Source organism: Vibrio sp. MMH1-50 (genome assembly GCF_022347645.1).
Lineage (GTDB): Bacteria > Pseudomonadota > Gammaproteobacteria > Enterobacterales > Vibrionaceae > Vibrio > Vibrio harveyi.
Window position 1 is genome coordinate 1 of the sequence record NZ_JAKRGG010000036.1, and the last position, 53,140, is coordinate 53,140.

The following is a 53,140-nucleotide window of genomic DNA, read 5'->3' on the forward strand; positions in this document are numbered from 1 at the left end:
TCCATTCTTCAAAGGCTACCGTCCACAGTTCTACTTCCGTACAACTGACGTAACTGGTGACATCTCTCTACCAGAAGGCGTAGAAATGGTAATGCCAGGCGACAACATCCAAATGCAAGTTGAGCTAATCGCTCCAATCGCTATGGACGAAGGTCTACGTTTCGCTATCCGTGAAGGTGGTCGTACTGTAGGTGCTGGTGTTGTTGCTAAGATCTTCGACTAATTCTTACTGAATTAATCGTAATCTTGCACTCTTCTTTTTTTTGAAGAAAGCGCTAGAAAAAGGGAAGCTGAGGCTTCCCTTTTTTATATCTACAATTCTTCTTTTCAATATGGTTATAAGCCCATCACTCTTAGTCATGCTTTTTGTTTTTTAAAAACATTATCTTAGCTCTGCTCGATTTTCTCTTCTTTTTAGCTATCCGCTAAGTCACTGAAAAATGCCAAAGCGGTCCAGACCGTTATAACAAAACGTTCTGTAATTCACCTTAATACAACTGGTAACAAGAACGATTCTTGTTTATATTTCATTCCAAAGTGAAATTTAAAGGTTTTGAATATGTACGTTTGTCTTTGCCATGGTGTCTCTGACAAGAAAATTAGGAAGTTGGCGATAGATGAAGGCGTAACAGACATAAAAGGAATTAAACGATGTACTGCTTTGGGCAGCCAATGTGGTAAGTGCATTAAACAAGCCAAAGAGATTTTAGCGGAAACAGAATACCTAACACTGAAACAAGCTAGCTAATTATTAGCTAAGCCTTTTTGACACCTTCTCATTTGCTTCTACATTTAAATGAAGCCAAAGAGGAGGGCTTTGTCATGAAAGGCGATCCAATCATAATCCAACATCTCAATAAAGTGCTCGGCAACGAGCTCGTCGCTATCAATCAATATTTTCTGCATGCTCGTATGTACAAGGACTGGGGCTTAAAACACCTCGCCGACAAGGAGTACCACGAGTCGATCGATGAAATGAAGCACGCTGATCATCTAATCGAACGTATCCTGTTTCTAGAAGGCTTACCTAATTTGCAAGATCTCGGTAAATTGATGATCGGGGAAGATACCAAAGAAATGCTTGAGTGCGATTTGAAGCTCGAAATGGCAGCAATCCCAGATCTAAAAGATGCGATCGCTTATGCGGAGGATATTCGTGATTATGTATCACGCGACCTCTTCCAAGATATTCTTGAAGACGAAGAAGAGCACGTCGATTGGCTTGAAACGCAACTGGGCTTGATCGAAATGTCTGGTATCGAAAACTACCTACAAGCGCAATACGTTGATGAAGAGTGAGATTATATTTCGCTGTTTTCTCGCTGAAAGAAAGTGATTAAAAGTGCACCTGATCTGTCTATCAGGTGCCAATCATAGATATCTGGTCTAATCTCTTACATTATTACCTTTTTTAAGGATATCGCTCGCAATCTTGCCTATGAAGATTGACTTCTATCCTTTAGAATTTATTCCCCCTTACCGAAAAAATAACAAAAGAGAAACGATCCATGTCTGAAGACAATCGCCAAGAAGTCACCCCAGAAGAAGAACGCCGCCAACAAGCATTGGACTACCATGCGTACCCAACCCCAGGCAAAATCGCAGTAGAGCTGACTAAGCCAGCTGAAACTGCTAACGATCTTGCTCTGGCATACAGCCCTGGTGTTGCAGAGCCTGTACGCGAAATCGCACAAAATGCTGACAATGTGTACAAATACACGGCGAAAGGCAACATGGTTGCGGTTATCTCTAACGGCACGGCTATTCTTGGTCTTGGTAACCTTGGTCCGCTAGCTTCTAAACCAGTAATGGAAGGTAAAGCGCTGTTGTTCAAACGCTTTGCTGGTCTAGATTCAATTGATATCGAAGTGAAACACCGCACGATCGACGAATTTGTCGACACAGTAGCAAACATTGCAGATACTTTCGGTGGTATTAACCTAGAAGATATCAAAGCGCCTGATTGTTTTGAGATTGAAAAGCGCCTTATCGAACGCTGTGATGTACCTGTATTCCATGATGACCAACACGGCACTGCAATCGTAACGGCTGCGGGTATGCTGAACGCAATTGAGTTGCAAGGTAAGAAGCTAGAAGAATCAACCATCGTTTGTCTTGGTGCTGGTGCTGCGGCAGTGGCATGTATGGAGCTGTTGATCAAATGTGGCGCAATGCGTGAGAAGATCTACATGCTGGATCGTAAAGGGGTGATCCATACACGTCGTGACGACCTAAACGAATACAAACAGTTATTCGCAAACAACACAGATAAGCGTACGCTGGAAGATGTGATTGAAGGTGCGGATCTGTTCTTGGGTGTATCAGGTCCAAATTTACTACCTGCAGAAGCATTGAAGCTGATGGCAGATAAGCCTGTTGTGTTCGCATGTTCAAACCCAGATCCAGAAATCAAACCAGAATTGGCTCACGAAGTGCGTGGTGACTTGATCATGGGCACTGGTCGTAGCGACTACCCGAACCAAGTAAACAACGTTCTGTGTTTCCCATTCATCTTCCGTGGTGCATTGGACGTTCGTGCGAGTGAAATTAATGATGAAATGAAGCTTGCGGCAGTCGATGCGATTCGTGAATTGGCAAAAGAGCCAGTACCAGAAGCTGTATTGAAGGCAGCTGGCGTAGACAAGCTAGAGTTTGGCTCTGATTACATCATTCCAAAACCAATGGATCCACGTCTACTACCACGCGTAGCAAAAGCGGTTGCTCAAGCTGCGGTTAATTCAGGTGTAGCGCGTATTGAGATGCCAGAAAACTACATGGCGGAGTAAGCCAAAGTCATTTCTGACAGCAAAGAAAAGGGACGCGATGGCGTCCCTTTTTCGTTTGGTTTGAAACTGTCCCCGGTGCAGCCTCATCGTGTTGACGAATTTGTAAGCAATTATTCTTCGTCAAACGCTTCGAATTCGATGCCCATTGCCGTCATCAGCGCTTTCGCTTCTGTAGGAATATCATCTGGGCGGTCTTTACGAAGGTCTTCATCAGTTGGCAGTGGTTGCCCTGTGTAAGCATGTAGGAATGCTTCACATAGTAGCTCACTGTTAGTCGCATGGCGTAAGTTGTTGATCTGGCGGCGAGTTCGCTCATCAGTCAGCACTTTTAAAACTTTTAGCGGGATAGAGACGGTAATCTTTTTTACTTGTTCGCTTTTTTTACCGTGCTCAGCATACGGGCTAATGTATTCGCCATTCCAGTCAGCCATTGCGCACCTTCATTAATGTAATAAGTTAGAAAAATAAATATAGGTGCTGATTTTAGCTGCATTTACTGCCATAAGCAAAGACATATAGACGTCTAGAAGTGTTGACGTCTTATTTTTAGACAAGTAAAGTGAGGTTAATAGTTAGGGAAGAGTGTTAATCAATTGAGCAATACAAGCTAGATATAGCGCATTCCCATTTAGATGTCACCACCCGTGAAAGGATACACCCATGAGCACCCGTAAGCCTGCGACCATTGCTGTACGCACTGGTATCGAGTCAGACAGTCAATATCACGCTGTTGTACCACCAATCTACCTTTCTACTAACTACGGCTTCCCCGCGTTTGGTGAAGTTCCACAATACGATTACACACGTTCTGGTAACCCAAACCGAGGCTTGTTAGAAAAAGCATTGTACGAACTTGAGTCAGGTAAAGGAGCGGTTGTCACTAACTGCGGCACATCGGCACTAAACCTTTGGGTATCGGCGTTTCTTGGACCTGATGACTTAATTGTTGCACCGCATGATTGCTACGGCGGTACGTATCGTCTGTTCAATACTCGCGCCAACAAAGGTGACTTTAAAGTGCAGTTTGTTGATCAGTCGGATCAGCAAGCGTTGGATGCGGCGATTGCGAAAAAGCCAAAGCTTATCTTGTTAGAAACTCCGTCAAACCCACTCGTACGCGTTGTTGATATTGCGGCTGTGTGTGAGAAGGCAAAACAAGTTGGCGCTTTAGTTGCGGTGGACAATACCTTTTTGACACCTGTGTACCAAAAGCCTTTGGAGCTTGGTGCGGATTTTGTTATCCACTCAACAACGAAATACATTAATGGTCACTCTGACGTGATTGGTGGTGTGGTGATCACTAAGAGCGAAGAGCATGCTGAAGAGTTAGCATGGTGGGGTAACTGCATTGGTGCAACGGGTACGCCATTCGACAGTTACATGACTCTTCGAGGAATTCGTACGCTGGGTGCGCGAATGCGAGTTCATGAAGAAAGCTCTCAGCAAGTGTTGGCGTATTTGCAAACGCAATCTTTGGTGGCGAAGATTTATCATCCAAGTTTGCCAGAGCATCCGGGTCATGACATCGCGAAGAAGCAACAATCGGGTTTTGGTTCGATGCTGAGCTTTGAGTTTGCTGGCTCATTTGAGCAGCTAAAAGTGTTTGTTAAAGAACTTGAACTCTTCTCTCTTGCTGAGTCGCTAGGTGGTGTAGAAAGCTTGATTTGTCACCCTGCGTCAATGACGCATCGTGCGATGGGTGAAGAAGCTCTGGCTGAAGCTGGTGTTTCTCAACAGTTATTGCGCTTATCTGTTGGCTTAGAAGATGCCCAAGATCTGATTGCTGATCTTGAGCAAGCATTTGTGAAAGCTACACAGTAATTGGGAGAGGTAAGGTCATGACTGTACAACGTCAGCTGCATAAATTTGGTGGTAGCAGCTTAGCGAACCCAGAATGTTACCAACGTGTGGTGGGTATTCTTAAAGAGTATTCAGCAGAAAATGATTTGGTGGTGGTATCGGCTGCAGGGAAAACCACTAACCGCTTGATCGAGTTTTTAGAAGGGCTAGATAAAGACGGTCGCATCGCACACGAAGCGCTACAAAACTTGCGACTGTTCCAGACGGAGTTAGTTGAAGCTTTATTAGAAGGAGAAGCGCAAACGCAAGTGCTTGCTTCTCTTCAAGATGAATTCAGTACCTTAGCTGAGTTAACTGCGCCACTTACGGAAGCGCAAAAAGCAGCAGTGCTTGGGCATGGTGAAGTATGGTCGTCACGCTTACTGGCTGCACTGTTATCACAACAGGATCTTCCAGCGGTAGCGCAAGATTCTCGCGTTTTTTTACGCGCAGAAGCTGGAACGCAGCCAGAAGTCGACCGAGCTCGCTCTTATGCACTCATCAAAGAGGCGTTAACTCAACATAGCCACAAGCGTGTCATCATTACAGGCTTTATGGCGCAAAATGAAGTGGGTGAAACAGTACTGTTGGGGCGTAACGGCTCAGACTATTCAGCAACGGTGATTGGTGCATTGGCTGAGGTAAACACAGTGACCATCTGGAGTGATGTTGCTGGCGTTTACAGTGCAGACCCACGTTTAGTGTCGGATGCTTGCTTGTTGCCGTTGCTGCGTTTAGATGAGGCGAGTGAACTTGCGCGTTTGGCTGCGCCAGTGCTGCACAGTCGCACGCTACAGCCAGTTGCTCAAAGCACGATGGATTTGAGCCTCAAATGCAGCTATCAACCTGAATCAGGCTCAACGCGTATTGAGCGCGTATTGGCTTCAGGTCGCGGTGCTAAAATTATTACGTCTCTTGATGAAGTGTTGTTGGTTCAACTGTCTTTTATCCATGGTCATGATTTTGAGCGAGCGCAGAAAGAAGTTCTGCAAGCTTTAAAGCGTGCTCAATTGGAACCATTAGCATTTGAAGCACAACAAGATCAGCAAACTTTGCGTTTGGCGTATACCGCAGAGATTGCTGGCGGTGCATTAACTTATCTACAAGAGTTAGCCGTTGAAGCAGAAATCAAGCTTAAAGAGGGTTACTCACTTTTAGCGGCTGTTGGTGCCGGAGTGACGAAAAATGCAAATCACTGTTTTGGCTTCTATCAACAACTTAAGCATGCGCCTGTTGAGTTTATTTCAGAGACGGAATCAGGTTTGAGCTTGGTAGCAGTACTACGCCGTGCAGAAGTCGAAGAGTTGGTACAACGCATTCATAGTCAGTTGTTTCAAGCGCAAAAGCGTGTAGCGGTTGCGTTGTGTGGTAAAGGTAACATTGGCTCAAGTTGGTTATCGCTGTTTGCAGAGCAAAAAGAAGAGCTCGAAAAACGCCATGGTATGAGCTTTGATTTAGTAGCGGTTGTTGATAGTCAAACGTATTGGTTTGATGAAAACGGGATTGATGCAGCAACAGTTGCTCAGCGCTTTGATGATGAAAGCATCGAGAATGATGGCAACTGGTTGACGAAGCTCGGCGCGATACAAAACTTCGATGAAGCAGTCGTACTTGATGTCACGGCGAGTAAAGAGTTGGCGACACGTTATGTGGAAATTGCGCAGCAAGGTATTCACTTGATTTCAGCGAACAAAGTGGCAGGCTCGGCGGACAGTCAATATTACCACCAAGTACAAGACGCCTTTGCTAAAATTGGTCGTCATTGGCTTTATAACGCTACGGTTGGTGCAGGGTTACCGATCAACCATACTGTTCGAGACTTGCGTGAAAGCGGTGATGATGTCGTCGCACTATCGGGTATTTTCTCCGGTACGCTATCTTGGTTATTCCAGCAGTTTGATGGCTCAGTGCCGTTTGCTGAACTGGTCGATTTGGCATGGCAACAAGGTTTGACAGAGCCTGACCCTCGCTCTGATTTAGATGGCTCTGACGTGATGCGTAAGTTGGTTATCTTGGCTCGTGAATCTGGTTTGAGTATTGAACCAGAGAGTGTGAAAGTGGAATCACTTGTACCAGAAGAGTTGCGAGAACTGAGTCTAGACGCATTCTTTGACCAAGGTGATATTCTAAGTGAGATTCTACAAGAGCGTCTAACCAAGGCTCAGAAAAATGACCAAGTGTTGCGTTATGTCGCGCGTTTAGAGCGTAATGGCAAAGCAACGGTGGGTGTTGAAGCATTATCACGTGAACATGCACTGGCAAACTTACTACCGTGTGACAATATCTTTGCTATTGAGAGTAAGTGGTACAAAGACAATCCATTGGTTATTCGAGGTCCAGGTGCTGGTCGTGAAGTCACGGCTGGTGCGATTCAATCTGACCTTAATCGCCTAGCTGGTTTGTTTTAAATTTCACCGAACCAATTTTTGCGAACGACAACAAAACCTCGGACTATCTCCGGGGTTTTTTATTATTTAGATAATGCCATACTGAATTGGGAAGTTCGGCTAGGAATTGGTCATAAAGGAACTTGAACTATCCTCATTATGAACTTGAGAAAAATTCATAATCACAAGGTTGACATTAAATCGCATTCAATACATTCTGTAGACATATAGACGTCTAAACGTCGATTTGAGGAATTTTGATTTCGTGGTGGAGTTGCCACAGGGAGAGTAAGATGGGATACACGCATGCAGGGCACATCGATGCCTTAAACCAGAATATCGCTGAACTATCAGACAACATCAACGTCTCATTTGAGTTTTTTCCACCAAGCAGTGAGAAGATGGAAGAAACACTGTGGAACTCAGTGCATCGTCTTAAAACTCTTCAACCAAAATTCGTTTCTGTCACATACGGCGCAAACTCAGGTGAGCGTGACAGAACCCACTCGATCATTAAAGAAATCAAAGCGGCAACAGGTCTTGTGGCTGCGCCTCACCTAACGTGTATCGACGCAACTCGTGATGAATTGATCGACATTGCTGACGATTACTGGAATAACGGTATCAAAAACATCGTAGCGCTACGTGGTGATATTCCACCGGGTGGTGGTGCGCCAGATATGTATGCATCGGATTTGGTAGAACTGCTTAAAGCGCGTCACGATTTCGATATCTCAGTAGCGGCATTCCCAGAAGTTCACCCTGAAGCGAAAAGTGCTCAATCGGATCTGCTGAATCTAAAGCGTAAAGTTGACGCAGGTGCAAACCGCGCGATTACTCAGTTCTTCTTTGATGTGGAGTCTTACCTGCGCTTCCGTGACCGTTGTGTAGCGGCTGGTATTGATGTCGAAATTGTGCCGGGTATCTTGCCAGTATCGAACTTCAAACAAGCATCTCGCTTTGCGGCGCAGAATAATGTGAAAGTACCAGGTTGGATGAGCAAGCAGTTTGAAGGTTTGGATGATGATCCCGTGACGCGTCAGCTGGTTGGTGCAAGCCAAGCAATTGATATGGTACGTGTATTAAGCCGCGAAGGTGTGAAAGATTTCCACTTTTATACACTGAACCGTGCAGAGATGACTTATGCGCTTTGCCACACTCTAGGTGTGCGTCCACAAGTTGCCGTAGGGGCTTAATGCGCCTTCCCCAGATAGACAAAAGGCTTGCCCATCGGCAAGCCTTTTTCGTTTCATTTTAAGTGACGAATTAGCCGATCACTTCAAGTTCTGTTAGTACTTCTTCTGCCCAGTTAATCCAAGCTTCACGTAGCATTAGGTTACGACGAAGTGTTAGACGCTCTAGACGTGCTTGCTTGTCTAGTGTTGATGGCGTTGCGTAGTACGCTGCTTCGATTTCTTTGTAGTGAGAAACGAGCTTACGAGACTCTTCTACAAGTTCAGAAAGCTGGTCACGGTACGGTGCTGCTGGCTGCACGGCACAAGCCATTAGCTTAGCAGAGAATTCGTCACGTACAGTTGGGTGTGCAGTTGGTTGATCGAACCACTCGCCCAATGCGCTACGACCTGCGTCAGTGATTGAGTAAACCTTACGATCTGGTTTGCCTTCTTGAGGTTCTAGTACGCAAGTAACCAGCTCTTTCTCAGCCATCTTGTTAAGTTCACGATAAACTTGTTGATGGCTTGCTTTCCAGAAGTAACCGATGCTAGCTGAGAATTCTTTAGTGATGTCGTAACCGGTAGCGTCGCGAGTGCTAAGTACAGTTAGAATTACGTGTGGTAATGACATGTCTTCAATCCAAATGGTCAATAAACTTGTAAACAAGCTAGCTACACTTTCATTTGCGTTCTTAATGACGCTTGAGTTTTTTATGTGTAGATAGCACCAACAATGTTGGTCCTGTCACCTTAAAGCCGTTTATCACCTAGAGTGATGGTGTTTCCACCGAGCTGGAGCCTATTTGATTGGACTTGTGAGCTTCCAGCAGGCAAGTAGTATATAAATAATAAGCATGAAGTGGAATAGTAGGACAAAATTACCCAAAAAAACTAATAAAATACTCAATAGTGTTTTTTGGTAGTGAAATATCTTGTTTTGTAGAGACTTTTTGTTTTCTATTTGGATTAATAATCTAGGTCGGTATTGTTCGAATAGTGGAAGTGATTAGTAAATAACAATAAAGGCTGAGATTTCGCTCAGCCTTTTAGTCAACTTTATGTAATCAGATTAACCTGTATTACGCATGCCTGCTGCAATACCTGCAATCGTCACCATCAATGCTTCTTCTAAATTGGCAGAAGCTTCTTCAGTTTGACGAGTTCGGTATAGCAACTCGGCTTGAAGCATGTTCAATGGCTCAACGTAGATGTTACGTAGGCGAATAGATTCTAGACCCCAAGGGTCGCTTTGCATTAGGTTCTCGTTGTTCTCTACGTTTAGTACCGACTTGATATCACGCTGGAGTTGCTCACGTAGTCGATCACCTAATGGTAGAAGTTGATTCTCAACTAGGCGTTGATCATAGTAACGCGAGATTTCCATGTTGCACTTGGTGTACACCATCTCAAGCATACCTAGACGAGTAGAGAAGAACGGCCATTCACGACACATCTCTTCCAGTAGCGCTTGATGACCTTTGTCTACCGAGTATTGAATTGCTTCACCAGCACCTAGCCATGCAGGTAGAACCAAGCGGTTTTGGCTCCAAGAGAAGATCCATGGAATCGCACGCAAGCTTTCTACGCCACCGTTTGGATTACGTTTTGCAGGGCGAGAGCCTAGAGGCAGTTTACCTAGCTCAAGCTCAGGTGTTGCTTGGCGGAAGTAAGGCACGAAGTCTGGTTCGCCACGAACGACGCTACGGTAGGCTTCACAGCTTACTTCAGACAGCACGTCCATTAGGTCACGCCACTCTTGCTTAGGCTCTGGTGGTGGCAGTAGGTTTGCTTCAAGGATTGCACTAGCGTACAGGTTGAAGCTATTAACTGCTACATCAGGTAGACCCAACTTAAAGCGGATCATTTCGCCTTGCTCTGTTACACGCAGACCACCTTTTAGACTCTTAGGTGGTTGAGACAGTAGTGCTGCATGAGCAGGTGCACCACCACGACCAATCGTACCGCCACGACCGTGGAATAGTGTGAGTTCTACGCCTTCTTCTTCTGCAACCTTAACCAGTGAGTCCATCGCATGGTATTGCGCCCAGCCTGCTGACATTACGCCCGCATCTTTTGCAGAGTCAGAGTAGCCGATCATCACCATTTGGTGGTTTTGGATAAAGCCGCGGTATAGGTCGATGCCCATCAGCTGTTTGATTACCGCTTCCGCGTTGTTCAAATCGTCTAGGGTTTCGAACAGAGGACACACGTCCATGCGGTAAGGGCAACCTGCTTCTTGAAGTAGTAGGTGTACGGCAAGTACGTCAGAAGCGGTACGCGCCATTGAGATAACGTAAGCACCGAATGCTTCGCGAGGTTGTGCTGCAACAATCTTACAGGTATCCAAAACCTCTTTAACTGGTTCCGATGGTTCCCAGTCACGAGGCAGAAGAGGGCGCTTAGATGCGAGTTCGTTAGTTAGGAAAGCTACCTTATCTTGCTCGCTCCACTGTTCGTAGTCACCAATACCTAGGTAACGAGTCAGTTCAGATAGAACGTCGGCATGACGCGTACTTTCTTGACGGATATCGAGACGAACTAGGTGGATACCGAATGCTTTAACGCGGCGCAGCGTATCCAGCAGTGAGCCGTTAGCAATCACGCCCATGCCACATTCGTTTAGTGATTGGTAACACGCGTAAAGTGGTTCCCAAAGCTGCTCTACTTTTTGTAGCGGCGCTTTGACTGCCAGTTTCTGACCGTGAACTTTTGCGTCGAGAATGTCTTTTGTTTCGTTCAGTAGCGAACGTAGCTGTTTAAGGATCGCACGGTATGGTTCGTGTTGATCTTCACCCGCAAGCTCTCGAACTTTGTCGTTACACACTGTCATTGACAGTTCGCTGATCAGTTCGTTGATGTCGTTGAGGTATAGGTCTGCCGCTTTCCAACGAGACAGAAGCAGTACTTCACGAGTTACGCTGTGAGTTACAAATGGGTTACCGTCGCGGTCACCACCCATCCAAGATGAGAAGTGCACAGGGCGAGCATCAATCGGTAGACCTTCGCCAAGGTATGATTTTAGACGGTCGTTCATTTCACGTAAGAAGTCAGGTACGGCTTCCCATAGTGAGTTTTCTACTACAGCAAAGCCCCATTTGGCTTCATCAAGCGGTGTCGGGCGCTGTTGACGAATAACGTCAGAGTGCCAGCTTTGAACGATCAGCTGCTCAAGACGGCGTTCAGTTTTCTTACGCTCTTTGAAAGAGAGGTCGCTCAGCTCTAGCTTAGATAGACACTCGTTGATCTTTACAAGCTTGTTGATCATAGTGCGACGAGTGATTTCGGTTGGGTGCGCAGTCAGAACTAACTCAATGTTCAGATCGCGAACCGCTTGTGCCGTGTCTAGCTTACTCACATCATTTTGCACTAGTTTTGAGAACAGCGAATTAATTGCGTCAGGTTCGCAGATATGCTCTTCACAATGGCGTGAAATGGTGTGGTATTGCTCAGCAATATTGGTCAGGTTTAGAAATTGGTTGAACGCGCGGGTCACTGGCGTCAATTGCTCATCTGGTAAGCTTTTAATTTCTTCTATTAAGCTTTCTCTGTCAGCGTTATTTCCAGCTTGAGCCGATTTGGATAATTTACGAATGGTTTCCACTTTCTCGAAGATTTCTTCGCCATGAGCATCACGAATCGTGTTACCCAGAAGGTGGCCCAACATGCGCACATTGCTTTTAAGTGCGGCGTATTTCTCGTTCATTGTCATCCTGCCTCGTAAAAAAACTACATCCATTGTCCTTGTTAAGACCCCAATCTAGCGAAAATAACCAGTTCTAGTCAAATAAAGCAGAGTAAGTTTGCAATTATTCCGCTGCTGACCTGATTTAGAGCAAAATTAGGTCAGCTTATGCCACTCGAAGTGAAAATTAATTACAAAATTGCCGCTTAAAGAAGGATATAGCGTGCTAGAAGAATAGTGGCGAAGATAACAAAATGCAGCTCAATCGAGCTGCATTGTGAGGAAAGTACAGAATGCGACTAACAACAATATTTCACCATCGCACGTGATAACACGTCGATGGTTGGGTCGATAAAGTCGAAAGAGAGGAACTCATCTGGTTGATGAGCTTGATCAATTGAACCGGGACCTAGAACTAAGGTTGGACACAGTTGCTGCAGAAATGGCGCTTCAGTACAGTAGTTGACGGTTTCTGAGCTGGTTTGACAGATCTCTTCAACACCACCAATAAATGGGTGATCGTGTTGACATTCGTAACCCGGAATTGGCTCGTGCAAGGGAATAATTTCTAATCGCCCTGGCCATTTCGCCTCGACTTCTTTCAATGCTCCGCGCAGCATGTTCTCTAAACCATCAAGGCTAATACCAGGAAGAGGACGAACGTCATAATGCAGTTCACAGCAACCGCAAATACGGTTTGCGCTGTCACCACCATGGATATGACCAAGGTTTAGGGTAGGGCTTGGAATAGCAAAACCCGGATGGTGATACTCTTTAACCAATTTGTCGCGCAGTTGCATCATGGCAAACATGACTTCATGCATTATTTCAATTGCGTTGACGCCGAGCGCAGGATCAGACGAATGACCGGACTTGCCTGTTACGCGAATGGCATTTGCCACATGCCCTTTATGACCTCGAATTGGTACGAGGCTGGTGGGTTCGCCAATGATGCAGTAATCCGGCTTAAAAGGCGCATTCTCAGTGAAATGACGGGCACCTAGCATGGTGGTTTCTTCATCACAGGTCGCCAATACATAAAGCGGCTTGGTTTGCTTACTCCAGTCGATTTTCTTTACCGCTTCATAAATAAAGGCAAAGAAGCCTTTCATATCAGCAGTACCCAAACCGTAAAAGCGGTTGTCTTTTTCGGTCAGCTTATGTGGGTCAAAACTCCAACGTCCTTCATCAAATGGCACTGTGTCGCTGTGACCTGCGAGAAGTAGACCGCCTTCACCTTCACCCATACGTGCAATCATATTGTGTTTGCCTGGCTCCACTTCGATCACTTCAACACTGAAGCCAAGATCTTTAAACCAAGAAGCTAGCTTCTCGATCACTTTGGCATTGCCTTGATCCCAACTTGGATCGGTTGAGCTGATCGAAGAGGTACTGATCAGTCCTTCATAGACCTCTAGAAAACTTGGTAATTGCATGGATTCTTCAATTCTCCTATTGACAGACAGAGCACAAAAATGTAAAACACATATTAAATCATATTTAATGAATAAAAAATCAAAATAAAGCAAAAATTAAATATGAATAGTCATTTTGAGCCTTAAGTATATGGATGTCATGTAATGCTAAAAACCACGATTATCGGAGCCAGCGGCTACACCGGCGCAGAGTTGGCTTTAATGGTCAACAAACACCCTGAACTCACGCTATCAGGTTTATACGTTTCCGCCAATAGCGTAGATGCAGGAAAGAATATTGCTCAATTGCACGGCAAGCTAGCGGATGTGATTGATATGCCAGTTTCACCACTGACTGACCCTGAGCAAGTTGCTCAAGTGTCTGATGTGGTCTTTCTGGCAACGGCACATGAAGTGAGCCATGACTTAGCTCCTATCTTCTTAGAGGCGGGATGTCAGGTATTCGATTTATCTGGTGCATTTCGTGTGAAAAGCGAAGGCTTCTACGACACCTTTTATGGCTTCGAACATCAATATAACAACTGGCTAGATAAAGCAGCATACGGCTTAGCAGAGTGGAACCAAGAATCAATAAAAACCACTCCTTTGATTGCAGTGGCAGGTTGCTACCCAACCGCTTCACAGCTTGCAATCAAACCTTTATTAGAACACGCATTACTGGATACCAACCAATGGCCTGTGATTAACGCAACCAGTGGTGTATCAGGTGCAGGGCGTAAAGCTTCCATGGTTAACAGCTTCTGCGAAGTGAGCTTGCAACCTTACGGTGTCTTTAACCATCGTCATCAACCAGAGATTGCTCAGCATTTAGGTTGCGATGTGATTTTTACTCCACACCTAGGCAACTTCAAACGCGGCATTCTTGCCACTATCACGATGAAATTGGCACAAGGTGTGACGGAAGCACAAGTGGTACAAGCGTTTGAACAAGCTTACCAAGGCAAGCCAGCGGTTCGCCTTAAAGGTGACGGTATTCCACGTATTCAGGATGTCGAAAATACGCCTTTTTGTGATATCGGCTGGAAGGTACAAGGCGAACACATCATTGTGATTTCGGCGATCGACAACCTACTTAAAGGTGCATCGAGTCAAGCGATGCAATGTCTCAATATTCATTACGGTTACCCAGAACTGACAGCGTTGCTGTAGTCGTTGAAAGAGGGAAATGCGATGACGCAAACCAATCAAGCTCCTTTAGTCATTAAGCTCGGTGGTGCAGCCCTATCTTGCACTCAAACCTTAAGCCAACTGTTTGGTGCCATTGCGGCTTACCAAAAGTCGGCACAGCGACAAATCGCCATCGTTCATGGCGGTGGCTACCTAGTTGATGAATTGATGGCAAAGCTTCAGCTTGAAACCGTAAAGAAAAACGGTCTTCGCGTAACGCCTTATGAGCAAATTCCTGTGATTGCAGGTGCGCTTGCGGGTACAGCAAACAAATTGCTTCAAGGTCAAGCGATTGCGGATGGTCTAAACGCTGTAGGTCTTAGTCTCGCTGATGGTGGGCTATGTCATGTTGAAGAGCTGGCCCCAGAGCTAGGCGCAGTAGGTAAAGCATCACCGGGTGATTCAACCCTATTACAAGCGGTGCTAAACGCAGACGCATTGCCGATCATCAGCTCAATTGGTCTGACTGAAAAAGGTCAGATGATGAATGTGAATGCTGACCAAGCCGCTGTTGCAGTGGCCGGTGCGTTAGATGCGGAGTTAGTACTTCTGTCTGATGTTAGCGGTGTACTCGATGGCAAAGGTCACCTGATCAAAACGCTATCCGAGCAAGAAGCCGATGCATTGATCAAAGGGCAAGTGATCACCGACGGTATGATCGTCAAAGTTAAAGCCGCTTTGGAGGCTGCCAATGATCTTGGTCGTCCTATCGAAGTCGCGACATGGCGTTACCCAGAGAAACTGACCCAGCTATTCGCGGGTGAAAGTATTGGAACGCAGTTTCTGCCGCAATAAAGCAGAAGCAAAACAGTTAAAGAATTCAACATTAGGAAGTGGTTGGCACTGACCGCCGAGAGCAGCGCCAGTTAAGTTTGGAGAAAAAACATGAGCAAAGTGAACGTAAATAAAGTGGTAGTCGCATACTCAGGCGGTCTAGATACTTCAGTAATCATCCCGTGGCTAAAAGAGAACTACGACTGTGAAGTGGTGGCTTTCGTTGCCGATGTTGGTCAAGGTGCAGAAGAGCTAGAAGGCATTGAAGCAAAAGCAAAAGCTTCTGGTGCTTCTGAGTGTTACATCGCTGACCTGAAAGAAGAAATGGTCGCGGACTACATTTTCCCGACACTAAAAACCGGTGCTTACTATGAAGGTAAATACCTACTAGGTACATCAATGGCGCGTCCAATTATTGCTAAAGCGCAGGTTGAAGTCGCACGTAAAGTGGGCGCAGACGCGCTGTGTCATGGCTGTACAGGTAAGGGTAACGACCAAGTACGTTTTGAAGGTGCATTTGCAGCACTAGCACCAGATCTGCATGTTATTGCGCCTTGGCGTGAATGGGATCTAGTGAGCCGTGAAGAGTGCTTAGATTACCTAGCAGAGCGTAACATTCCTTGTTCAGCATCTCTTACTAAGATTTACTCGCGTGATGCGAACGCATGGCACATTTCTACTGAAGGTGGCGTTCTAGAAGATACATGGAACGCGCCAAATGAAGATTGCTGGGCTTGGACTGTAGACCCAGAGCAAGCACCGAATGAAGCAGAAACCGTGACGCTAAAAGTAGCGAAAGGTGAAGTTGTTGAGGTAGATGGTGAAGCGATGACACCATATAACGCGTTGGTTTACCTAAACGAAAAAGGTGCGAAGCACGGTGTTGGTCGTATCGATATTGTCGAAAACCGTCTAGTGGGAATGAAGTCTCGTGGTTGTTACGAAACTCCGGGGGGCACCATCATGATGGAAGCACTGCGTGCGGTAGAGCAACTGGTGCTGGATAAAGCGTCATTTGAATTCCGCGAGGAGCTTGGTCTGAAAGCATCACACCTTGTTTATGATGGTCGTTGGTTCACGCCGCTATGCAAGTCTATTCTTGCGGCTTCTGAAGAGCTCGCGCAAGACGTGAATGGCGAAGTGGTTGTGAAGCTTTACAAAGGTCACGCAACGGTAACGCAAAAACGTTCGGATAACAGTTTGTACTCTGAAGAGTTTGCTACTTTTGGTGAAGATGAAGTTTATGACCAAAGCCATGCTGAAGGCTTTATCCGTCTTTACTCACTATCAAGCCGTATCCGTGCGCTGAACAGCCAGAAAAAATAAGCCAATTTAACGTCTTATAAGATAAGAGACCTGCCACTATTGGCAGGTCTTTTTGGTTTTTGCTGACCTTATTGGCATAAAGATAAAATAGTCATGAATAAATATGTAAAAATATTGAATTTCTACTTTATTTTTATCTACGATTATCGTAACGTTGAGGCATAAGAAAAAGTGAGCAAATGACCACCGATTTGGTCAACACTTAATGAATAACACGTTAGCGTAAGCAATAGTCATCAGGAGAGACGCAATGGCATTATGGGGCGGAAGATTTACCCAAGCGGCAGATACCAGATTTAAAGACTTCAACGATTCGTTGCGTTTCGATTACCGATTGGCCGAGCAAGATATCGTAGGCTCAATTGCGTGGTCTAAAGCATTGCTGTCTGTTGACGTGTTATCTGCAGATGAACAACAAAAGCTTGAGCTAGCACTAAATGAACTCAAGCTTGAAGTGATGGAAGACCCACATCAAATCTTACGTTCAGACGCTGAAGATATCCACTCTTGGGTCGAGCAGCAACTGATCAATAAAGTTGGTGACCTAGGTAAAAAGCTACACACGGGACGTTCTCGTAACGACCAAGTTGCAACCGATCTCAAGCTTTGGTGTCGTCAGCAAGGTCAACAACTGTTGATTGCACTTGATCGCCTACAGACTCAAATGGTTGGCGTTGCTAAGCAGCATCAAGGTACTGTTCTTCCTGGTTATACGCACTTACAACGTGCTCAGCCTGTGACGTTTGCTCACTGGTGCTTGGCTTATGTTGAAATGTTTGAGCGTGATTACTCACGTCTGAACGATGCGCTAAAGCGTTTGGATACGTGTCCACTCGGCTCGGGTGCGCTTGCGGGGACCGCTTACCCTATCGACCGTGAAGAGCTGGCTCACAACCTTGGTTTCCACCGTGCGACACGTAACTCGCTAGACTCGGTTTCTGACCGTGACCATGTGATGGAGCTGATGTCTGTGGCATCTATTTCGATGTTGCACCTATCTCGCTTGGCAGAAGACATGATCTTCTACAACTCGGGTGAGTCTAACTTTATTGAACTAGCCGATACCGTGACGTCAGGCTCTTCGTTGATGCCACAAAAGAAAAACCCAGATGCATTAGAGCTTATTCGTGGCAAGACAGGTCGTGTATACGGCGCGCTTGCTGGCATGATGATGACGGTGAAAGCGCTGCCACTGGCTTACAACAAAGACATGCAAGAAGACAAAGAAGGTCTGTTCGATGCGCTTGATACATGGAATGACTGTATGGAAATGGCAGCATTGTGTTTCGATGGCATTAAGGTTAATGGCGAGCGTACGTTAGAAGCGGCGAAGCAAGGTTACGCAAACTCAACTGAGCTGGCGGATTACCTAGTGGCGAAAGGCATCCCATTCCGTGAAGCGCACCATATCGTCGGTGTTGCTGTGGTTGGTGCAATTGCCAAAGGCTGTGCGTTAGAAGAGTTGTCGATTGAAGAATTGAAATCTTTCTCTGAAGTGATTGAGGCGGATGTGTATGACATCTTGACCATCGATTCATGCCTTGAGAAACGTTGTGCGCTTGGCGGCGTGTCGCCGCAGCAAGTGGCTTATGCTGTCGACCAAGCAGACAAGCGTCTATCTCAACGTGACACTTCAGCAGTCAAAGTACGTCCAGCACGTCTGACAGATATTGAGACACTGGAAGGCATGGTGGCGTACTGGGCAAATATGGGTGAGAATCTACCACGCTCACGTAATGAGTTGGTACGTGACATTGGTTCTTTCGCGGTTGCAGAGCACCACGGAGAAGTCACTGGTTGTGCGTCTTTGTATGTCTATGACTCAGGCTTAGCAGAGATTCGCTCTTTAGGTATTGAAGCGGGTTGGCAAGGTCAAGGGCAGGGCAGTGCGATTGTGAACTATCTGGTTGAGAAGGCGCGCCAGATGGCTATTAAGAAAGTCTTTGTGCTGACACGTACGCCAGAGTTCTTTATGAAGCAAAGCTTCTTGCCAACGTCGAAGTCATTGCTGCCAGAGAAAGTACTGAAAGATTGCGATCAGTGCCCACGTCAGCATGCATGTGATGAAGTTGCACTGGAGATCAACTTGTTCGAACAATTGATCCAGAAAAGTAACGTAGCCTAGGTTAATGATTCTATTAGTATTTAAGAAAATACTAAAAAAATCAGAAAAAAATTTGGAACCTTTGAGAGGAAGCCCGGTCTATTAAAGTACCACTGCTTTTTCTTAGAAGAATCTAAGAGAGCCCCAAGACCGGTATTGGTTTTGGGGCTTTTTTCTATCTGTCATCTGGATGATGATCATCTTTATTTTGTTTTCTATGGCGGCGCTGCCACGGCAGAATAACGAAGCGCATCCAGAGGTGTAAAAACAGCAGACCATTAAACGCAAAGCCCGCAAAGATCAGCGCGATCGACTCGATGCTTTGTGGATCATCTTTAAATGCAAACCACCATACGATCCAACATAAGACAGAGAGCACGGTAAGTTGATCCATGCATCGCTGGCAACGCCCGATTTTTTTCCAAAACCAATGCTCTTGGCAACTTCGACAAGTCATTGTTCTACCCAAACTATCTATTTGTTTCTGATTATAACCTCAACTCCTGTTTGATAGTGTTTTTGCTTGGTTTCTTAGTCTCGCTTATCAAACCAAAAATGAAAAATTAGCTTGGTCAAAATTGTGTAGCACGTAATTGATGTATGGTGCGCTGTCAGCCTGACAATAGGAAAAATAATAATGTCGACAGAACTTAAAGTAGCACTTGGTTTAGCGGGTAGCTTTTTCACGATTGGATTAACAGCCATTGTGTTGGTGAGTCGCTATGCAATGATGACTGCATAACCACAGCTCTATTGATTCTTGAATTGATAAAGCTGAAAGAAGAAAGCCTCGTCTATGACGAGGCTTTTTGTTTATCGATGTTAAGGAAAATGAGGGCAGGATTAGCAACCAGGACCACAGTCTAGGCAGTGCTTGATTGTCTCTGGACCTAAGTGAAGTTTTGCATTCAAATCTCGCAGTGCGGTGCGAACGCCTTCTTCAATTACTGGGTGGTAAAACGGCATATCCAACATTGCTGAAACTGTCATTTTATTTTGATGTGCCCAAGCGAGCAGGTGGGCTAAGTGCTCGGCGTTTGGTCCCATCATTTCTGCGCCCAAGAAGCGTCCGGTGCCTTGTTCTCCGTACACATGCAATATGCCTTTATTGCGTAGCATCACTCGTGAGCGACCTTGGCTTTCAAACGAGACCTCTCCGGTTGCGAAACAGCCGCAGGTGCCTAAACGTGCTTCCAATTGCTTAAAGGTTTCACCAACCATGGCAATTTGTGGATCAGAGAATACAGCAGAAATAGGCGAGCGGCGCAAACCTGCACGAATATCAGGAAAGCGGCCAGCGTTATCACCAGCAATACGACCTTGGTCTGCCGCTTCATGAAGCAGTGGAATTTGGTTACTTGCATCACCTGCGATGAAGATGCTCTCTACCGAAGTTTGCAATGTATAGTGATCCGCCGTTGGTACGCCGCGCTCATCTAATGCCACACTGGTGTTTTCAATCGCGAGCTTATCCACATTCGGGCGACGACCTGTAGCTGCCAATACGTAATCGACAATAAAGGTTTCTAGTTCACCATCGTGGTTGATGAACTGAATTTCGACCTTATCTTCACCGTTATTTTTTGGCGAAGCAATACGTTTCATGCTTTCGATTTTTACATCGGCATCAAGGTAAAACTCTTCTTTGAATGCTTTATCGGCGTACGCCATCACTTCAGGGTCCGTCAATGGTCCTACTTGACCACCAAGGCCAAATAGCTTCACATTCACTCCTAAACGATGCAGCGCTTGACCCAATTCAAGACCAATGACACCTGGACCAAATACTGCAACGGATTCTGGCAAGTCATCCCAATCGAATACATCATCGTTAATGACTAGGCGATCGCCGAGCTCATTCCATACCGCTGGGTATGCTGGACGTGAGCCTGTTGCGATCACAATGCGTTTTGCAGTGATCTGAGTGTGGTCATTAACGACTAGCGTATTGTCATCAATAAACTTGGCATAGCCTGAAACTTTATCTTCAGCAGGGATCTCATCGACGCCTTCCAACACAAAGCCAACAAAGCGGTCACGTTCACGCTTTACTCGATCCATTACTTCACGACCGTTAATGTAAATCTCGCCTTGTGGGTGCACGCCGAAACCTGGTGCTTTCTCGATTTGATGTACGCTTTCTGCAGCAGCGATCAAAAGTTTTGAGGGCATACAACCTACACGAGCACATGTTGTGCCGTAAGGACCACCTTCGATCATCACAACACTGTCTGTGTGTGCTTTTGCTGCGCGGTATGCACCAAGACCTGCTGTACCACCACCAATGATTGCTACGTCAACATTTAACTGTTTCATAATGGATTCTCGTTTTGTCCAAACTGAGTTGAGATGACTAAGTTTAGAAGAGTGAATTTGAGTTCATTAATCTTGATAGTCCGAAGAAGAGCAGTGATCAAGACTAAGCATAGGAAGTGATTGAGGGGGTAGTCTCCCGGGCGAGGGATGCTCCGGGAGACTGAGGGCTGAGTTCTGGACAGCTAAATTGCCAACCCAAGCCCATTAGGCAAATTATTAACCTAGGTAAGCTTCTAATTCTTCGCTACCACCGATGTGTTTACCACCGATGAACACTTGAGGAACCGTCGTACGACCCGAAATTGCACGTAGACTGACTGTTGTTGCGTCTTTACCCAAAATCACTTCTTCATATTGAAGACCGTGGTCAATCAGATTTTGTTTCGCTTTCATGCAGAAAGGGCAACCTGGTTTAGTGAACACAGTGATCGATTCTTGAGTTTTGTACTCAGGTGCTACGTAGTTCATCATTGTGTCTGCATCAGAAACTTTGAACGGGTCGCCTGGTTCGTTTGGTTCAATAAACATTTTCTCAACCACACCGTTTTTCACTAGCATGCTGTAACGCCATGAACGCTTGCCGAAGCCGATGTCGTTTTTGTCTACTAGCATACCCATGCCATCTGTGAACTCACCGTTACCATCTGGGATGAAAGTGATGTTTTCAGCTTCTTGGTCAGCTTTCCATGCATTCATTACAAACGTGTCGTTTACTGATACACATAGAATCTCATCCACACCATGCTCTTTAAATACTGAGAATAACTCGTTGTAACGAGGTAGGTGGCTTGACGAACAGGTTGGAGTAAACGCACCTGGCAAGCTGAATACGATAACCGTTCTGTCTTTAAACAGTTCATCCGTGGTTACATTCACCCATGCGTCACCTTTACGAACAGGAAAAGTAACTTGTGGTACAGCTTGACCTTCTTTTGATGCAAACATGATGATTTCCTTTTTAAATTTATGAAATAATTCGTTTTCGAGCTTAGCGTTATTTGTCGCTCAGTTTCGTTTTGTTGAGCTCATTATTGAAAAAAAACTTTGATAGCTCTAATCGTTTAATGCTATGGTTTTGATAGATTATTTCTATCGCCAGACAAGAAGCGAATCGTACGTATGAATATCCGAGATTTTGAGTACTTGGTGGCGCTTGCGGAGCACAAGCATTTTCGAAAAGCAGCAGAAGCCTGTTTTGTTAGCCAACCAACTTTAAGTGGCCAGATTCGAAAACTGGAAGACGAACTTGGTACAGCCTTACTAGAAAGGAGCAGCCGTCGAGTGCTGTTTACTGATTCTGGTTTGCAATTGGTGGAGCAAGCAAAACGCATCTTAAGTGAAGTGAAAACTTTCAAAGATATGGCGAGCGGTCAAAGCGGTGCGATGACCGGTCCAATGCACATTGGCTTTATTCCAACCGTTGGTCCTTACCTATTGCCCAAAATAGTCCCTCGACTGAAAGAAGAGTTTCCTGAGTTAGAATTGTTTTTACATGAGGCTCAAACCCACCAACTGGTACGTCAGTTGGAAGAAGGTAAGCTTGATTGTCTTGTTCTAGCGTCAGTTGATGAAACAGCTCCGTTTAAAGAGATTGAAGTCTATAACGAGCCGTTGAGTGTTGCTGTACCTTGCGATCACGAATGGGCTGGTTTAGACCATATAGACATGTTGGATCTTAATGGGCGAACCGTTTTGGCGCTAGGAGATGGTCACTGCCTACGCGACCAAGCGCTTGGTTTTTGCTTTGCTGCAGGAGCAAAAGATGACGAGCGCTTTAAAGCCACCAGCCTAGAAACATTACGTAATATGGTTGCGGCGGGCGCAGGTATCACGTTATTACCACAGTTATCTGTACCGCATGAGAAGAAGAAGGATGGTGTCTGTTATGTCCCTGCGATTAATCCAACGCCTTCGCGCAGCATTGTTTTAGTTTATCGTCCGGGCTCTCCACTGCGTGCTCGTTTCGAAACCTTGGCTGCAACGATTAAAGGGGTACTAGAGGCTCAGGAAAACTCTATTGCCGCTTAAGCGCAAGTTAATATAAGAAAAGGGAGCCCAATGGCTCCCTTTTTTGTTTTATCTGATGAGTGGTTGTTAGAACAACTCTTCTGAGCTGCTACCACCACCTGAATAGATACTGTCTTCTAAACTGTTACCGACGTACTCAGTTGGCTCAGTTCCTTTCTCAAAATATTCGAACATGGATGAACCATCGACTTTATGAGTCAGAAGACCGCTATCACGATCAATACGAACACGGACGATATCTTCTGGGATGTTTTTCGCTTTTTGAGGCGTACCTTCAAGTGCGACGCGCATGAAATCAATCCAAGCTGGCTCAGCTGTCTTCGCCCCCGATTCCGCACCAGAAATCTGCCCTTTACCAAGGTTGCTGTTCACAGTCGTTCGACCTAGAGTGCGGGAGTGATCGTCAAAGCCAACCCATGCAATAGCGACAATGCCCGGACCGTAACCGTTATACCATGTATCTTTTGAATCGTTGGTTGTACCGGTCTTACCGCCAATATCGCGGCGTTCGAGTTTCTGAGCGCGCCAACCTGTGCCGTTCCAACCGGTACCATCACGCCAGCTACCGCCGCCCCAAATGTTGCTGTACATCATCTCACGCATTAAGAATGCGTTTTGTGCTGAGATAACTTGCTTCGCATATTGTGGTGTATCGTCTTCTAATGCGTTGTCTGATGTTGGCTCATCCATTGCGATATCTTGCTCGCCAAACTCTGCGGCAAACTTATCTTCAACCGGCGCTTCTTGCTCCATTTGAGGGCAATCATGCTGACAGATAACTTTTGGATTGGCTTTAAATAGCACTTCACCGAAAGAGTCTTCAACGTGGTCAATGTAGAATGGTTCAACATAGTAACCACCGTTGGCAAAGACCGAGTAACCTTGTGCTACTTTCATCGGCGTTAAGCTACCCGCACCAAGCGCAATAGTCTCTGAACGCGGCACTTCATTGATATCAAAACCAAAGCGAGTCAGGTATTCGCGAGTCGCATCTAAGCCTACTTCACGCAAAGTGCGCACCGCCATTACGTTTTTCGATTGTGCTAAACCGATACGTAGACGAGTAGGACCAATGTATGTCGGTGGTGAGTTCTTCGGACGCCATGCCGAACCAGAACCTGCATCCCATTTGTTGATGGGAGCATCGTTAACTAATGATGCCAGCGTTAGACCTTTATTGATCGCAGCAGAGTAGATGAAAGGCTTAATACTTGAACCTACCTGACGGACCGACATGGTCGCACGGTTAAATTTGCTATGGACGAAGTTAAAACCACCAACGAGAGAAAGTACCGCACCATTTTCTGGGTTCATTGCGACAAACGCGGTGTTTGCATTTGGCACTTGGCTCAACTTCCAATTGTTGATGGTGTTGCCATCTTTGTCAGTTGTGCTGACTTCGCGAACCCAAACTTGCTGGCCGACTTCTAGGATCTCTTGCGCTGATTTTGGTGCTGCGCCTTGGCGTTCATCAGTCAGGAACTTACGAGCCCAGCTCATGCCTGTCCAAGCGAGAGTTTGTTCGTCGTTGTTTTTCACCCAAACTTGTGCCGTTTTACCGTCTACTTTGGTCACAACCGCTGGATAAAGTTGACCATATGTTGGCTGCTTCTTCAGATGCTTCTCAATCTGCTCTGTATCCCAAGCAGGTTCGCCTTGTTTCCACAGTACTTTCTCTGCTCCGCGATAGCCGTGACGTTCATCGTAAGCAAGGATATTGTTGATGGATGCTTTGTTTGCTGCGTCTTGAAGCTTGGAATCTACCGTCATGTAAATGTTCAAACCAGACGTATACGCTTTGTCTGCACCGTATTCTTTTACTGCCCAAGAACGTGCTAGTTCTGCGACGTATGGGGCAGACAGTTCGATTTCAGCGCTATGGTAGCGTGCCACAATTGGCTCTGAGCGTGCTTCATCGTATTGCGCTTGAGTGATGTATTTCTCATCCAGCATACGCATCAACACCACATTACGACGCTTTGTCGCTCGCTCTAGTGAGTAAAGTGGGTTCATGGTTGATGGCGCTTTTGGCATACCTGCTAACGTAGCAATCTCGCTGAGAGTCAGTTCATTCAAACTCTTACCGAAATAAACCTGAGCGGCTGCACCAAAACCGTAAGAGCGGTAGCCAAGGAAAATCTTGTTAACGTATAGCTCCATGATCTCTTGTTTTGTCAACAACTGCTCAATGTGAATCGCAATGAAGATCTCTTTTACTTTACGCATGATTTTCTTCTCATTTGATAAGAAGAAGTTACGCGCTAGCTGCTGAGTGATGGTACTCGCACCTTGTTTTGCAGAACCAGATAATGCCACCACAACAGCAGCACGAGTAATACCGATTGGATCGATACCAGGGTGCTCATAAAAGCGGCTATCTTCGGTCGCAATCAGCGCGTGAATCAAATCTTGCGGAATTTCGTCGTAGGTAACAGGAATTCGGCGCTTCTCGCCAAACTGTGCGATCAGTTTCCCATCTTGACTAAAAACCTGCATAGGTGTTTGTAATTCAACATCTTTTAGGGTTGCAACATCTGGCAATTCAGGCTTCACGTACTGATAGAAGCCAAAAATTGTGGTGACTCCAAGAATTATGCAAATCAATGTTAAAAATAATAAACGCTTTATGAACTTCACCGGAGAATCCCTGATTGGTTGAGGCTGTGTAACGGCAAACCCTTGTACTCTTAGGTCAAAAATTTAGCACATAAGAGGTATTAACTCCTATTTGGGTGCTAATAACAACCTTTGCACGAAGAAAATTCTCTGTGCGCTAACTACATAAGCACGCAGGAATTTCGGAGCGAGAGTAGAGATGGATAAGCTATTAGTTACGGGCATAGATATTGGCCATAACAGCCTCAAAGCCGTGGTACTTAAACCCAATGGCAACAGTTACGCCTTATTGGGTTACAAAGAAATAATACTTAAGGAAGGTATTGTCGCTGAAAATAACACCATAAATCATCAAGAAATTGTAAAGACCCTTAAAGAGATAAGAAAAGAGCTGCCATTTTGGGCTCGACGGGTCGCAATTTCTGTTCCTGACAACGCTGTGATCAGCAAGAAGCTGCAAATTGAGCAGAACTTGGAGGAGAGTGAGAAAGAGTTTGCCGTGGTGCAAGCTTTCTCGCATCAATCCCCATTTCCTGTTGAAGAGCTCAGTCTTGATTTTGTAAAGCTTGATGCCGATGAGCAGATGCGTGGAACAGACAGTTATCAAGTATTCGCGACTCGCAAAGATGTCGTTGAAACTCGTGTCGATGCTCTGCAAAAGTCAGGCTTGAAAACCGTGCTGGTGGACGTGCATTCACAAAGTTTAGGGCATATATGGAAACTGGCTGTCGAGCGCTTCCCTGAAAAGAGCAAGTATTGCTTGTTGGATATCAGTGCATTGAGCAGCTCTTTCACCATGTTTACAGAGCAGAGTGAATTGTTCCACAAGGAATTTCCTTACGGCACGCGCACTTCAAATGATCTATTTCAACAAGACCCTCTTGCTGAAGACTCGCAAGTTGCTACTGAGCAGTTTAATCGACAAATCGTTGATCGTGTAAAGCGCCAGATTCAGCTCTATACCTCGATTAATGGAAATCAAGACATCAAAGGCATTTGGTTGTCTGGTGAAGGTGCAGCTACGCCAATGTTAGCAGAAGAACTTTCAAGTCAGTTGGCATTGGAGTGTGAGTTGCTTAATCCGCTCGGTCTATTCGAGATGAAAGTATCGAAACGCAAACGCCGTGCAGCAGATTGGCAGCATTTTACTGCGGCTGCGGGCTTAGCGGTTAGAGGTATTCAATGGCTAGGAGGCAAACATGCTGTATCACATTAACCTCCTTGCGTGGCGTGAGAATCAACGTGAAGAACACCGCCGCCGCTTTCTGAGTTTGATCGTCTTGGGGGTGATTGTTGCGTTGGGCGTGCAATGGGGCATTGGTAAGTTCTATCAATATCAGCAAGATCAACAACAGCAGCGCCTTGATTATTTGGCGCACTATATCTCCCAGCTTGATAAACGAATCGAAGCGATGAAGATTGCTGAACAAGAGCACAGCAAGATCTTGGAGAGGTTAAAGATCGTTGAAGGTTTGCAAAATGGGCGTAATAAAACCACGGAGTTCATGAACCTGATGCCGTCGGTGATCCCTGAAGGAGTCTACGTCGATAAGATCAAAATGAATGATTATGAAATTGAAATCTCGGGTATCTCTGATAGTACACCTCGCTTGGCCACCATGCTCGACAACATGGAGCGTTCAGCCAAGCTGCTAGATGTCGACATGCATTCTATCGTTCATGGTAAAGCGCGTTTTGGGAAAGAGTTTCAGACTTTCAAAGTTTCCTTCATGTTCAAAGACGCCTCGGTGAAAGGAGGTAACCAACATGGTTAATTGGCAAGATCTAGAAATGGATGAGATCGCTGAGTGGCCATTGGTGCCTCAGATAGTAGTGATCTTGTTGTTAGTTGTGCTGATTCAAGGTCTTGGTTATTGGTTTTATTTAAAGCCAGAGCAAGAACAGCTGAATAACCTTATTCAAGAAGAACAAACCTTAAAAGTTGCGTTACGGATCAAAGCGAACAAAGTCGCTGCTTTGCCTCAATTGCAATCGCAACTTGATGAGCTTACTACTCGATACGAATTGCTACTGCAACAACTGCCTGCACAGAAAGAGCTGGCAACCATGTTGGCTTCGGTGAATGAACTCGGAATTGATAATAAGTTGACGTTCACCCGAATCGACTGGGGTGATAAGCAATCAGAACACTTCCTTTATCGTTTACCGCTCGACATTGAGTTGACAGGGGATTTTCATGATATCGGTCGTTTCTCCCAAGCGATTGCGACGTTGCCACGCATCATCACTTTTAAAGACGTGACTTGGCAGCGTGTCAGCCAAGAGAGTGAAACTCTGCACTTTCGTGTGAAAGCAAACACTTACCAGTTCAAACCAGAGGTGAAGAAAGATGAGAAGTAAATCTTTGCTGATGGTGTGTATTGCTGGCGTTTTGACTGCCTGCCAAGCCAATGATGAATCACTGACGGAATTTATTCGTGACGTGGAGAACCAAGCTCGCCGTGATGTCACCAAACTGCAGCCTGTTGAAGAGTATGTTGTCGTTAATTACGAACCCGAAATATTGCGTGCACCTTTCGAATTACCAAAAGAGGCAACGATTGCGACTCAACCTGTTGCAAGAAAAGACTGCTGGCAACCTCCTTCAAGAAAGCGAACTGGCAAATTGGAAAGGTTTCCTCTTGCGCAACTGCGCTTGAAGGGTGTGATGGGTATCGGCAGCAGTGTTTCTGGGTTGGTTCAGGCTCCGAATGGCACTGTTTACAAAGTAAAACCAGGTCAATACCTCGGACGCAACAATGGCAAGGTTACCCATGTATCCCACAACTATTTATTGATTAATGAAACCTTGCCAGACGGTTTGGGCTGTTGGCAAAAACGCAAAGTTAAGTTGGCTTTGAGATAGGCATAGCTGCATTTATTTTTGATATTGAGTAATGATGAAAATGAGACAAGGATTAACACTGACACCAAGGAAGCTAACAGGGCTCTTCTCTTTATGGTTGTTTCTACTTTTAGCCCCTTTAGTCGCAGCGGAAGAAGTAAAGTCTAACTCGCTTAAGAGCATCGACTTCCGTACTAATAAAGATAAAGACGCGGTTATCGTCGTAGAGCTTGCATCGCCAGCTGCTATTGTTGATATCAAGCGTGTGCAAGAAGGTTTAAGTATCGACTTGCTCAATACGTCAGTTAAAGACGATCAGCTTTATCTACTTGATGTAAAAGACTTCTCTACAGTGGTAGAGAGTGTTGAGGTTTTCCGCGATACCTCTACGACGCGTTTGGTCGCTTACATTGATGAAGATTATACCCATGACTATCGCCTCACAGGGCGTTATCTAGAGGTGAAGGTTGGTAAGCTCAAAGCCAACGAAAAAGCACCAGACAAAAGTATTCTGGAAAAAGAAGGCAAGTTGATTTCGATTAACTTCCAAGATATTCCGGTGCGAAATGTGCTGCAGCTTATTGCTGATTACAACCAGTTTAACCTTGTGGTTTCAGACTCAGTTGAAGGGAACCTGACCTTGCGTTTGGACGGTGTACCTTGGCAACAAGTGCTGGATATCATCCTTCAAGTCAAAGGCTTGGATAAGCGTGTAGATGGTAACGTTATTTTGGTTGCTCCGAAGGATGAGCTCGATCTGCGCGAGAAGCAACAACTAGAAAAACAAAAGCTTGAACAAGAAATGGGTGAACTTTCTTCTGAAATTATCAAAGTGAATTTTGCGAAAGCATCGGATATTGCAGAGATGATTAACGGTGAAGGTAACATTAGTATGCTTTCTGATCGTGGCAGCATGACGATTGATGAGCGTACTAACTCATTATTGATCCGTGAGTTGCCGGAGAATATTCAAGTAATTCGTGAAATCATTGAATCATTAGATATTCCAGTAAAACAAGTTCAGATTGAAGCACGTATCGTGACTATCAATGAAGGTAACATGGATGAACTTGGCGTTCGCTGGGGCTTCACATCGATTAATGGTAGTCATACGGTTGGTGGATCGATCGAGAACAACCTTGCAACTATTGGTCTCTACGATGGCGGCGGTGGCGACGGCGATGGTGAAGACGGTGGCGGCAGTGTTGGTATTGATGACTTCCTGAACGTTAACCTTGCTGCAACCAGCCCGAATGCAACCAGTATTGCTTTCCAAGTTGCGAAACTAGGGTCTGATACTTTGTTGGATTTAGAGTTGTCTGCGTTGCAACAAGAATCAAAAGCAGAAATCATTTCTAGTCCGCGTTTAATTACTACCAATAAGAAGCCAGCTTATATTGAACAAGGTACTGAAATTCCTTACCTAGAATCCTCTTCCAGCGGTGCGACATCCGTAACGTTCAAAAAAGCGGTGCTGAGCTTAAAAGTGACACCACAGATCACGCCTGATAACCGTTTGGTGCTGGATTTGAGTGTTACGCAAGATAGACCGGGTCAAGTGGTAAAAACTGGTACCGGTGAGGCAGTTGCGATTGATACTCAGCGTATTGGCACTCAAGTATTGGTGAATAATGGTGAGACGGTTGTGCTTGGTGGTATTTTCCAACACAGCATTACAAACTCCGTCGATAAGGTACCTTTATTAGGTGATTTACCGCTGTTAGGGGCACTTTTCCGCCGAAGTTACGAAAATGTCGGTAAAAGTGAGTTGCTGATTTTTGTGACGCCTAAAGTGGTGATTCAGTAAGACTCAGCGAGTAAAAAATCGATTAGATCAAAAATAAAGTTGCATTAGTGGCACCATGCTTGGATAATTTCGGGTCTTATCACGAATTATCTGTGAGGAATTGGTGCCACAAGCCTTGTAGAACAGCAGTTTGGCTGTGTGTTTCTTGTGGCGATCTTATTGAATTAACGTTGTAAATTATCGCTAAATATGGCTGAGAAACGTAATATTTTCCTTGTTGGCCCAATGGGTGCCGGCAAAAGTACAATTGGTAGACATCTAGCACAGCAACTGCATATGGAGTTCGTAGACTCTGATACAGTGATCGAAGAACGCACTGGTGCAGACATTGCTTGGGTTTTTGATGTAGAAGGCGAAGAAGGCTTCCGTAAGCGCGAAGAAGCGGTACTTGAAGACCTAACTCAAGAGCAAGGCATCGTGCTAGCAACAGGCGGTGGTTCTGTTAAGAGCAAAGAAAACCGTAACCGTCTTTCAGCACGTGGTGTTGTTGTTTACCTAGAAACAACTATTGAAAAGCAACTTGCGCGTACAAACCGCGACAAGAAGCGTCCTCTACTTCAAACTGAAAACCCTCGTGAAGTGTTGGAAAGTTTGGCAGGCGAACGTAACCCTCTATACGAAGAAGTAGCGGATTACACAGTTCGTACTGACGATCAGAGTGCAAAAGTGGTAGCCAACCAGATCGTAAAAATGCTAGAAGAGAGATAAGCATTTATCTTTTTCAAATTGGAGCACACCGATGGAACGGATTACGGTCAATCTAGCAGAGCGTAGCTACCCAATCTCAATTGGCGCCGGGTTATTTGAAGACCCGGCGTACCTTTCTCAAATTCTTTCAAGCAAAAACGCAAATCAGAAAGTGGTTGTGATAAGTAATGTTACGGTCGCGCCTCTGTATGCGGATAAAATTCTTAGCCAACTAAAACAGCTCGGTTGTGATGCATCCCTGCTTGAATTGCCAGATGGCGAACAATACAAAAGCTTAGACGTATTTAATCAAGTCATGAACTTCCTGCTAGAGGGAAGTTATGCTCGTGATGTGGTGATTATTGCGTTAGGTGGTGGTGTTATTGGCGACTTGGTAGGTTTTGCTTCGGCGTGTTACCAACGTGGTGTTGATTTCATTCAAATCCCAACCACATTATTGTCTCAAGTGGATTCATCAGTTGGTGGTAAAACCGCAGTTAACCATCCGCTGGGCAAAAACATGATTGGTGCCTTCTACCAACCTAAAGCCGTTATCATCGATACCAACTGCCTATCGACACTGCCAGAACGCGAGTTTGCAGCGGGTATTGCAGAAGTGATCAAATACGGCATCATTTACGATCCTGCTTTTTTCGATTGGCTAGAAGAGAATCTAGAACGATTGTATGCACTTGACGAAGAGGCGCTAACTTACGCTATTGCACGTTGTTGTGAAATCAAAGCGGAAGTGGTTGCTCAAGATGAGAAAGAGTCGGGCATTCGAGCGCTGTTGAACCTGGGTCATACCTTTGGCCATGCCATTGAAGCTGAACTTGGCTATGGTAACTGGCTACACGGTGAAGCGGTATCTTCGGGTACGATTATGGCGGCGAAAACATCTCATTTGCGTGGATTAATTTCGCAAGAGCAGCTTGATCGCATCATTTCCATTATGCGCCGAGCAAAACTGCCAGTGCATACGCCAGATAGCATGACTTTTGATGACTTCATGACGCACATGATGCGCGACAAAAAAGTATTGTCTGGTCAATTACGCTTAGTTTTACCTACGGGTATTGGTAGTGCCGAAGTCATTGCTGATACGCCGCAAGACATAATCAAACAAGCTATCGACTTCGGTCGAGACATTTAACCTTGTAATGGCGCCTTGGGGCGTCATTCTTGTAGTTTATTAAGGTTATTTAGATGAGTTTCGCTCACGTTCTTGAATTGGATTCACAAACCGAGTTATTAGACCGATTAGGCTTATTAACTAACTTTGCGTCTAATCTGATCGCTGTTAATGGTCAAGCCGGGTACGGAAAATCTTGGTTGGCACAGCGATACCTTGAGTTCGGTGCCAGTAACAAAAATCAATGTTTGTTACTTTGTCATTCAAATCAAGATGATGTGCAGCGTCGCATGCTTATCTTGAGTCAGATCGTCTCGGATGCGTTGTTCAATCAGCAAGATACTTTGCTCGATAGCTTGGAGAGAATCTTAGGTGATGACACGTGCGATATTGCCATCGTGGTCGATGATGCGCATTTGTTGAGTGAAAACCTAGTTTCAGAGTTATGGATGCTAGTGCTTGCAGCGCAAGCCAATCCAAATTGGAAAATCAACGTCTTACTGTTCACGCAAACTGGGCGTTTAGAGTCAGTATTGTCGCGTATTAGCTACGGACAAGAGTACAAGCCAGTTGAACTCGATATTGATATGCTGTCAGAAGTTGAAGCTCGTCGCTTTTTTGAGTCGCTAGTGATTCGATATGTCGATGATGACTCTGAAAAACGCGTTCGAGATGCATTCAAGAAAGTTGACCCGGTACCGGGTGACATCATGGCTTTAGGAGAGATGAAAGTGGAAAAAAGGATCATTATCCGCTCAATTGTCGGTTCGCCCCTTAACATTGCACTCGTTGTGCTGGTATTACTTTTGTTGGCGGCTGGTGGATATTGGTGGATGTATAATCAACCAAGCCCTGATGATAAAGCGCAGCAAATCACTGAAGTCATTGAGCAAACTGCCATTCCAACTCTAAACGAGCCAGAGGCTCAAATCAGTCGTGCAGATTCATCGATGGATGATGGCTCAGAGCCTTCGGATGATACTAACCTGACAGACGCTACGGATGATTCAGATGCTCTTCCTCCAGCGGTAACGAGTGAAGTAGCGAGTGTCGGCAGCGAAGATAAGCAGCAACGCGTTGTGATTGAGTCGGATGTCGTTGACGCACTTCTAGAAGGTAAGCCTGAAGCAGCCGATACCACTAACATTGAAACGGTTGTCGAAGAATCTATCCCTCAAGCGAAAAGTGCATCAAATTCCTCATTGATCAATGTGGTTCAAACCGGTCAGCAGCCTGAAGCAGAGAAAGCGACGTCTGGAAAACCGATAGTGAAGTTCTCTTTTGCTCGAGAAGAGCTGAAAGCACTATCGCCTCGTGCTTACACTTTACAGTTGGGGGCAATGACGGCGATGGAGGATGTACAAGCGTTCCTTGATAAGTACGACTTAAATGGTCAGGTGAGAATTTATCCAACCGTTCGTAGCGGAACAGAGTGGTACATTATCACTTACCAAGATTACCCTACGATTCAGCTGGCGCGAGACGCTGTTGAAAGCTTGCCAGATGCACTTAAATCGGTGAGTCCATGGGCAAAATCACTGGGTCAAGTACATCGAGAAATTGATCGCGTGAAATAATCCTGAGCTTCGTTGAAAAATATGTTACATTCCGCAGCCTTAATTTTTGGTCGATAGATAGAGCAGTAGATGAAAAAGCAACGAGCCTTTCTTAAGTGGGCAGGAGGCAAATACGGTCTGGTTGAAGACATCCAACGTCATTTACCACCGGCTCGAAAGCTAGTTGAACCTTTTGTTGGTGCTGGCTCGGTTTTTCTAAATACCGACTATGACCACTATCTACTGGCGGATATTAACCCCGACCTGATTAATCTCTATAACTTACTAAAAGAGCGTCCTGAAGAGTACATCTCAGAAGCGAAGCGCTGGTTTGTTGCAGAGAACAATCGCAAAGAAGCGTACTTGAATATTCGCGCCGAGTTTAATAAAACAGATGACGTGATGTACCGCTCGTTGGCGTTCCTATACATGAACCGCTTTGGCTTTAATGGCTTATGTCGTTATAACAAAAAAGGCGGCTTTAATGTCCCGTTTGGTTCTTACAAAAAGCCTTATTTCCCAGAAGCGGAGCTAGAATTCTTTGCTGAAAAAGCAAAGAAAGCGACGTTCGTATGTGAAGGTTACCCAGAAACGTTCAGTCGAGCGCGTAAAGGCAGTGTGGTTTATTGCGATCCACCGTACGCACCGTTGTCGAACACGGCGAACTTTACCTCTTATGCTGGCAACGGCTTTACGCTGGATGATCAAGCTGCATTGGCTGATATTGCAGAGAAAGCCGCAACTGAACGTGGTATCCCTGTTCTGATCTCAAACCATGACACGACATTAACGCGTCGCCTTTATCATGGTGCGGAGCTTAATGTCGTAAAAGTGAAGCGAACCATCAGTCGTAATGGCAGTGGCCGTAATAAAGTTGACGAGTTGCTGGCGCTATTTCGTGCACCTGACGCGGACAAATCTGACTCTTAATTCTCACACTATTGCATTGAAATAGTGGATCTCCCCACTGGCTTCGGTAGAATTGCGCGCAAATTGTTTGCTGTTTGCTCGCCACTACTGAGGTCAGGTATGAAAGATTTTCTAATTGCTCCATCCATTTTATCGGCTGATTTTGCTCGTCTCGGTGAAGACGTAGAGAAAGTTCTCGCAGCGGGTGCGGATGTGGTGCACTTCGACGTTATGGATAACCACTATGTACCAAACCTGACTTTTGGTGCTCCAGTGTGTAAAGCGCTACGTGATTACGGCATCACAGCTCCAATTGATGTACATCTAATGGTGAAGCCAGTCGATCGCATCATTCCTGATTTCGCGAAAGCAGGTGCATCAATGATTACTTTCCACGTTGAGGCATCTGAGCACGTAGACCGTACGCTTCAACTAATCAAAGAGCACGGCTGTAAAGCTGGCGTGGTTCTAAACCCTGCAACCCCACTTGCTCACCTTGAGTTCATTATGGATAAAGTTGACTTGATCCTACTGATGTCAGTTAACCCAGGTTTTGGTGGTCAATCATTCATTCCTCACACATTAGATAAACTGCGCGCAGTGCGTAAGATGATTGATGAGTCTGGTCGTGATATTCGCCTAGAAATCGATGGTGGTGTGAAGGTGGACAACATTCGTGAAATCGCAGAAGCGGGTGCAGATATGTTTGTTGCTGGCTCTGCGATTTTCAGTGAGCCAGATTACAAGCAAGTGATCGATAAAATGCGCGCTGAGCTTGCAGAAGCAAAATAAGCGCGGATAAACACGTTCTTAAACTAGCGCGTTAACGCTATGATTTGAAAGGCTGCCACCGTACCGGCAGCCTTTGTTGTTTCTAGCGCGAACCGAGAAAAAATATCCATCGCGGTGTGCAAATAATCACTTGCCTATTTTGCGTCCTTTCTGTACTATTCGTGCTCCTTAAAACTCAGTCAATTTTCTTTAGTTCCTTGCTTCCTCTGGACGACTGAGCCATTTGTGGAAGCTGAATAATCCGTAAGGAGCAACCAATGCGTCATTACGAAATCGTATTCATGGTGCACCCAGATCAAAGCGAGCAAGTTGCTGGCATGATCGAGCGTTACACTGGTTCAATCACTGAAGCTGGCGGTAAAATCCACCGTCTAGAAGACTGGGGTCGTCGTCAACTGGCTTACCCAATCAACAAGCTTCACAAAGCTCACTACGTTCTAATGAACGTTGAAGCTGACCAAGCTGTAATCGATGAGCTAGAAACTGCTTTCCGTTTCAACGATGCAGTTCTACGTAACATGATCATGCGTACTAAAGCGGCTATCACTGAGCAATCTATCATGCTTAAGCAGAAAGAAGAGCGTGCTCCTCGTCGCGAAGAGCGTGCTGAAGCTAAGCCAGAAGCAGCTGCTGAGTAATTTTTCTTTTGACCATCCGGATGGTGCTACTTGGCTTCATTGCCAAATTGCCCATTCGTAATTAAGCCTATTGATAATAAGACACTGTTGGTTTCGGATAGAGTTTTACTCTGCAGATTTAGACAGGTAGTCGTCACTGGGCTTAGGTCACAAGTATTCACTCAGATTTAGTACAAGGCAGTAGCATTAAGATAAGTGAGCTTATCACTTGTCACTCCAATCGAAAGATTTAGGAAGTTAGTGTTATCGCCGACAACATTACTCAAATTTAAGATCAGGAGATAGCCCATGGCTCGTTTCTTCCGTCGTCGTAAATTCTGCCGTTTCACTGCAGAAGGCGTACAAGAGATTGATTACAAAGACGTAGCAACTCTTAAAAACTACATCACTGAAGCTGGTAAAATCGTTCCTAGCCGTATCACTGGTACAAGCGCTAAATACCAACGTCAACTAGCTCGCGCTATCAAGCGTTCACGCTACCTAGCTCTACTACCGTACACTGATAAGCATCAGTAATCGGTCGTTTTATTAAGAAAGAGGATTAAGCAATGCAAGTTATTCTACTTGATAAAATCGGTAACCTAGGTGGTCTTGGCGACACAGTAAACGTTAAATCTGGCTACGCACGTAACTTCCTTATCCCTCAAGGTAAAGCAGTTATGGCGACTAAAGGCAACGTTGAAATGTTCGAAGCTCGTCGCGCTGAACTAGAAGCTAAAGTTGCTGAGCAACTAGCTGCTGCTGAAGCTCGTGCTGAGAAAGTTAACGCTCTAGAAGCAGTTGTTCTTGCTTCTAAAGCTGGTGACGAAGGCAAACTATTCGGTTCTATCGGTACTCGTGACATCGCTGAAGCTATCACAGCTGCAGGCGTTGAAGTTGCTAAGAGCGAAGTTCGCCTTCCTGAAGGTGCTCTACGTAACACTGGTGAGTTCGAGATCAGCGTTCAACTTCACTCTGAAGTTTTCGCTACAATCAACCTACAAGTTGTTGCTGCTGAGTAATTCAGTACCAAGCGAAATAGTAAAAAGCACCTCCTCGGAGGTGCTTTTTTTATGTCTGAATATGATGAAAAGCGGGAGTTAGAAGGCAAACAAAAGGTTGACGGAAAATACACTATCCGCCTTGCTCAAGCCCTCTGGCACTTTATCGTGATATTGGCGAGAGTGCGCTAATTTAAGAGCAATGTCTTCGGTAATGTCATTGGTAACACTAAGATCACTGTCGACACGCGTGTTACTTCTACCACTCACTAACGTGATATCTGCAGAAAGGCTCAAGTTATCAAGTGCATGCCACGTGGTATTGATGTTACCACGCAAGATCCCTTCTTGAACGATATCTGGAAAGACGATGTCATCATCATCAATCTCATCTAAATTTGGCTCTTGGTAGCGAAAACCAGGACCAATTTCTGCCTCAAGGGTGAAGTTTTCAGTATAAGCGAACTGGTAACCCAGACCGCCAGAAAGAGTGTAGTCTTTAAAGTAAGCACTGTAGCGTGAATCAACCCCTTTAAAACTGCCATACAAGTATGTCTTTGGACCTAACTTGTAGTCGGTTTGTGCGCTATAGGTCGAAGAGCGCTTGTCTTCTTCGCCATCTTTGTAAAGGTTGTAGTACTTCCATTCGCCATTAGAACGGTGGCGACCAGAAGTGTATTCAGCACTCAGACGAGCATTCAGGGAACGAGAGTCCGTGTTACCTGTGTGAGCTTGATAGCCGAACTCGACCTCAGTTTTTAGAGGATCGGGCACTTCAATTTCTTGCTCTGGCTTCACTGATTCTTCAGCGTACGATGCTCCTGTGCAAAGTAAGCTAAAGCCAAGTAACCAGTATCGGGACACAAAAACCTCGAACGTAAATAAAAAGGAGGGGCATGATACTGATACAGATGTTTTATTGGGTCAATGATAGGTTAATTTTTATTAGACCTAAGTGGTAGAACCTTATTAGACACCTTTATGAAGGCGTTAAACTTTACAAACAATATGCTTCAGTACGGATTGATGAGATTCTATCGTAATCGAACAAATTCGCACTATAAAAAGCCACTTTTTAGTTCTTCACTTGTGGAATTCTTAACAAGTAATTGTCTCATGAGGGAAGCATCTTAGCTAAGTTTAAGGTTATAATCTTGGGTCATTAGTAGTTATCGAGCAAAGTCATGGCGGAAAACAGAAATCGCAAACCTTCAGACAGTCAGGTCGAAGCACTCAAGGTGCCACCTCACTCGCTAGAAGCTGAGCAATCAGTAATTGGCGGTCTATTACTAGACAATGAACGTTGGGACACCGTAGCCGAACGTGTTGTAAGTAGTGATTTCTATAGTCGTCCCCATCGCCTGATTTTTGAAGGGGTTAAAACCATTCTTGAAGATGGTAAGCCTCTCGACTTGATCACGTTATCTGAACACCTAGAGCGTCACGAACAATTGGAAGACGTGGGTGGTTTTGCCTACCTTGCTGATCTTGCCAAAAACACCCCAAGTGCGGCGAACATTAACGCGTACGCTGATATTGTCGCGGAGCGCGCGATTGTACGCGGTTTGATTGGTGTCGCGAACGAAATCGCTGATGCTGGTTACGATCCTCAAGGTCGAAGCTCAGAAGACTTAATTGATATGGCGGAGAGTAAAGTTTTCGCCATTGCAGAATCACGCACTAGCGAGAATGAAGGTCCACAAAACGTGGATAACATTCTGGAGAAAACACTAGAGCGAATTGAGATTCTATATAAAACCCCGCAAGACGGTGTGACGGGGGTAACGACCGGCTTTAATGACCTCAACAAGAAAACGGCAGGTCTACAAGGTTCGGATTTGGTTATCGTGGCGGCGCGTCCATCGATGGGTAAAACTACCTTTGCGATGAACTTGTGTGAAAACGCGGCGATGAGCCAAGACAAACCTGTACTTATCTTCTCGTTAGAGATGCCTGCTGAACAGCTGATGATGCGTATGTTGGCGTCCTTATCTCGTGTTGACCAAACGAAGATTCGTACTGGTCAGCTAGATGATGAAGATTGGGCGCGAATTTCTTCTACCATGGGCATTCTTATGGACAAGAAGAACATGTACATTGATGACAGTTCGGGTCTAACGCCAACCGAAGTGCGATCTCGTGCTCGTCGTATCGCTCGTGAGCATGGTGGTTTGTCCATGATCATGGTCGACTACCTTCAACTAATGCGTGTGCCTGCTCTTTCGGATAACCGTACCTTGGAAATCGCGGAAATCTCGCGCTCACTTAAAGCGTTGGCGAAAGAGTTGAATGTGCCTGTCGTTGCGCTATCACAGCTAAACCGTTCCCTAGAGCAACGCGCAGATAAACGTCCGGTTAACTCAGACTTGCGTGAATCGGGCTCTATCGAGCAGGATGCCGACTTGATCATGTTCATTTACCGTGACGAGGTTTACCATCCTGACAGCCCATACAAAGGCACGGCAGAAATCATTATTGGTAAGCAACGTAACGGTCCTATCGGTTCGGTTCGCTTAACATTCCAAGGTCAACACTCGCGCTTTGATAACTACGCGGGTCCAGCATTTGATATTGATGATGAGTAATGCAATGAGCTACATGAAAGCCGCGATGGCATGCATTGACTTGTCAGCACTGCAGCACAACTTACAGCGAGTAAAAGAACAAGCACCAGACAGCAAAGTGATGGCCGTGGTGAAGGCGAATGGCTACGGTCATGGTCTTCGTCATGTGGCTAAACACGCTACTCATGCGGATGCTTTTGGTGTTGCTCGTATCGAAGAAGCCCTTCAGTTACGCGCTTGTGGCGTAGTAAAGCCGATTCTTTTACTTGAAGGTTTTTATTCGCCAGGTGATTTGCCTGTATTGGTGACGAACAACATTCAAACGGTCGTTCACTGTGAAGAGCAATTGACGGCGTTGGAGCAAGCAGAGCTTGAAACGCCAGTTGTCGTTTGGCTCAAAATCGATAGTGGCATGCACCGTCTTGGTGTGCGTCCAGAACAGTACGATGAATTTATCACACGCCTTAAAGAGTGTCCAAACGTGGCGAAACCGCTACGTTACATGAGTCATTTTGGCTGTGCCGATGAGCTAGGTAATAGTATTACGACAGAGCAGATCGACTTATTTATGTCGCTTACCGCAGGCTGTCAAGGAGAGCGCTCTTTAGCGGCATCGGCAGGTCTGCTTGCATGGCCGCAGAGTCAACTTGATTGGGTTCGTCCTGGAATCATCATGTACGGCGTGTCTCCATTTGATGATAAAACGGCACAAGACATGGGCTATAAACCCGTCATGACACTGAAATCGCACTTAATCGCGGTACGTGAAGTGAAGAAAGGTGAAAGTGTCGGCTATGGTGGCATGTGGACCAGTGAGCGAGATACTAAAGTCGGTGTCATTGCTGTTGGGTACGGAGATGGTTATCCACGAACAGCACCGAATGGTACGCCAGTTCTTGTTAACGGACGCAAAGTACCAATTGCAGGTCGCGTTTCTATGGATATGCTGACGGTCGATTTAGGTCCAGACGCGACTGATAAAGTAAGCGACGAAGCTATTTTGTGGGGTATGGATTTACCAGTAGAAGAAGTGGCGAGTCACATCGGCACTATCGCTTATGAATTGGTAACTAAACTGACTTCTCGCGTCGAAATGGAATATTCGAAGTAACCCATGAAGAAAAGATTATTCTCAGTGCTGGCATTCTCTGCCAGCCTTTTTTTATCCCCGCAGATAGTCGCGAAAGAGAAAGACTCAGCATTTGTTCCGTTCTATTTCAGTACGGATACCATGGGTAGCACGATCGGTTTAGCTGGTGTGGCAAAAGGTGTTGGTCAACCTCAAGCTGCATTGTTTGGTATGGGGCTGTATTCTGAGAAAGATAGCTATGTCGGTTTTCTTTCTGCCTTCAACTACGCTTTGTCATCAAATCTTTTGTTTAGCACGCAAATGTATCAAGCGCGCTTTAACGACAACCCATATTACTTAGACAATCAAGGTTCAAACAACTCTTCAACGGAAGACAAAACGATAACCAATGGGGATGAAGAGAACTATAAACTCGAGTTCAAGTATTTGCTTCCTTGGGGTAACGTTCGTGAACATGGGTTACTTGGTGCATTCCAACCTATTCGCGATGTAAGTTTTGCTTCTCCGGTCGATTCTGGTGTCAGCTCAATTATCTTCACGCCGTTTTATTCTTCTCGTGAATTAGACATCTACAACGATAAGAAAGAAGAAGCGACAGGGTTTAGCCTGACATTTGACTGGGACAACCGCGACAGTGTGCGTAATACCACGCGAGGCTCCCATACCTCGTTTGATTTAACCACAGGAGCAGACAGCTTACAGTCGGAAGACTTATGGCTAAAGTGGGAGTTCCAAAACAGTCAGTACTATTCCCTAGGTCCGTTAGGTGATTGGTTTGATCAGCAAGTTCTGGCATTCGATTTCTATACTGCAGATACACCGACATGGAATCAGTGCGATGGCGCAGTATGTAGTCGTCCTCCAGAGCAGGAGCAAGTTCGCTTGGGTGGCTTGTATCGCTTGCGTGGTTATACGGCGGGTCGTTACCATGGACGCAGCGCGATTCACTATTCTGCGGAATACCGCGTATTGCCAGACTGGCAGCCGCTTGATGATATTCCTCTGATCAACTATTACGACTTACCTTGGTGGCAATGGGTAGCGTTTGTTGAAGTGGGGCGAGTCGCGGACGATTATGACCTCAAGACATTGCATGAAGACATGAAATGGAACGTCGGTGGCGCAGTACGCTTCCAAGTGGAAGGGATTGTTGTTCGTGCAGAGATGGCAAAAGGTGCCGATGAAGGTACTTTCCGAGTCATGATAAACCAACCGTTTTAACTCGATATAAAACAAAGGCTAACCCTAAGGTTAGCCTTTGTTGTCTCTAAGCTATTCGCCGTTGATGGTAGCGATAATGCGTCGGCTGCCACCGTAGTCTCGATGCTCGCCTAAGTAAATGCCCTGCCATGTCCCCAATGCTAATTGACCGCTTTGAATAGGAATTGTCACACTACTACCAAGCAAAGACGCTTTTATATGAGCTGGCATGTCATCATCACCTTCATAAGTATGTTGGTAGTAAGGGGCACGCTCAGGCACAAACTTATTGAAGTGGGCTTCCATGTCCATGCGTACTGTTGGGTCGGCATTTTCATTTAAAGTCAAACTGGCAGACGTATGCTGAATGAATAAATGTAACAAACCTACTGAAAGCGATTGGATTTGTGGTAATTGTTGTTCAATTTCATCAGTGACCAGATGAAAGCCTCGGCTACGTGCTTTTAATTGCAGAGTTTTTTGTGCCCACATATGCGTTCCTTTGGAAAAATTTGGTTTGGCGTCTATCCTAATCCAATTAGAGCCTGTCATTAGTAAATGATATGATTCCCAACGTCATAAATGAATTGTTTAAATTCGAAACAGGGAACGTGACCTAACTCAATGTGAGTGTAAGGGCACTCAGTCATAATTGGCGACTGAAAAAAAATTACAAAGACTTGTTTTGTGGCAATTCGCCCAAACATCTCATTTATATTCTATTTGCTAAATCGGGGATTCCGCAGTTTTCGCTAGACTGTAAGGAATGGAACCTACTGTAACATCGGGATAAAGACCATGTTGAAAAATATCAATCCAACGCAAACACAAGCTTGGAAAGCGCTAACTGCGCATTTCGAATCTGCACAAGATATGGATCTAAAAGAGCTATTTGCTCAAGACGCTGCGCGTTTCGACAAATACTCAGCACGCTTCGGCTCAGACATCCTAGTCGATTACTCAAAGAACCTAATCAACGAGGAAACTCTGAAGCACCTGTTCGCTCTTGCTAACGAGACTGAGCTTAAGTCAGCAATTGGAGCGATGTTCAGTGGTGAAGCGATCAACAAAACAGAAGATCGCGCTGTTCTTCACACTGCACTGCGTAATCGCTCGAACAAACCTGTAATGGTTGGCGGCGAAGACGTAATGCCAGCGGTAAACGCGGTTCTAGAAAAAATTAAATCCTTCACTGAGCGTGTAATCGGCGGTGAGTGGAAAGGTTACACAGGTAAAGCAATCACAGATATCGTAAACATCGGTATCGGCGGCTCAGACCTTGGTCCTTACATGGTGACAGAAGCATTGGCACCATACAAAAACCACCTGAACCTACACTTCGTTTCTAACGTTGATGGTACTCACATCGTTGAGACTTTGAAGAAAGTAGACCCAGAGACAACACTATTCTTGATCGCCTCTAAGACGTTCACGACTCAAGAAACCATGACAAACGCGCACTCTGCTCGTGATTGGTTCCTAGAAACTGCTGGCGATCAAGCACACGTTGCTAAGCACTTCGCAGCGCTATCTACTAATGCTCCTGCGGTATCTGAGTTTGGTATCGACACAGACAACATGTTTGAGTTCTGGGACTGGGTTGGTGGTCGTTACTCACTATGGTCTGCAATTGGCCTTTCAATTGCATTAGCTGTAGGTTACGACAACTTCATCGAGCTTCTAGATGGTGCTCACGAGATGGATAACCACTTTGTGTCGACAGATCTAGAAAGCAACATCCCTGTGATTCTTGCTCTGATCGGTATTTGGTACAATAACTTCCATGGTGCTGAGTCTGAAGCAATCCTACCTTACGATCAGTACATGCACCGTTTCGCGGCGTACTTCCAGCAAGGTAACATGGAATCTAACGGTAAGTACGTTGACCGTGAAGGTAACGCAGTGACTTACCAAACTGGTCCTATCATCTGGGGTGAACCAGGAACTAACGGTCAGCACGCGTTCTACCAGCTGATTCACCAAGGCACTAAGCTGATCCCATGTGACTTCATTGCACCAGCAATCAGCCACAACCCAGCAAGCGATCACCACCAAAAACTGATGTCTAACTTCTTTGCACAAACAGAAGCATTGGCATTTGGTAAGTCAGCAGAAACAGTAAAAGCAGAATTTGCGAAAGCAGGTAAGAGCGAAGAAGAAATGGCGTCTCTAGTACCGTTCAAAGTATTTGAAGGTAACCGCCCAACGAACTCTATCCTAGTTAAGCAAATCACACCTCGCACGCTAGGTAACCTGATCGCAATGTACGAGCACAAAATCTTCGTTCAAGGCGTTATCTGGAACATCTTCAGCTTCGACCAATGGGGTGTTGAGCTAGGCAAACAACTAGCGAACCAAATCCTACCTGAGCTAGCTGATGAGTCTGAAATCAACTCACACGATAGCTCGACAAACGGTCTAATCAATGCATTTAAAGCGTTTAAAGCTTAATGTTTGAATAGAAAAAGAAAAGGTCAGCAAATGCTGACCTTTTTTATTGCCTGGGGCAGAAACAAAATAGGTTGGTACGGACCAACCTATTTTTTCTCTATTATTCGAAACAAATCTCGATGAAGGCATTTCCCCACTGTGAAGAGAAAGGCATGATGATGATTGAGCCTTCACACTTGTGGCGAATGGTGTGACCTCGACCAGATACTACAACTGGTGTTGCCATATCAAAGTCAAACCCACTTTCCGCTAGAATGCGTTTCGCACCGCCTGTCACCATATTAGTGATCTCACCAACCATATCCGTCACTTCTTCGTTCAGTCCATTTGGACGTTCACCAAGCATGTTCTGCATGATTTCCAGTGCTAACGCTTCATCAAAGGTAATCGACATTGAGCCACGAGTTTGTGGGCCAACCATACCGATAAGACCAGAAACGTCACCTCGTGCGATCTCATCTTTCTTGATTCGCGGTTTTTGTGGCTTCAGTTCAAGCGAAGCCATAGTTTTTAGAACATTCATTAAAGAAGCTAAAAACGGGTTTACAAATTCAGCGCGCATAACGTTCTTCTATCTTTCTTATTTCGTCTCCGAGGAACATGCCTGGCATTCGCCATGGGTTTCGATAACTTGATTCGTCAGTTTGAATCCATGTTTCTCGGCGTTATTGGCTAATAAGGATATCAGCGTCTCGTCTTCAAGTTCAACGACATCGCCACATTTATCGCAAATTAGCAGTTGGAAAAAGTGCTGTTGAGTGTTGAACGAACAGCAAGTGATAAAGCTGTTGTTAGATTCCACTCGATGAATAAAGCCTTGTTCTAGAAGAAAATCTAATGCTCGGTATACCGTCGGTGGTTTCGCTTGTGGTTCACTCTCTTTCAGTTGCTCCAATAGCTCATACGCACTAGAGGCGCGGCGATTAGAACAAATGAGCTCAAAAACGCGTCGGCGTTGCGGCGTCAACCTTACTCCGCGCTCAGCGCAGATATGTTCAATTTGTTCAAGGATTGTTGGGTCCAAATCTTTCACCATAACTATCGGACGTGCTTTATGATAAACCATTTCTATACGAAGTTCGTTTAGAAAGGCTTCATTTTACCTACTATCAGAACGAAAATCATGAATTAAAGCAAGCCAGTGTATATCAGAGAGAGTAACCGATATCACAGAACGAGATCCCAATGCCGAAATATGTCTATTGGTAAGTAAGCTCACAACACTCGCATCCACTGCACAGTGGGTATACAATACCCGACTTCATTTTTTGAGCGCACCGTCGCGCTCTATCTTGGCAACGTAAAAACGGGTGTTTATATCATGACTCATTCTTGCAGGCTCTCTGTAGCACCAATGTTGGATTGGACGGATCGTCATTGTCGCTACTTCCATCGCTTAATGACCAAAGAAACCCTGCTGTACACCGAAATGGTGACCACAGGCGCGATCATTCATGGAAAAGGGGATTTCCTGGCTTATAACGAGGAAGAGCATCCGTTAGCCCTTCAGCTTGGTGGCTCAAACCCAACAGATTTGGCAACGTGTGCCAAGCTTGCGCAAGAGCGTGGCTACGATGAGATTAACCTAAACGTTGGTTGTCCATCGGATCGCGTTCAAAATGGTCGATTTGGTGCATGCCTAATGGCAGAGCCGCAGTTGGTCGCAGACTGCGTAGCCGCGATGAAAGATGTGGTAGACGTGCCTGTTACTGTGAAAACACGTATCGGCATCGATGACCAAGATTCTTATGAATTCCTAACGGATTTCGTGTCTATTGTTTCTGAGAAGGGTGGCTGTGAGCAGTTCACTATCCACGCACGTAAAGCATGGTTAAGTGGTCTAAGCCCGAAAGAGAACCGTGAGATCCCACCATTGGATTACCCACGCGCTTACCAATTGAAGAAGGACTTCTCACACCTAACGATTGCGATTAACGGTGGCGTGAAATCTTTAGAAGAAGCGAAAGAGCATCTACAACACCTAGATGGTGTGATGATTGGTCGTGAGGCTTACCAAAGCCCTTACTTGCTAGCGTCTGTTGACCAAGAGCTGTTTGGTTCAAATGCACCAGTGAAAAAGCGCAGCGAAATCGTTGAAGAGATGTTCCCGTATATTGAAGCTCAATTGGCAAAAGGTGCTTACCTTGGCCATATCTCGCGTCATATGTTGGGTCTGTTCCAAAACATGCCTGGTGCTCGTCAATGGCGTCGTCACATCAGTGAAAACGCGCACAAACCGGGTTCAGGTCTAGAAGTGCTGCAAGATGCACTGGCGAAGATTCCAAAAGAATTGAACGTGTAAATTTCACCAGTGGTTGGTGAAAATTACCAACTGATAAATAACAAAGCCAGAGTGCAGAAATACCTCTGGCTTTATTTTTACTTATATATCATGGTATTAGATATATATTTATAAGTTGGTATGGAACCTGCTCTAGTAAAACTAAAACAAAGGAGAAGTGATTATGTTGGAGCTGATCTTTATTTTAGTTTTCACAGCAACCCTATTGGTAACCGGTATTACTATGGTAACTGTATTTGCCGCAACAGGTATCGCATTGGTTGTGATGTTCTTATTGGGTATGGTAGGCGCTGTACTAAAACTATTGCCTTGGTTGATAGTCATTGCACTAGGTATATGGTTTTTTAAAAACTTCGTTGCCCAGCCTCGTTATAAGTAACGGATAGTAGAGATTTAGTTGATGGTGGGCTGTGAGAGTATGTTAGTATTTCTCACATGCCCCTTAATGTTGAAATCAGCTATCTCGGAGTAAAAATTACATGACATATAAAGCGACCATCGCTTTAGCGACACTATCGTTGGCTGCGTCTTACCCTTGTTTCGCAGAACAAGAGTCTTCTTTCACTACGACGGTTGGTGGGGAAGTTTGGGTAGCGGATACCAAAGTGAATGAAGTAAGAAGAGATAGCGACACAACGGGGTCTTTCTACGCTGCGATTGAGCATGACGTGAAATACGTACCGAATGCGCGCCTTCGTTACTCAAGTGTTGATGCGGATTACATGGGTTTTGACAAGCTCGACCTTACTCTTTACTACCAAATTCTTGAACACGACCTGATGCACTTCGATGCGGGTCTTACTTTTAGTAACTTGAGTGATACAAAATACGTAGACGCAGGCACTAATGCTCGTACGGAAGATTTTGATGAACTGATTTGGGCTTGGTATGGCTACGCAGAAATCACTGTGCCAAATACAAACTTTGATGTAATTGGTGAGATGAACTTTGGTGATAACAAAGGTATCAAGAGTACTGATCTAATGGCTGGTGTTCAGTACCGAATTCCTTTTCAAGAGTCTCAACTCACTTTCCGTGGTGGTTACCGTGTGATTGATTTAGAGTCAGAGGAGTTTTTATCGAGCCTAGGTAAAGAGTTTATCTTTGCAGACGGCTTCTTCGTTGGTGCTCAATACTCTTTCTAACTACATGACATCAAATCCTTTAAAACGTCGCTTTATAAGCGGCGTTTTTTTATATCACTTCATTATATTAAATCGAATTTCTCGCCCAAGTTTCACTCTTCTACCATGCTTATCTAGGAGCAATGTATAAAAGTTGGAGCAGGGATTGCGATGACAATAAACGAATTACGACATCTATTTCGTGACAACCAGCTAGTCGAAGCCATTATAGAGCCTTCAATTCAAGAGGGAGGATGGGTTGTCGAGTTTCGCCATGCCCGTGGTGGGTTTGTTTGCCTCACAGACAGTCATGGGGAAGAGTGCCTATATGATGATCTTGATACGGCATCAAAATCGGCGTTGGCGGTTGGCTTTCAACAAGTTCGTATTGAGGATCGTTGAGCACTAAGCTCAGCGTTCTTACTTCCAAAAAGTTATAAAACATTCTCTTCTATTCTTTCTTGTTATTAGAGAGAGTGGTTAATCTATCGTCACGCAATGAATAGGGATGTCGTGACAATGTCTTTTCAACAGAATGAATATTCTCACAAGAAAGTGTCGGAAGATAATAATGGGCAGGGTGCTAATCCACCAATCGCAAGCCCACTAAATGACCAGCAATTTAACTCACTCCAGCAAACTGTCTCAGAGTTGTCTTCACAGCAACTTGCATGGGTCAGCGGTTACTTCTGGGGACTCGCTCAAAACCAACCAAGTGCAGCGGCTGCAACACCAATCGCACAGGCTGCTGCTTCTGTTGCTGCAAAACCAGCAGGCAAGCTAAGCATCATTTTTGCTTCTCAGACTGGTAATGCGAAAGGCGTTGCTGAAGCGCTAGAGCAAGAAGCCAAAGCAGAAGGCATTGCTGTAGAGCTGTTTGATGCTAGCGATTACAAAGGCAAGAACTTAGCAAAAGAGACTCACGTGATCATCGTGGCGTCGACCAATGGTGAAGGCGAAGCGCCAGATAATGCCATTGAACTGCATGAGTTCCTTCAATCTAAAAAAGCACCCAAGTTACCAAATCTACAATACGCCGTGATCGCACTGGGCGATTCTAGTTATGAGTTCTTCTGCCAAACGGGCAAAGACTTCGATACTTACTTGTCTAAGTTAGGCGCAACTGCCTTCATCGATCGCATTGATTGTGATGTGGATTATGAAGCGCCGGCCGCTGAATGGCGTAAGCAAGCGCTTGAACAAGTAAAAGAAGCCCTTTCTTCAGGCAATGAAGCAGAAGTAGTCCAACTGCCTGTTGGTCAAGCTGCTCCAGGACATTCTGCTTATAACAAGCAAAATCCATATACCGCAACGTTACTGACAAGCCAGAAAATCACAGGTCGTGATTCGGGTAAAGATGTTCGCCACGTAGAGATTGACCTTGAAGAATCAGGTTTAACTTATCAAGCCGGCGATGCTCTGGGTGTGTGGTTCGATAATAGTTCAGAGTTAGCCAACGCTATCTTAGCTAAGGCTGGTCTATCCGGTGTAGAAAGTGTTGAAGTCGATGGCGAAAGCCTTTCTATTCACAGTGCATTGGTTAGCAAGTACGAAATCACCGCATCAAACCCTCAGTTTGTCACTAAATTCGCAGAGCTATCTGGTAGCAAGAAACTACAAAAGCTAGTGGAAGATAAAGACAAGCTTCGTGAGTACGCTGCAAATACCCAAGTTGTAGATGTACTTGCAGAGAAGAAGACCAAGTTAAGTGCAGAAGAATTAGTTGGTTTACTTCGTCGATTGACACCTCGTCTATATTCTATCGCTTCGAGTCAAACGGAAGTCGATGAAGAAGTTCACCTTACCGTAGGCTTGGTTGAATACGACAAAGGTGATGAAAAGCGCTATGGCGGAGCATCGAGTTTCCTCGCTCAACGTCTAGAAGAAGGCGGCGAAGTGAAAGTGTTTGTTGAGCACAACAATAACTTCAAACTGCCACAAGATGACAACACACCAATCATCATGGTTGGTCCTGGTACCGGTATTGCGCCTTTCCGTAGCTTTATTCAAGAGCGTGATAACCGTGACGCTGAAGGCAAGAACTGGTTGTTCTTTGGTGACCGTACCTTTACTCAAGATTTCCTTTACCAAGTTGAATGGCAGAAGTACCTCAAGTCAGGTTTGCTGACTCGCCTTGATGTTGCGTTTAGTCGTGACCAAGCAGAGAAGGTTTATGTTCAACATCGCATCTTAGAAAACGCTGAACAAGTGTGGCAATGGATTCAAGATGGAGCCTACATCTATGTATGTGGTGATGCCACTCGTATGGCAAAAGATGTTCACGATGCGCTGGTATTTGTAGCCGAGCAACAAGGCAAGCTATCTCGTGAAGAAGCCGAAGCATTTATCAACGATCTACGTAAAGCGAAACGTTACCAAAGGGATGTGTACTAATGAGCGCGAATCAACAATCAAACAGCCAAGAAGTATTAGGTGAGGTGCTTGGTCCACTCTCGGATAATGAGCGCCTTAAAAGAGAAAGTAATTTACTGCGTGGAACGATTGAACAAGATCTGCAAGACCGTATTACTGGCGGCTTTACTGCAGACAACTTCCAATTGATTCGTTTTCACGGAATGTACCAGCAAGATGACCGTGATATCCGTAACGAGCGTGCTAAACAAAAGTTGGAGCCGCTGCATAACGTCATGCTTCGTGCTCGTATGCCGGGTGGCATCATTACACCAAAGCAATGGCTAGCGATCGACAAGTTTGCAACCGAGCACTCTTTATATGGAAGTATTCGTCTTACTACTCGTCAAACGTTCCAGTTCCATGGCGTGTTAAAACCAAATATCAAGTTGATGCACCAAACGCTAAACAGCATTGGTATTGATTCGATTGCAACTGCGGGTGACGTTAACCGTAACGTGTTGTGTACCACTAACCCAGTGGAGTCGGAGCTACACCAAGAAGCTTACGAATGGGCGAAGAAGATCAGCGAGCATCTATTACCAAAGACGCGCGCTTATGCAGAGATTTGGTTGGACGGTGAAAAAGTAGAAAGCACGGAAGAAGACGAACCGATTCTAGGTAAGAACTACTTACCACGTAAGTTTAAAACCACAGTGGTTATCCCACCGCAAAATGACGTAGATGTACACGCTAACGATCTTAACTTCGTAGCGATTGCAGATAACGGCAAGCTAGTTGGTTTTAACGTGCTTGTTGGTGGTGGTCTAGCGATGACACATGGCGATACATCGACTTATCCACGTAGAGCGGATGACTTTGGTTTTATTCCATTAGAGAAGACGCTTGATGTTGCTGCTGCTGTAGTAACAACTCAACGTGATTGGGGTAACCGTTCTAACCGTAAGAATGCAAAAACCAAATACACATTAGATCGTGTCGGTAGTGATGTGTTTAAAGCGGAAGTAGAAAAACGTGCCGGTGTTAAGTTTGAGCAAAGCCGTCCTTACGAATTCACGGAACGTGGTGACCGTATCGGATGGGTTGAAGGTATCGATGGTAAGCATCACCTAGCACTCTTCATTGAAAATGGTCGTCTATTAGATTTCCCAGGTAAACCACTTAAAACGGGTGTTGCTGAAATTGCCAAAATCCATAAAGGCGATTTTCGTATGACTGCAAACCAAAACCTGATTGTTGCTGGTGTACCAAAAAGCCAAAAAGCGAAGATCGAGAAGATTGCTCGTGAACATGGTTTGATGGATGACGGCGTAAGTGAACAACGTAAGAACTCGATGGCGTGTGTGGCGTTTCCAACGTGTCCATTAGCCATGGCAGAAGCAGAGCGCTTCCTTCCTCAATTTGTAACCGATGTAGAAGATATTCTAGAAAAGCATGGTCTGCCTGAAGAAGACAATATCATTCTTCGTGTAACAGGGTGTCCAAATGGTTGTGGGCGAGCAATGCTGGCAGAAATCGGCTTAGTTGGTAAAGCGCCAGGTCGATACAACTTATATCTAGGTGGTAACCGAGGCGGTACTCGTGTACCGAAGATGTATAAAGAGAACATTACGGATAAGCAAATCTTAGAAGAGATTGATCTGCTGGTGGCTCGTTGGGCTGCAGAACGTGAAGAAGGCGAGGCATTTGGCGATTTCACGATTCGAGCTGGCATTATCCAAGAAGTATTCGTATCAAAGAGGGACTTCCATGCTTGATTCTGTAGCGTCCAAACCGGAGCTAACAGAGTTACTGACATTAACTAAGACGGAGCAAATCCTCCGTCTTGCTCAAATCAATGTCGAGCTCGAACAGCTTTCGGCACAAGATAGAGTAAAGTGGGCATTGGAGAATTTGGAAGGGGAGTTCGCTGTCTCGTCCAGTTTCGGTATCCAAGCCGCAGTGATGCTCCATCTTGTGACACAACAAAAACCGGATATTCCAATTATCCTAACGGACACCGGCTATCTATTTGCAGAGACATATCAATTCATCGATCAGTTGAAAGCGCAACTGAACCTTAACCTTAAAGTGTATCAAGCTAAAGAAAGTGCGAATTGGCAAGAAGCACGTTATGGAAAACTTTGGGAACAGGGTATAGAGGGAATTGAAAAGTACAACAAGATAAACAAAGTCGAGCCAATGCGACGAGCTCTGCGTGAGCAAAATGTCGGTACTTGGTTTTCAGGACTGCGTCGAGAGCAAAGTCAATCTCGTGCTGGTCTTCCAATCTTGTCGATCCAAAATGGCGTATTTAAATTCTTACCTGTGATTGACTGGACGAATAAAGATGTGCACTACTACCTAGAAGAGCATGGTTTGAGTTATCACCCTCTATGGGATCAAGGTTACCTTTCTGTCGGTGACACTCATACTACTAGAAAGTGGGAACCGGGCATGTCGGAAGAAGAAACTCGTTTCTTTGGTTTAAAGCGTGAATGTGGATTGCATGAAGACGATGGTAGTGAGCAGGATGGCTCAGGTATTTAGATGCTAATCTGGCAAAAGCCGTGTTTAGGGTAAATAAAGAAAGCTGCTGTAAAGCAGCTTTCTTTATTTATAGCGAAAGAAAAAGGAGCATAAAAAGGATAACTCTGTGGATAAGTTGTATGCAGTCTTGGGGTAAAGTTGGATAAATAAGGCTTTGATCGAAAAGTCGTCGTTTAACTATTATTTTTGCAATTTTTGCAAAATAACGCTTGCCAATGTGAGCGCGATCTCTATAATGCCTCCTTGTCGACAGGGCAGAGCTCACAAGGGTTCGAAGCTAAGTTGGCAAGGTCAGAAAGAAAAGCGAAATAATTAATTGCCTTTACTTTTAAAAAGTAAAATAAATAGCAAAAAGTGTTTGACACAGAAAATTATCTCGCTAGAATGACCGCCTCTTCCGAAGTGATGTAAATCACAAAGAAGAGTAGCTCTTTAAAAATAAGAACCTATCAATCTGTGTGGGCACTCGTTGATGATAATCCAAATTAGATACTTCGGTATCAAATTAGGTTTCAATGAAACGAA

47 protein-coding genes and 1 pseudogene are annotated in these 53,140 nt (G+C 45.2%); 36 read left to right on the plus strand and 12 right to left on the minus strand.

The window, feature by feature from the left end:
- The 4 genes and pseudogenes from MHO32_RS20370 to MHO32_RS20385 form a co-directional block, all read left to right on the plus strand.
- Positions 1-223 (plus strand): annotated as a pseudogene (locus MHO32_RS20370) (elongation factor Tu); the annotation flags it as partial.
- A 336-nt stretch (positions 224-559) separates the two neighbouring features.
- Positions 560-748, plus strand: coding sequence for a (2Fe-2S)-binding protein (locus MHO32_RS20375; RefSeq protein ID WP_005451472.1), 189 nt, complete (start codon positions 560-562; stop codon positions 746-748).
- Between the two features lie 74 nt (positions 749-822).
- Positions 823-1,299, plus strand: coding sequence for a bacterioferritin (bfr, locus tag MHO32_RS20380; protein ID WP_005381359.1), 477 nt, complete (start codon positions 823-825; stop codon positions 1,297-1,299).
- A gap of 209 nt (positions 1,300-1,508) precedes the next feature.
- The gene (locus MHO32_RS20385; RefSeq protein WP_199483042.1) at positions 1,509-2,786 is read left to right on the plus strand and encodes a malic enzyme-like NAD(P)-binding protein; all 1,278 of its coding nucleotides are present in this window, start codon (positions 1,509-1,511) and stop codon (positions 2,784-2,786) included.
- Positions 2,787-2,896: 110 nt separating this feature from the next.
- Here the strand turns inward: MHO32_RS20385 and metJ are convergent, their stop codons facing one another.
- Positions 2,897-3,217: a met regulon transcriptional regulator MetJ gene (metJ, locus tag MHO32_RS20390; protein WP_005432736.1), complete on the minus strand. Its 321-nt coding sequence runs from the start codon at positions 3,215-3,217 to the stop codon at positions 2,897-2,899.
- Between the two features lie 229 nt (positions 3,218-3,446).
- On the opposite strand from metJ, the gene MHO32_RS20395 reads away from it, so the two are divergent.
- From MHO32_RS20395 to metF, 3 genes are all read left to right on the plus strand, one after another.
- Complete coding sequence (locus MHO32_RS20395; protein ID WP_038898118.1) at positions 3,447-4,607, plus strand: O-succinylhomoserine (thiol)-lyase; 1,161 nt, start codon at positions 3,447-3,449, stop codon at positions 4,605-4,607.
- Between the two features lie 17 nt (positions 4,608-4,624).
- Positions 4,625-7,033 (plus strand): bifunctional aspartate kinase/homoserine dehydrogenase II, encoded by a 2,409-nt coding sequence (locus MHO32_RS20400; RefSeq protein ID WP_053052384.1) that lies wholly within the window; start codon positions 4,625-4,627, stop codon positions 7,031-7,033.
- Positions 7,034-7,305: 272 nt separating this feature from the next.
- Positions 7,306-8,208 (plus strand): methylenetetrahydrofolate reductase, encoded by a 903-nt coding sequence (gene metF, locus MHO32_RS20405; RefSeq protein ID WP_005432740.1) that lies wholly within the window; start codon positions 7,306-7,308, stop codon positions 8,206-8,208.
- 70 nt (positions 8,209-8,278) lie between these two features.
- Here the strand turns inward: metF and MHO32_RS20410 are convergent, their stop codons facing one another.
- The 3 genes from MHO32_RS20410 to argE all read right to left on the minus strand — a co-directional run bounded on the left by MHO32_RS20410 (position 8,279) and on the right by argE (position 13,305).
- Positions 8,279-8,818 (minus strand): PadR family transcriptional regulator, encoded by a 540-nt coding sequence (locus tag MHO32_RS20410; protein WP_005451477.1) that lies wholly within the window; start codon positions 8,816-8,818, stop codon positions 8,279-8,281.
- A gap of 438 nt (positions 8,819-9,256) precedes the next feature.
- Positions 9,257-11,890 (minus strand): phosphoenolpyruvate carboxylase, encoded by a 2,634-nt coding sequence (gene ppc, locus MHO32_RS20415; protein WP_005451479.1) that lies wholly within the window; start codon positions 11,888-11,890, stop codon positions 9,257-9,259.
- A 278-nt stretch (positions 11,891-12,168) separates the two neighbouring features.
- A complete protein-coding gene (gene argE, locus MHO32_RS20420; protein ID WP_017190923.1) occupies positions 12,169-13,305 on the minus strand; it encodes an acetylornithine deacetylase in 1,137 nt (378 codons plus the stop codon).
- A 144-nt stretch (positions 13,306-13,449) separates the two neighbouring features.
- On the opposite strand from argE, the gene argC reads away from it, so the two are divergent.
- The 4 genes from argC to argH all read left to right on the plus strand — a co-directional run bounded on the left by argC (position 13,450) and on the right by argH (position 18,697).
- Entirely contained in the window at positions 13,450-14,454 is a 1,005-nt protein-coding gene (gene argC, locus MHO32_RS20425; RefSeq protein WP_101961067.1) for an N-acetyl-gamma-glutamyl-phosphate reductase, read from the plus strand.
- 21 nt (positions 14,455-14,475) lie between these two features.
- Positions 14,476-15,267 (plus strand): acetylglutamate kinase, encoded by a 792-nt coding sequence (argB, locus tag MHO32_RS20430; RefSeq protein ID WP_017819673.1) that lies wholly within the window; start codon positions 14,476-14,478, stop codon positions 15,265-15,267.
- Positions 15,268-15,357: 90 nt separating this feature from the next.
- On the plus strand, positions 15,358-16,572 hold the full coding sequence (locus MHO32_RS20435) for an argininosuccinate synthase (protein WP_061065413.1): 1,215 nt from the start codon (positions 15,358-15,360) through the stop codon (positions 16,570-16,572).
- A 250-nt stretch (positions 16,573-16,822) separates the two neighbouring features.
- Positions 16,823-18,697 (plus strand): argininosuccinate lyase, encoded by a 1,875-nt coding sequence (gene argH, locus MHO32_RS20440; RefSeq protein ID WP_005432701.1) that lies wholly within the window; start codon positions 16,823-16,825, stop codon positions 18,695-18,697.
- Between the two features lie 154 nt (positions 18,698-18,851).
- Here argH and MHO32_RS20445 read toward each other — a convergent pair whose 3' ends face one another.
- The 3 genes from MHO32_RS20445 to MHO32_RS20455 form a co-directional block, all read right to left on the minus strand.
- Positions 18,852-19,133, minus strand: coding sequence for a DUF3624 domain-containing protein (locus MHO32_RS20445; RefSeq protein WP_026000384.1), 282 nt, complete (start codon positions 19,131-19,133; stop codon positions 18,852-18,854).
- Between the two features lie 386 nt (positions 19,134-19,519).
- Positions 19,520-20,992, minus strand: a complete 1,473-nt coding sequence (locus tag MHO32_RS20450) for a dihydrolipoyl dehydrogenase (protein ID WP_005451493.1) — start codon at positions 20,990-20,992, stop codon at positions 19,520-19,522.
- 216 nt (positions 20,993-21,208) lie between these two features.
- The gene (locus tag MHO32_RS20455) at positions 21,209-21,937 is read right to left on the minus strand and encodes a redoxin family protein (RefSeq protein WP_005451494.1); all 729 of its coding nucleotides are present in this window, start codon (positions 21,935-21,937) and stop codon (positions 21,209-21,211) included.
- A gap of 174 nt (positions 21,938-22,111) precedes the next feature.
- On the opposite strand from MHO32_RS20455, the gene oxyR reads away from it, so the two are divergent.
- A complete protein-coding gene (gene oxyR / locus MHO32_RS20460) occupies positions 22,112-23,020 on the plus strand; it encodes a DNA-binding transcriptional regulator OxyR (RefSeq protein WP_239213679.1) in 909 nt (302 codons plus the stop codon).
- Between the two features lie 66 nt (positions 23,021-23,086).
- Here oxyR and MHO32_RS20465 read toward each other — a convergent pair whose 3' ends face one another.
- Complete coding sequence (locus MHO32_RS20465) at positions 23,087-25,657, minus strand: penicillin-binding protein 1A (RefSeq protein WP_069687522.1); 2,571 nt, start codon at positions 25,655-25,657, stop codon at positions 23,087-23,089.
- A gap of 178 nt (positions 25,658-25,835) precedes the next feature.
- Here MHO32_RS20465 and pilM point away from each other — a divergent pair, with 178 nt between their 5' ends.
- The 13 genes from pilM to rplI all read left to right on the plus strand — a co-directional run bounded on the left by pilM (position 25,836) and on the right by rplI (position 37,003).
- Positions 25,836-26,852, plus strand: coding sequence for a type IV pilus assembly protein PilM (gene pilM, locus MHO32_RS20470; protein ID WP_026000383.1), 1,017 nt, complete (start codon positions 25,836-25,838; stop codon positions 26,850-26,852).
- The gene (locus tag MHO32_RS20475; RefSeq protein ID WP_005451499.1) at positions 26,836-27,411 is read left to right on the plus strand and encodes a PilN domain-containing protein; all 576 of its coding nucleotides are present in this window, start codon (positions 26,836-26,838) and stop codon (positions 27,409-27,411) included. The genes pilM and MHO32_RS20475 overlap by 17 nt, the downstream gene beginning before the upstream one ends.
- Positions 27,404-27,997, plus strand: coding sequence for a type 4a pilus biogenesis protein PilO (locus MHO32_RS20480; RefSeq protein ID WP_005451500.1), 594 nt, complete (start codon positions 27,404-27,406; stop codon positions 27,995-27,997). The genes MHO32_RS20475 and MHO32_RS20480 overlap by 8 nt, the downstream gene beginning before the upstream one ends.
- Positions 27,987-28,502: a pilus assembly protein PilP gene (locus MHO32_RS20485; RefSeq protein ID WP_005451501.1), complete on the plus strand. Its 516-nt coding sequence runs from the start codon at positions 27,987-27,989 to the stop codon at positions 28,500-28,502. Before MHO32_RS20480 ends, MHO32_RS20485 begins: the two co-directional genes overlap by 11 nt.
- Before the next feature lie 34 nt (positions 28,503-28,536).
- Positions 28,537-30,288 (plus strand): type IV pilus secretin PilQ, encoded by a 1,752-nt coding sequence (locus MHO32_RS20490; RefSeq protein ID WP_005451505.1) that lies wholly within the window; start codon positions 28,537-28,539, stop codon positions 30,286-30,288.
- 189 nt (positions 30,289-30,477) lie between these two features.
- Positions 30,478-30,996 carry a shikimate kinase AroK gene (aroK, locus tag MHO32_RS20495; RefSeq protein WP_005451507.1) on the plus strand — a complete coding sequence of 173 codons (519 nt, stop codon included), beginning with the start codon at positions 30,478-30,480 and terminating at the stop codon, positions 30,994-30,996.
- A gap of 31 nt (positions 30,997-31,027) precedes the next feature.
- Complete coding sequence (gene aroB, locus MHO32_RS20500; RefSeq protein WP_009697563.1) at positions 31,028-32,128, plus strand: 3-dehydroquinate synthase; 1,101 nt, start codon at positions 31,028-31,030, stop codon at positions 32,126-32,128.
- 53 nt (positions 32,129-32,181) lie between these two features.
- Complete coding sequence (locus MHO32_RS20505; protein WP_239213681.1) at positions 32,182-33,684, plus strand: SPOR domain-containing protein; 1,503 nt, start codon at positions 32,182-32,184, stop codon at positions 33,682-33,684.
- A 69-nt stretch (positions 33,685-33,753) separates the two neighbouring features.
- Positions 33,754-34,593 carry a Dam family site-specific DNA-(adenine-N6)-methyltransferase gene (locus MHO32_RS20510; RefSeq protein ID WP_005451513.1) on the plus strand — a complete coding sequence of 280 codons (840 nt, stop codon included), beginning with the start codon at positions 33,754-33,756 and terminating at the stop codon, positions 34,591-34,593.
- Between the two features lie 99 nt (positions 34,594-34,692).
- The gene (gene rpe, locus MHO32_RS20515; RefSeq protein WP_005451514.1) at positions 34,693-35,364 is read left to right on the plus strand and encodes a ribulose-phosphate 3-epimerase; all 672 of its coding nucleotides are present in this window, start codon (positions 34,693-34,695) and stop codon (positions 35,362-35,364) included.
- 257 nt (positions 35,365-35,621) lie between these two features.
- Positions 35,622-36,002, plus strand: a complete 381-nt coding sequence (gene rpsF, locus MHO32_RS20520) for a 30S ribosomal protein S6 (protein ID WP_005451516.1) — start codon at positions 35,622-35,624, stop codon at positions 36,000-36,002.
- 288 nt (positions 36,003-36,290) lie between these two features.
- Positions 36,291-36,518: a 30S ribosomal protein S18 gene (gene rpsR / locus MHO32_RS20525; protein ID WP_000090472.1), complete on the plus strand. Its 228-nt coding sequence runs from the start codon at positions 36,291-36,293 to the stop codon at positions 36,516-36,518.
- Positions 36,519-36,550: 32 nt separating this feature from the next.
- Positions 36,551-37,003: a 50S ribosomal protein L9 gene (rplI, locus tag MHO32_RS20530; protein ID WP_005451518.1), complete on the plus strand. Its 453-nt coding sequence runs from the start codon at positions 36,551-36,553 to the stop codon at positions 37,001-37,003.
- Between the two features lie 78 nt (positions 37,004-37,081).
- Here the strand turns inward: rplI and MHO32_RS20535 are convergent, their stop codons facing one another.
- A complete protein-coding gene (locus MHO32_RS20535; protein ID WP_009697565.1) occupies positions 37,082-37,846 on the minus strand; it encodes a DUF481 domain-containing protein in 765 nt (254 codons plus the stop codon).
- Between the two features lie 320 nt (positions 37,847-38,166).
- Between MHO32_RS20535 and MHO32_RS20540 the strand changes: the two genes are divergently transcribed.
- From MHO32_RS20540 to MHO32_RS20550, 3 genes are read left to right on the plus strand one after another with little or no spacing between them, the layout of a single operon-like run.
- Positions 38,167-39,567 carry a replicative DNA helicase gene (locus MHO32_RS20540; RefSeq protein WP_005451521.1) on the plus strand — a complete coding sequence of 467 codons (1,401 nt, stop codon included), beginning with the start codon at positions 38,167-38,169 and terminating at the stop codon, positions 39,565-39,567.
- A 13-nt stretch (positions 39,568-39,580) separates the two neighbouring features.
- Complete coding sequence (gene alr, locus MHO32_RS20545) at positions 39,581-40,657, plus strand: alanine racemase (RefSeq protein WP_005451522.1); 1,077 nt, start codon at positions 39,581-39,583, stop codon at positions 40,655-40,657.
- Positions 40,658-40,660: 3 nt separating this feature from the next.
- Complete coding sequence (locus tag MHO32_RS20550) at positions 40,661-41,857, plus strand: BamA/TamA family outer membrane protein (protein ID WP_005451523.1); 1,197 nt, start codon at positions 40,661-40,663, stop codon at positions 41,855-41,857.
- Between the two features lie 51 nt (positions 41,858-41,908).
- Here the strand turns inward: MHO32_RS20550 and MHO32_RS20555 are convergent, their stop codons facing one another.
- On the minus strand, positions 41,909-42,328 hold the full coding sequence (locus tag MHO32_RS20555) for a secondary thiamine-phosphate synthase enzyme YjbQ (protein ID WP_005451524.1): 420 nt from the start codon (positions 42,326-42,328) through the stop codon (positions 41,909-41,911).
- 306 nt (positions 42,329-42,634) lie between these two features.
- On the opposite strand from MHO32_RS20555, the gene pgi reads away from it, so the two are divergent.
- On the plus strand, positions 42,635-44,287 hold the full coding sequence (gene pgi, locus MHO32_RS20560; RefSeq protein WP_239213683.1) for a glucose-6-phosphate isomerase: 1,653 nt from the start codon (positions 42,635-42,637) through the stop codon (positions 44,285-44,287).
- Positions 44,288-44,387: 100 nt separating this feature from the next.
- Here the strand turns inward: pgi and MHO32_RS20565 are convergent, their stop codons facing one another.
- Positions 44,388-44,849 carry a chemotaxis protein CheX gene (locus MHO32_RS20565; protein ID WP_005381269.1) on the minus strand — a complete coding sequence of 154 codons (462 nt, stop codon included), beginning with the start codon at positions 44,847-44,849 and terminating at the stop codon, positions 44,388-44,390.
- A gap of 18 nt (positions 44,850-44,867) precedes the next feature.
- Positions 44,868-45,323: a zinc uptake transcriptional repressor Zur gene (gene zur, locus MHO32_RS20570; RefSeq protein WP_009697566.1), complete on the minus strand. Its 456-nt coding sequence runs from the start codon at positions 45,321-45,323 to the stop codon at positions 44,868-44,870.
- Between the two features lie 285 nt (positions 45,324-45,608).
- On the opposite strand from zur, the gene dusA reads away from it, so the two are divergent.
- The 7 genes from dusA (at position 45,609) to MHO32_RS20605 (ending at position 52,615) form a co-directional block, all read left to right on the plus strand.
- Positions 45,609-46,589 carry a tRNA dihydrouridine(20/20a) synthase DusA gene (gene dusA, locus MHO32_RS20575; RefSeq protein ID WP_005451527.1) on the plus strand — a complete coding sequence of 327 codons (981 nt, stop codon included), beginning with the start codon at positions 45,609-45,611 and terminating at the stop codon, positions 46,587-46,589.
- A 163-nt stretch (positions 46,590-46,752) separates the two neighbouring features.
- The gene (gene pspG, locus MHO32_RS20580) at positions 46,753-46,968 is read left to right on the plus strand and encodes an envelope stress response protein PspG (RefSeq protein ID WP_005451528.1); all 216 of its coding nucleotides are present in this window, start codon (positions 46,753-46,755) and stop codon (positions 46,966-46,968) included.
- A 100-nt stretch (positions 46,969-47,068) separates the two neighbouring features.
- On the plus strand, positions 47,069-47,734 hold the full coding sequence (locus MHO32_RS20585) for a TIGR04219 family outer membrane beta-barrel protein (RefSeq protein WP_009697568.1): 666 nt from the start codon (positions 47,069-47,071) through the stop codon (positions 47,732-47,734).
- Between the two features lie 150 nt (positions 47,735-47,884).
- Positions 47,885-48,115, plus strand: a complete 231-nt coding sequence (locus tag MHO32_RS20590) for a hypothetical protein (protein WP_005451530.1) — start codon at positions 47,885-47,887, stop codon at positions 48,113-48,115.
- A 117-nt stretch (positions 48,116-48,232) separates the two neighbouring features.
- Positions 48,233-50,107: an assimilatory sulfite reductase (NADPH) flavoprotein subunit gene (locus MHO32_RS20595; RefSeq protein WP_005451531.1), complete on the plus strand. Its 1,875-nt coding sequence runs from the start codon at positions 48,233-48,235 to the stop codon at positions 50,105-50,107.
- Positions 50,107-51,843 (plus strand): assimilatory sulfite reductase (NADPH) hemoprotein subunit, encoded by a 1,737-nt coding sequence (gene cysI, locus MHO32_RS20600; RefSeq protein ID WP_239213685.1) that lies wholly within the window; start codon positions 50,107-50,109, stop codon positions 51,841-51,843. The genes MHO32_RS20595 and cysI overlap by 1 nt, the downstream gene beginning before the upstream one ends.
- Positions 51,836-52,615, plus strand: coding sequence for a phosphoadenylyl-sulfate reductase (locus tag MHO32_RS20605; RefSeq protein WP_005451533.1), 780 nt, complete (start codon positions 51,836-51,838; stop codon positions 52,613-52,615). The genes cysI and MHO32_RS20605 overlap by 8 nt, the downstream gene beginning before the upstream one ends.
- The last annotated feature ends 525 nt before the right edge of the window (positions 52,616-53,140 follow it).

Coding starts and splice junctions, on each gene's coding strand:
- MHO32_RS20605 (WP_005451533.1), top strand. CDS start 51,836: ATGCTTGATTCTGTAGCGTCCAAACCGGAGCTAACAGAGTTACTGACA.
- rpsF (WP_005451516.1), top strand. CDS start 35,622: ATGCGTCATTACGAAATCGTATTCATGGTGCACCCAGATCAAAGCGAG.
- MHO32_RS20375 (WP_005451472.1), top strand. CDS start 560: ATGTACGTTTGTCTTTGCCATGGTGTCTCTGACAAGAAAATTAGGAAG.
- rpe (WP_005451514.1), top strand. CDS start 34,693: ATGAAAGATTTTCTAATTGCTCCATCCATTTTATCGGCTGATTTTGCT.
- MHO32_RS20595 (WP_005451531.1), top strand. CDS start 48,233: ATGTCTTTTCAACAGAATGAATATTCTCACAAGAAAGTGTCGGAAGAT.
- MHO32_RS20385 (WP_199483042.1), top strand. CDS start 1,509: ATGTCTGAAGACAATCGCCAAGAAGTCACCCCAGAAGAAGAACGCCGC.
- MHO32_RS20450 (WP_005451493.1), bottom strand. CDS start 20,992: ATGAAACAGTTAAATGTTGACGTAGCAATCATTGGTGGTGGTACAGCA.
- aroB (WP_009697563.1), top strand. CDS start 31,028: ATGGAACGGATTACGGTCAATCTAGCAGAGCGTAGCTACCCAATCTCA.
- MHO32_RS20410 (WP_005451477.1), bottom strand. CDS start 8,818: ATGTCATTACCACACGTAATTCTAACTGTACTTAGCACTCGCGACGCT.
- metJ (WP_005432736.1), bottom strand. CDS start 3,217: ATGGCTGACTGGAATGGCGAATACATTAGCCCGTATGCTGAGCACGGT.
- argE (WP_017190923.1), bottom strand. CDS start 13,305: ATGCAATTACCAAGTTTTCTAGAGGTCTATGAAGGACTGATCAGTACC.
- MHO32_RS20490 (WP_005451505.1), top strand. CDS start 28,537: ATGAAAATGAGACAAGGATTAACACTGACACCAAGGAAGCTAACAGGG.
- MHO32_RS20540 (WP_005451521.1), top strand. CDS start 38,167: ATGGCGGAAAACAGAAATCGCAAACCTTCAGACAGTCAGGTCGAAGCA.
- alr (WP_005451522.1), top strand. CDS start 39,581: ATGAAAGCCGCGATGGCATGCATTGACTTGTCAGCACTGCAGCACAAC.
- cysI (WP_239213685.1), top strand. CDS start 50,107: ATGAGCGCGAATCAACAATCAAACAGCCAAGAAGTATTAGGTGAGGTG.
- metF (WP_005432740.1), top strand. CDS start 7,306: ATGGGATACACGCATGCAGGGCACATCGATGCCTTAAACCAGAATATC.
- MHO32_RS20455 (WP_005451494.1), bottom strand. CDS start 21,937: ATGTTTGCATCAAAAGAAGGTCAAGCTGTACCACAAGTTACTTTTCCT.
- argB (WP_017819673.1), top strand. CDS start 14,476: ATGACGCAAACCAATCAAGCTCCTTTAGTCATTAAGCTCGGTGGTGCA.
- bfr (WP_005381359.1), top strand. CDS start 823: ATGAAAGGCGATCCAATCATAATCCAACATCTCAATAAAGTGCTCGGC.
- MHO32_RS20435 (WP_061065413.1), top strand. CDS start 15,358: ATGAGCAAAGTGAACGTAAATAAAGTGGTAGTCGCATACTCAGGCGGT.
- MHO32_RS20555 (WP_005451524.1), bottom strand. CDS start 42,328: ATGTGGGCACAAAAAACTCTGCAATTAAAAGCACGTAGCCGAGGCTTT.
- argC (WP_101961067.1), top strand. CDS start 13,450: ATGCTAAAAACCACGATTATCGGAGCCAGCGGCTACACCGGCGCAGAG.
- MHO32_RS20565 (WP_005381269.1), bottom strand. CDS start 44,849: ATGCGCGCTGAATTTGTAAACCCGTTTTTAGCTTCTTTAATGAATGTT.
- MHO32_RS20590 (WP_005451530.1), top strand. CDS start 47,885: ATGACAATAAACGAATTACGACATCTATTTCGTGACAACCAGCTAGTC.
- MHO32_RS20400 (WP_053052384.1), top strand. CDS start 4,625: ATGACTGTACAACGTCAGCTGCATAAATTTGGTGGTAGCAGCTTAGCG.
- argH (WP_005432701.1), top strand. CDS start 16,823: ATGGCATTATGGGGCGGAAGATTTACCCAAGCGGCAGATACCAGATTT.
- aroK (WP_005451507.1), top strand. CDS start 30,478: ATGGCTGAGAAACGTAATATTTTCCTTGTTGGCCCAATGGGTGCCGGC.
- MHO32_RS20505 (WP_239213681.1), top strand. CDS start 32,182: ATGAGTTTCGCTCACGTTCTTGAATTGGATTCACAAACCGAGTTATTA.
- MHO32_RS20485 (WP_005451501.1), top strand. CDS start 27,987: ATGAGAAGTAAATCTTTGCTGATGGTGTGTATTGCTGGCGTTTTGACT.
- pilM (WP_026000383.1), top strand. CDS start 25,836: ATGGATAAGCTATTAGTTACGGGCATAGATATTGGCCATAACAGCCTC.
- dusA (WP_005451527.1), top strand. CDS start 45,609: ATGACTCATTCTTGCAGGCTCTCTGTAGCACCAATGTTGGATTGGACG.
- zur (WP_009697566.1), bottom strand. CDS start 45,323: ATGGTGAAAGATTTGGACCCAACAATCCTTGAACAAATTGAACATATC.
- pspG (WP_005451528.1), top strand. CDS start 46,753: ATGTTGGAGCTGATCTTTATTTTAGTTTTCACAGCAACCCTATTGGTA.
- MHO32_RS20475 (WP_005451499.1), top strand. CDS start 26,836: ATGCTGTATCACATTAACCTCCTTGCGTGGCGTGAGAATCAACGTGAA.
- MHO32_RS20510 (WP_005451513.1), top strand. CDS start 33,754: ATGAAAAAGCAACGAGCCTTTCTTAAGTGGGCAGGAGGCAAATACGGT.
- ppc (WP_005451479.1), bottom strand. CDS start 11,890: ATGAACGAGAAATACGCCGCACTTAAAAGCAATGTGCGCATGTTGGGC.
- rplI (WP_005451518.1), top strand. CDS start 36,551: ATGCAAGTTATTCTACTTGATAAAATCGGTAACCTAGGTGGTCTTGGC.
- rpsR (WP_000090472.1), top strand. CDS start 36,291: ATGGCTCGTTTCTTCCGTCGTCGTAAATTCTGCCGTTTCACTGCAGAA.
- MHO32_RS20550 (WP_005451523.1), top strand. CDS start 40,661: ATGAAGAAAAGATTATTCTCAGTGCTGGCATTCTCTGCCAGCCTTTTT.
- MHO32_RS20585 (WP_009697568.1), top strand. CDS start 47,069: ATGACATATAAAGCGACCATCGCTTTAGCGACACTATCGTTGGCTGCG.
- pgi (WP_239213683.1), top strand. CDS start 42,635: ATGTTGAAAAATATCAATCCAACGCAAACACAAGCTTGGAAAGCGCTA.
- MHO32_RS20445 (WP_026000384.1), bottom strand. CDS start 19,133: ATGACTTGTCGAAGTTGCCAAGAGCATTGGTTTTGGAAAAAAATCGGG.
- oxyR (WP_239213679.1), top strand. CDS start 22,112: ATGAATATCCGAGATTTTGAGTACTTGGTGGCGCTTGCGGAGCACAAG.
- MHO32_RS20480 (WP_005451500.1), top strand. CDS start 27,404: ATGGTTAATTGGCAAGATCTAGAAATGGATGAGATCGCTGAGTGGCCA.
- MHO32_RS20395 (WP_038898118.1), top strand. CDS start 3,447: ATGAGCACCCGTAAGCCTGCGACCATTGCTGTACGCACTGGTATCGAG.